The following is a 57204-nucleotide window of genomic DNA, read 5'->3' on the forward strand; positions in this document are numbered from 1 at the left end:
AAGGCCCCGGTGAGCAATCACCGGGGCCTTCCTGCGTTCGGCACCATGGAAGCGAGGATGGGGGCGGGATGGGGGGAGCACCTAGGAAATCAGCTGTGACAGCACCATGCCGTCAATGTCCGTACGCAGTTGCAGCCACAGGGGCAGATGGTCGGACATCTGGTAGGTGAAGTCGGTCTTGCTCATGCCGGGGAACAGGGCGTTAATGCTGGTCTTGTCGATGTAGAAATCAAGCACCCCGCCAACGTTCGTGAAGTTCTCCGGGTAGGTGGGGTAGTGCAGGATCTGGTCGTAGCGCTTGTTCTTTTCCAGGTTCGACCCGTGCTCCAGCCCGGCAAGCCCCTTTGGCAGGCACAACCCCTTCGAGGTCACGGCCTTGTACAGCTTGCCGGTACGGTCGGGGATGTTGAAATCGCCCATGGCCAGGATGTCGACGTCCACGGCGTGTGCCGTGGTGCGCCGTTCGTCGATCCAGGTCGCAAGCTGCGCAAGTTCCAGTTCGCGACCGCCTGCCGTACCCCATTGGATGTGCGCCGTAATGGCGATGAAGTCGAAATTGCCCGATGCGAACGAAGCAAGATACGGCGGGCGCCACCACGCGAAATCCGGCAGGTACATCGTCCCCCGCTTCTTGGTTGGGGGTACGGCGGTGGCGGCCAAACCTTTGAAGGCCACTGTACGCTTGTCGTACACGTATGCGATGCGTTCGTAGTTTCCGCCGTCGCCCGGAAAGACGTCCGAATAGATGGCGCGCCAGTACGGCCCGAGAATGTCGAGGACGCGCTTGAGGTCGGACAGGTCGTCCCGCAGCTCGACAATGGACACGAGGTCGAACTGGCCGATGATCTCCGCGATGTAGTGGATGGCGGCTTGATCTCGGGCTGCCTTGCCGAATTCGCGGATGTTCCAGGTGGCGATGTTCAGGGTTTCGTCAACCCGCGACGAGGGAACCTTGGCTGCATCGATGCGCTTGCGCAGTTCCAGGAGCCCAGCCGCGATGTGCGGCGATACATTGCCGTGGAACATGGCACTCCTCCTTGTGTTGGTGGCGGCACCTCACCCCGGCATGTCTCCCCCCTAGAACGGGTTGCTACGGAATGCCATTATTTGCCGTGCGATGGTGGGGTTTTCCCTTTGGCGGCACGGTGCTAGGAAAAGGGCGGTCGTGCGGAGCTCAATGGCATGCTGCCCACCGCACCGGCCTGTGCTTCGCCACCTTCAGCCGGAATGGTGTCATGCCCCCGCAGAAAACCTCCCCCGCCCCTGTTGTACCGTCCAGTGCGAACGGCGCACATGCTCTGGACCTTGAGGCCGCGTTGTCCGTGGCCCTTGATGCCGCCAAGGCAGGCTGTGCCGTGCTGGCTCGGGGGCGCTCGCGCCTTGCCGGGGTGCGCACCACCACCAAGAGTCCCGGCGACATTACCACGGAACTGGATGCCCGCTCGGAGGCAGCCATTTTCGCACGCATCCGGCAGGCCTACCCTGAGCATGCCCGGCTGGGCGAGGAATCTGGTGATAGCGAGGGAGAATCCGGCGCATCACCGTACCGCTGGATTGTCGATCCGCTGGACGGCACGGTGAACTACGTGCACGGAATTCCGTATTATGCGGTCTCGGTGGCACTGGAAGTGGATGGCGCGGCGGTGCTGGGCGTGGTGGCAGACCCGGCCCGGCGCGAGTTCTTCACCGCCGTGCGCGGTCAAGGGGCGTTCTGCAACGGGCGCCCGCTGCATGTGGCCCGGCGTGGCCGCCTGGACGAGGCCGTGGTCGGTACCGTGGTGCCGCCGCCCAAATGGCCGGGCATGGATGGGTATCTGGCGCAGTTCTGCGCCGTGGCGCGCAGTGCGGCGGGCATGCGCCGGGGCGGTGCAGCCGCACTGGACCTGGCCTATGTGGCCGCCGGACGGCTGGACGGCTTTTTTGTGGTCAGCCTGAAGCGCTGGGACCTTTCCGCCGGGGCGTTGCTGGTACGGGAGGCGGGGGGCGCCGTGGCCGATATCGACGGCCACCCGGACCCATTGCACGCCAACCGCCTTGCCGCCGCCAACGGCGAATTGCTGCCTGCGTTGCTGGAGCGGTTGCGAACCACCTGAGGGCATCTTTTGCTGTGCGGAAAGAACAGGGGAGAGGACATGCTCGGCATGCCTTCTCCCCATTTGCTTGTGCGTTGCACCAGTGTCGACCGAGTACGGAACCGGGCCATACCGGGCCATACCGGGACGGGCGACAGCAGGCTTCAGTTGTCGTCGCGGGCCATGGCCTCCAGCGATGGGCCGTGCCGCCGCAACCACACCCCGAACCACAGCGCGTTGCCCAGGCACACGATGCCCGACAGCAGCAGCGTGGTCGATGGCCCAAGGGCATGCGCCACCGTGCCCCCCAGCAGCGAACCGAACGGCCCCATGCCCAGGAACATCATGGAATACAAGGCCATGATCCGCCCCCGGTAGGCGTTGGGCGACATGATTTGCAACAGCGTATTGGCCGACGCCATCAGCACCACCATGCACATGCCCACCGGCACCAGCGCCAGCAACGCCGCCCACACCGTGCGGCACAGCGCGAAGGCCGTCAGGCTGGTCCCAAGGCCCACGGCGGCGTACAGCGCCCATCGGGACAGTCCGTTGCTGCCGCGCCGCAGGGCAAGGCACAGCGCGCCCAGCAGCGCACCGGCCCCGGCGGCCCCCAGCAGCAGGCCAAGGGTTTTGGCGTTGCCACCCAGCACCTTGTCGGCCACCACGGGCATCAGCACCGAATAGTTCACCGCGATGAGGCTGGTGGCACCCACCAGCAGCAGCGTGGTGCGGATGCCCTCGTGGCGCGTGGCAAAGCCCAGCCCTTCGCGAATGCGCTGCAAGGTCGAAGGGCCCGGCGGTGGGGGCACATGTTCGGGCAGGCGCATCATCAACAGCCCTGCAATGACCGGCACGAAGCTGACGGCGTTGCCCAGAAAGCACCATCCTTCGCCCGCTGCGGCCACCACCAGCCCCGCCAGTGTGGGGCCGACGACACGGGCCGCGTTGAACATGGACGAGTTCAGCCCGATGGCCGTGGGCAGGTCTTCCCGCCCCACCATGTCCATGATGAAGGACTGCCGCGTGGGCACGTCGAAGGCGTTGACGATGCCGAGGGCCGTGGCCAGCACGAACACGTGCCATACCTGCACCACGTCGGTCATGGTCAGCACGGCGGCGGTCAGCGCCAGCAGCATGGAGGCCACCTGCGTGCCTACCAGGATGGCGCGCCTGTCGCGCGTGTCGGCCAGGGCGCCGCCGAACACGGACAGCACGAACAGGGGCAGTTGCGCGGCAAAGCCCAGCGCCCCCAGCATGAAGCTGGATTCGCTCAGCCTGTATACCAGCCATGACTGCGCCATGGATTGCATCCATGTGCCGGGCAGCGAGATGGCCTGCCCGCCGAAGAACAGCCGGTAGTTGCGGTGGCGGAACACCCGCAACGGGCCGGTGGCGCGGGGGACCTGGTGATCGGGAAAGGGAGGCATGCTGCGTCCGTTGCGTCGTCGTGCCCGGCGCGTATCAGTTGGTGGTGCGGGTGCCCTTGGCAGCCTTGGCGTTTTTCTTCTTCGCGGGGGACGGAGTGATCGTACCCGTTTTGCCCGCCGTGCCCGTCGTGCCCGCCGTGCCCGTCTGATCGGCCGGGGCCGTCGCATTGGTGGACACCTGCGGCGTGGCGGCGTCGGGTGCGCTTGACGCAAGCGGCGTGGTGGGCATGTCCGTCATGCCGGGGCCGGTGCCGGGGCCGGTGCCGGTGGCGGCGTCCGGTGCAGGCTTGCCCGTGTCTTGCGGCACGGCCTGTGGCGCGGCCTGCGGCGCCGCAGGGGATGCCCCCGGCTCGAGTTGTGCGGGCACGCCGGGCTGAAACTGCGGATGCGCCTGCATCCATTGCGCGGCCAAGTTCTTGGAGTGCACCAGTTGTTCGGGTGTCATGCGCTGTTGTACCTCTGCCGCCACCGGCGCGGCGTCGCCGTCGCCGAACAGTACGGCGCGGGTCAGCCAGGAATGGGCGGTGACCATGTCCGCTGCGCTCCCTTCGCCCTCGGCCAGCATGCTGCCCAGCAGGGTCATGCAGCGCGGGTGGCCGCCCTCGGCGCATTGCCCGAACAACTCCAGGCTGCGCGGGTAGTCCTTGGGCACGCCGGTGCCCTCGTGGTGCAGGATGCCCAGGTTGAGCAGCGAATGCAGGTCGCCCGCCCTGACGCCCATCTGGAAGTAGCGCACGGAACCTGCCATGTCCGGCTCGGCGCCCTGGCCCCGGTAGAGCATTTCGGCCACCAGCCCCATGGCGTCGGCGTTGCCCGCGTCGGCGGCCTCGCGCAGCAGGTGCAGGGCCTTGGCATCATCGCGCGCGGTGCCCATGCCGTAGCGGTAGTGCACGCCCAGCCAGAAGCGGGCGCGCACCACGCCCTGAGCGGCGGCGCGTTCCGTCCAGCGAAAGGCTTCTTCCTGGTTCTCCGGCCCCGCCAGACCCTTGCGGTGGTACTCGGCCAGCAGGTCGCAGGCCTGTGGGTGGCCGCGTTCCGCAGCCAGCGAAAGCCATTTCTCGCCCTGCATGAAGTCGCGCCGGGTGCCGCGCCCGTAGGTGTACAGCACGCCCACAAGGGCCTGCGCGTTGATGATGTCCTGCTCGGCGGCGGACATGGCCAGCGAGAAGGCCTTGGCCTCGTCCTTGCGTACGCCGGTACCGTCCAGATACAGGCGCGCCAGCACGTCCTGCGCGGGGCCAAAGCCCTGCGCGGCGGACTTTTCCAGCCACGATGCGGCGCGGGCGGGGTCGGGCTGGCCGTCGGCGCCCTGCAACAGGGCCATGGCAAAGGCGAACTGGTCCTGCGGGTGGGTGGGCGCCTCCATGGTGGTACCATCGGACAGTTCCACCAGTTCGCCCACGGGGGCGGAGGCGCGACTTTGCGGCTGTGGCTCGGGTTCCGGCTGCCGATTGTCGGCCATGTTGTTCGGCGCGACTACAAGGTCGGGGGCGGCGGGAGTGTCCGGACCCTGCTGGAGTGAACCCGGCGCGTGCGTACCGGAGCCGTCGGTGCCCGATTCCGCTGCGGGTTTCGCGGCGTTGGCGCCGGTATCAGTCGTGGCGGTATCAGTCGTGGCGGCTTTCTGGTCCGTGACTTCGCGCACGTAGGTGGGGCGCTCCGGCAGCGCGGCCGTCCCCTTTTTAGGGGGCTTGCAGCCGCCCAGCAGCAAGCCCGCAACCAACAGCGCCACAAGCGCCAAGCGTGCCGTGCGGCGCGGGGGGCGCGGGGTGCGCGGGCGGATGAAAGTCTGCGGAACGGGGGGCGTGCGGAAATTCGCGGCGTTGCGGCGGGCTGTGGTCATGATCACTCCGGGTGTGCGGCTGGGGGGCGGCACGCCGCGCGGCACAGCTGGGCACCGCGCGCGGGTGGCCGCGCCGAAGCAGGGGCATAGCATGCACCGGGGTGAGGGTAAACGGGTGCGGGACCGCAGGGGCCGGGCAGGCTGCGGGTGCCGCGCCCCGCTGCTGGGACTGCCGGAACGAAACACGGAAGGGGGGCGGAGCGCCTCTGCGATTGGATTGCCGTGGCGGTCAGGCGGAGAAGCCGCCACGCCCCGCACGACGGGAATGTCAGCGTTATGCGCGTGTGGGGCGGGGGGTAATGCGGTGGGCGCCAGGGAGACGGTTGCACGGACCGTCAGGCTGGGGGCGCTCCATGAACAGGATGGAGCGGGACTCCGTTGCGTGGCTGGCGATGCCGTCGTTCTGCCAGACGTTCGCGCGATTTCAGCGGGTTCCGCCGCCCTCTCCACTGCTGCGACCTCCCGCACCGCCTGCCACCTCGGGCCTGCCGCCGCGCGCATGCTCGTGCCCCCCTGCCTCGCTGGTGCCTCGCCGTGGCTGGCCGTTGGCTTCGTTAACAGCCGGGCGATGCAGACCGCTTTCGCCCCCGGCGGGGATATGCCCGCCGGGTTCCCCCCGCAACGGGGAGTGGGCGCAGCCTTCGCCCGTCCGTACGGCGGGGCCGCCCTGTTCGCCCTGTTCGCCCTGTTCGCCTAGTTCGCCATGTTCGCCGCCGTGTTGCCGCTGCCATGCGGCCAGCCCGCCTTCCAGGTAGCGCGCGGCCACTCCGCAGGCAGTCAGGCGCGACTGGATGCCCCGGCTGGTCTCTCCCCCGCCCGCACAATAGACCACTGCGCTGGTGCCCTCCGGGATGGAGGGCAGCCACGTGTCCGCCATGGCCGGGTCGCGCCACTGCGAACCGGGAATGGCCTCTGGATGCAGGTCGCGCTCGCTCCGGCTGCGCACGTCGAGCAGCAGCATGCGCTCTTCGCCGCACAGGGCGTCGTCGAGTTCTCGGGGGGTGATGGCGCTGACCATGGGAGCCTCCCTTGGCTGCGGTGCAGGGCAAACGCCCCGTGGGCCGGGGCGGAGCGTCAATGGAACAATGCGGTCAGGACGACTGCGGAAACAGGGTGAACTGGTCGTCCATCATGGTCATGGGCACGTCGTCGCGCCCGTGCAGCACACCCTTGCCGCGCGCCCCCCACGGGCACACCTTGACGCAGACCCCGCACACCGAATGCCCGATGAGCGGGCGTTTGGCGAAATCCTCTTGCAGCAGGGTGCGACAGCGTTCGAAGTGCAGGGCCTCGTCACGGCTTTCGTAGTGCGCGCCCGGTTCATTCGGCAGTGCCGTCCCCTTGATGGCCCCGGCGGGGCAGGCGTCGGCGCAGCGGGTACAGTTGCCGCAACGGTTCATCAGCGGGCGGCCCGGTTGCAGGGGCAGGTCGGTAAGCACCGTGCACAGGCGGATGCGCGGGCCGTACAGCGGCGAAATGGTCAGCAGGCTCTTGCCCTGCCAGCCAAGCCCGGCGGCCACGGCCACGGCCTTGTGCGAGATCATGCTGGTGCAGGCCACGGAGTCCATTGCCTGCGAGGCTGGCAGCGGCAGGGCGCGGCCCCCCGCTTCCTGGATAAGCAGGGCCAGGCGCAGGGCAGTGTCGTCCAGCCGAATGTTCACCGCCCGAAAATGGTGGGCGTAGAGCGGGGTGGGGCCGTCCACGATGTCGTCCAGCACCGGGTCCGCCAGGCGCACGCCCAGGCTGATGGCCCGCGTCCAGCCGTCCAGCAGGTTTTCCGGCTGGGTGGGCAGGGTGCGCAGGCGGTCCAGGTCGGCCACGCCGAACAGGCTCGCCCCCCATCGTAACGCCGCTTGTCGCAAGGAAAAACTGTCCATGGCCATGCTCACCTCCGCAGCGTACTGCTTTCATGGATGGCATGTTTTCCGCCTGGGTGCAACGGCTCCGCACGCGCTTGCCACAGGTGGGCCAAAGGTGCTGTACGCACCGCGCTGCCAGAGATTGACACAAAAATACATCGCGGGTGGACACGAAGCATTTATTGATGTATATTGTAAAAATGGCATGAGCAAATTGATTCATTATCGTAGTGAAAAGTGCGTTCATGGCAGATTGAAATAGCATGCTTCGATGTCCGGGAGGATGTTGAGTGTACGGGCAAGGGCCAAGGAATGCCTGCCCGTGCGCATATGAGTTCGGTATGATGTTTGTCACCGAAATAACATGATTTTCGGTGTGCAAGGATTTCGGATGCAGTCGCTCTGCGCGGCCTGTGTTTCCTCCGGCGTGCCTTTGCGGCCCGGCAGGATGATGGCTGCGGCGTGCCCTGTGTTGCAGGTTCGGGAATCCGCCGTTTGCGCGGGCCTTGAACGTGCGGCGTCCATCCCCCTGGTCGGCTTCGGCCGTGCCGCGCCCATGGCTCGCTGCCGGTGCCGTGGTGCCGTGATGCCGTGATGCCGTGATGCCGTGATGATGGTCCGGGGCTGTCCATGCTCTGTCGGTGGCGCATCCCGTTCCGTGTCTCCTCCCTCCCGTACATCCCCATGACAACATGACGCGCGCCCTCGCCGGGTGTGTGCCGAGGGTGCGTGCCGCACGCCGACCATTCGTGCCCGTTCCCTTTCCGGATGGCGCACGGCGTGGCCGGTGGCGGGTTCGCCCCGGCATTTGCGGCGGTGCATTCGGTCTTTTCCGGAGCAAGGCCCCCGTGGCCCGCAGTACAGGAGGCAATATGGCGAAGATAGAGATCAGGAATCTGACCAAGATATTCGGGCCAGCCCCCGACAAGGCGCTGGCCATGGTCCGCGAGGGCAAACCCAAGGACGAGATATACAAGCGCACCAAACACGCCGTGGGCGTCAACCGTGCCTCGTTCGACGTGGACGAGGGCGAGATAGTGGTGGTCATGGGCCTTTCCGGCAGCGGCAAGTCCACGCTGGTGCGCTGCCTGAACCGGCTCATCGAACCCACCGACGGCACGGTGCGCATCGACGGCACCGACGTGACCGCCCTTTCGGTGAAGGATCTGCGCGCCTTGCGCCAGCGCACCTTCGGCATGGTGTTCCAGAATTTCGCGCTGTTTCCCCACCGCACCGTGCTGGAAAACGCCGAATACGGGCTGGAAGTGATGGGGGCCACCAAAACGGCCCGCCGGGACAAGGCGGCAGAGGCCCTGGCCCGCGTGGGCCTTGCCGGGTGGGAAGCGGCCCGGCCCGGTCAGCTTTCCGGCGGCATGCAGCAACGCGTGGGCCTGGCCCGCGCCCTGGCGCTGGACCCGGACATCCTGCTGATGGACGAGGCCTTCAGCGCGCTTGACCCGCTGATCCGGCGCGACATGCAGGACGAACTGCTGCGTTTGCAGGACGACGTGCGCAAGACCATCGTGTTCATCAGCCACGACCTGGACGAGGCGCTGAAGATCGGCGACCGCATCGTGCTCATGCGCGCCGGGTCCGTGGTGCAGGTGGGCACGCCCGAAGACATCCTGACCAGCCCGGCGGACGACTACGTGGCCCGCTTCGTGGCCGACGTGGACATTGCCCGCGTGCTTACGGCGGGCACGGTGATGAAGCGGTCCGAGGCTGTGGCGGTGCTGGGCGTGGACGGCCCGCGCACGGCCCTGCGCAAGATGCGCAACCACGCCATCGCCACCCTGTTCGTGCTCGACCGCAACCACAAGCTGGTGGGGCTGGTCACCGCCGACGACATCGCCGACCACATGGCGGGCGGCGAGCGCGATCTTGCGGCCATCATGCGCACCGACATCACCACGGTACCCACGGATGCCCCCGCCTCCGAACTGATTCCCCTCATGGCCGGGCTGCCCCACCCGCTGGCCGTCACCGATGAACGCGGTCGGCTGGCCGGGGTCATCGTGCGCGGGCTGCTGCTGGGGGCGCTGGCCGAACGAGGAGGGAACGCCTGATGGAGGTGACGAACATGACGAGCATGACGAACATGATGGGCCAGATGAGCCAGATGAGCCTGACGGGCCTGACGGACATTGCCGGTACCTTTCCGCGCATTCCCCTTGGCCGGTGGCTGGAAGCGGCCATCGATTTTCTGGTCACCCATCTGGCCCCGGCCACGCGGGCCTTTTCCGCCGTGACCGAAAGCGGGCTGAACCTGCTGGAGGCCGGGCTGGACGCATTGCCGCCGGTGCTGCTCATCGCCCTCATGGGGCTGGTGGCGTGGCGGGTCACCCGCAAGGTGGCACTGGGCGTATTTGCCGTGGCCGGGCTGGCCCTGGTCTGGAACATGGGCCTGTGGCAGGCCACCATGAGCACCCTTGCGCTGGTGCTGGTGGCCACCCTGCTGGCCGTGCTGGTGGGCATTCCGCTGGGCATCGCCGCCGCCATGAGCGACCGGACCCGCGCCGTGGTCATGCCCGTGCTGGACGTGATGCAGACCATGCCCGCCTTCGTCTACCTGATTCCCGCCATCCCCTTCTTTGGCCTTGGCAAGGTGGCCGCCGTGTTCGCCACGGTGATCTTTGCCATGCCGCCCGCCATCCGCTTTACCTGCCTCGGCATCCGGCAGGTGCCCGCCGAACTGGTGGAATGCGCGGAAGCCTTCGGTACCGGGCGCTTCCAGCGGCTGGTGAAGCTGGAACTGCCCCTGGCCGCGCCCACCATGCTGGCGGGCGTGAACCAGACGGTCATGCTGGCCCTGTCCATGGTGGTCATTGCCGCCATGATCGGCGCGCGCGGCCTGGGTGGCGAGGTGTGGAAGGCCATTCAGCGGCTGGAAATGGGCAACGGGTTCGAGGCGGGCATCGGCATCGTCATCGTGGCCATCTGCCTTGACCGCATATTGCAGCATGTGGGGAAGCGGGTGGGCGGCTAAGGTGACGGCACCAGGGGCCTTTTGCCCTCTGCCTGCGTCAGAACGTTTTTTTGTTCCGGTCAAATACCTAAGAGCGCGTTGCGGTCCCCATCCGTAAGGTTCGCGCTCCGCGCTCACCGACGGCTGGGGCATGTTCCCTCCACAAAAAAACGCCCTTCCTTGGCAGAGAACAAAATTCCTCCTGGTGCTCATCTTGGCCTCACCGCACGCCCCGCATCACATCGCCGCAGTGCGCGGCACAACCTCCAACAGAGGAGCACGACATGAAGAAAGTAGTGCTGATGACCCTGGCGGTCCTGTTGCTGGCAACGCAAGCCCTTGCGGCTGCGCCCATGGCAACGGACGGCAAGCCCGTTCGCCTTGCCTACGTGGAATGGGACTGCGCCACCGCCAGCACCCATCTGGCCAAGGCAGTGATAGAAGACAAGCTGGGCCGCAAGGTGGAAGTGCTGCCCGTCAGCGCCGCCGCCATGTGGATGGCCGTTGCCACGGGCGACGTGGACGGCATGGTCACCGCGTGGCTGCCCGTGACCCACGGCGACTACCTGAAGAAGGTCGAAGGCAAGGTGAAGGACCTTGGCCCGCTGGTGGGTGGGGCGCGCCTTGGCTGGGCCGTGCCCGACTACGTGCCCCTGAAGTCCATCGAGGAACTGAAGGCCAATGCGGGCAAGTTCAAGGGCAAGGTCATCGGCATCGACCCCGGTTCCGGCCTGATGAAGCTGTCCGAAAAGGCCATGCAGGAATACGGCCTGAATGAAATGATTCTGGTGGAAGGCAGCGGGGCCACCATGACCGCCGCACTGGACGACGCCATCCGCCGCAAGGAATGGATCGTGGTCACCGCCTGGTCGCCGCACTGGATGTTCGGCCGCTGGAAGCTGCACTACCTGGACGACCCCAAAAAGACGCTGGGCGAAGAGGAACGCATCCACACCGTGGTGCGCAACGGCCTGGACAAGGACATGCCCGACGTCTACGCCTTTCTCGACCGCTTCCGCTATGCCGACGCCAACCAGCTGGAAACGCTGATGGCCTGGAATCAGGAAAAGGGCGCGGACCTCATGGCCAACGCCCGGCGGTTCATGAAGGAGCACCCCGAACTGGTCAGGGAGTGGCTGGGGAAGTAGGGGAAGAAGAGGAAAGAAATGGAAAGCGCGGCGGGTAACCGTCGCGCTTTTTTTGGGGCAGTCTGTCGGAATGTGCGGCAGGCCCGGCCCACCCCACTGCGTACCGGGCCGGGTTGTTTTCCGGGGGGCCTTCACGTACCTGTACGTCTCTTTACATTGCTTGACATTGCAGGCCGTCCCGTGCGCCATCACGCATAGCAGTTGTGCCGGGCAGGGCGCCGCGTTTTTGGGCGAATGCCCTCGGGCGGGCCTCATCGTCATCCGAAACGGAACAGGACTGATACCGTGAAGCCGACAGAGCATGATCTTGCGATGCTGCGAGGGGACGAATTCAGGAGCAGCTACAGGTTTTCCCTGGGCTGTTCCGACCAGACGGATACCCGGTTCGAGTACATAACGCGGCGGGTGGCTGGCAAAAGCGTCCTGCACGTGGGGTGCGCCGACCATGCGGAGCTGCTGGAAAGGAAGATGCGCGACGGCACGTGGCTGCACGGCCGCATCACCGATGTGGCCGCGCGCTGCCTTGGCGTGGACGTGAACGAGCGGGCCGTGGCCGAACTGACCAACCGCTACGGCTGCGACAACGTGGCCGTGCTGGACATGTTTTCACAGGACGAGCGGCTTGCCGGATGGTGGGACTACATCGTGCTCGGCGAGGTGCTGGAGCACATGGACGACCCGGTGGGGTTTCTGCGCAGGCTGCGCGAAACCTACGCGGGGCGCGCCGGTGCCGTGATCATCACGGTGCCCAACGCCTTTTTCTACAAGAATTTCAAGCTGGCGCTGCGCGGACGAGAGGTGATCAACTCTGACCACCGCTACTGGTTCACGCCCTACACACTGGCCAAGGTGCTGACCGTGGCCGGTTTTGCGGTGGGGGATGTCCGTTCCACGCAGGATTCCAGCCTGAAGTTCATGCCCAACATCACCTGGGCGCTGTTGCGCCATGTGCCCTTGCTGCGCAGCAACGTGGTGGCCACGGCGGCATTCGAAACCGGCGCGTAGGGCCTCTATCCGCCACGGCGGTTTCCGGATCAGTCGCTCCCCATCCGCCGCTCCATGCGCGAATGGATGATCGACGCCCGCACCTGCACCCCGCGCGAGGTGCCCGTGGGCGACCAGCGCAGGGGATTGGGCAGCACCGCCGCAAGGCGGGCCGCCTCCCACGAGGAGAGCGCGGCGGCGGACTTGCCGAAGTGATGGCGCGCGGCGGCCTCGGCCCCGAACACGCCGTCGCCCCATTCCACCACGTTCAGGTACAGTTCCAGGATGCGCTTCTTGGATAGTTCGCGCTCCAGCCGCCAGGCCATGATGGCCTCCTTGGCCTTGCGCGACAGGCTCTTTTCCGGGGTGAACCACAGGTTCTTGGCAAGCTGCTGGGTGATGGTGCTGCCCCCGGCGGCAATGCGCCCTTCCTCGATGTTGCGCAGAAAGGCATCCTCCATGCCGTCGAGATCAAAGCCCTCGTGCTGCCAGAACTTGTCGTCCTCTGCGATGGTCACGGCCAGCACGAGATTGCGCGAGATGTTGCCAAGGCCCACCCAGGCCTGGCGGTAGCTGGGGCCGCGTCCCTGCCGCGCCCACTGCCCCTGCCGGTATTCCATGAACGAGGTGACGGCGGGGTTCTGTTTGCCCAGCGTGGCCACGGGCGGCCACACCGCGTAGCGGGCGATGTCGCCGCCCATCAGCAGCGCCACCAGCAGCACCAGCCGCACGGCCAGCGGCCAGCCGGAGCGCGGCGCGCGCGGGCGTGTGGGGCCTTGCGGCGTTTTTCGTGATGGCGTGGATGTCGTGGAGGACGACGGCATGCTGAGGTAGGGGGAGGCGCGCTGGTCCGTGTCCTGCGGAGATGGGCCGGGTTCCTCATGCGGATTGGTTTCCGGCCCCCAGCCGGAGCCTGATCCACCGCTTGCCGCTCCCGGCATGGCAGACGAGCCGGAGGCATCAGTCGTGCCAGCCGCGCCCGGCGAACCCGCCGCCTTGCCGCCCTTGCGCCCCAGCATGGCACCCACCACATGGGCAATGACCGCCCACAGGCCGCGCACCATGCGCCATACCGATACGGCCAGCCAGCGCAACGCGCCGAACACCCCCCGGCCAGTTGCCGTCACCCCCAGTGCCAGGCCCCGCGCCAGTCCGCGCAACACGCGCCCCATCAGCCAACCCGCGCCGTGCAGGGCGCGGCCCGTCAGGCCGAGTTCGTCACGCGGGACGGCGGGCGCGGGCAGTTGGATGTCGGGCAGTTCGACAGTGTCATGAAGTCTGCGGGGGGTATGGCGGGTGGACATGGCAGGATGCTATCCGTGCCGGTGCGGGTGCGCAAGGGAGGGGCAAGGGCATTTTGCCCCCGGTGCGCCGAAAGCCCCGGCCTGCGTGCCGCGCCCCGTGCCGCGCCCCGTGCCGCGTGCCGTGCCGCGTGCCGCGTGCCGCGTCCGTGTGCCGCACTCGTGGATGCGCCTGCCTCCCGTGACCTCACCCGGTCCTTCCGGGCTCCTTCGCGCATGTGGCCAGCCACGGAAAAGGGCGGACGCCGTGCGGCATCCGCCCCTGTGAGAACTGTCCGTTTCGTTTTCTTCCGCGTCATCCTGCCCCGCAGGTGCAGGTCGGCGCGCAGGCGTCCTGTCTCCTACAGCCCTGCCGCCACCACCATGTCGGTGATGGGGCCACGGCTCTTGCGGCCACGCAGCACCAGGTGCGCATAGCCGGGGTTGCCGCGCAGCAGGCGCACCAGCCAGTTCAGGCCGTTGTTTTCCGGGCTGTTGAAGGGGGCGTCCACCTGCTGGGTGTCGCCCATGCAGATCACCTTCACGTTGCGGCCCATGCGGGTGAGCAGGGTGCGCAGGTCCTCGCGCGAGAGGTTCTGGGTTTCGTCCAGAATCACCACGCAGTCTTCCAGGTTGCGGCCCCGCGTGTAGTTGATGGGCAGCACCTGGATCACCTTGGGGTTCAGGCGGCTGAGGCTGGTGCCGTTGGGCGTGGCCGCCAGCGCATTGGGGGCGCGGCGGTGCTCGTTGTGCAGCTTCAGCATCAGGTCCACGATGTATTCCATGTACGGGTCGGTCTTTTCGGTCAGGTCGCCGGGCAGGTAGCCCAGCTTGGGGCCGATTTCCACCAGGGGCTTCGAGATGAAGATGCGCTTGTGCCGCTTTTCCTTCAGCACCATTTCCAGCGCACAGCCAAGGGCCAGGAAGGTCTTGCCCTTGCCCGCCGTGGATTGCAGGCTGACCAGCGGAATGTCCGGGTCCAGCATCAGGCGCATGGCCAGCGCTTGGTACACGTCGCGCGGCACGATGTTCCACGGGGAGGGCGCGAACTTGACCTCCTGCGTGTCCAGCGTGCGGTCGTGGAACACGGGGTACGCCCCTTCCCAGGTGAAGCTGTTGGGCACCACGTCTGCAGGCGGCACGAAGCCGGTGTAGCGTTCCGATTCCGAGCGGAAGGGGATGGAGCAGCGGTATTCCTCGCTGCGCAGGCCGGAACTGGTGTCGGCCATGATGCGCAGCAGCCGGTCGTTGGAGACGAGCACCACGGGTTCCTCGCGCGGCACGGTGGCCAGCAGCGAGCGGGCGTCGGCGATGATGTACTGGTCGGGGGAGGATTTGACCTCCGGCGCGGACGAGGGCAGGGCCAGGGCCTGATAGTCGCCGGTGACCACCCGCAGGTGGCCCTGGGTAACGGCGGCCTCCACGGCGGACACGGCGCGGGACACCAGATGGGCCTTGGCGGGCTGGCGTTTCAGCTTGTCCAGCTCTTGCAGCACGGTCTGGGGCAGGTAGCAGGCGTTTTCGCTGTCGCTGCGCAGTTGCTCGATGCAGCCGGGGTCTTCCAGCAGCACGTTGGTGTCGATGACGTAATGCTTGCGGATTTCGCCGGTGGTGGGGCGCGTGGCGGGCTTGCGGCGGCCCGACTGGCCCGACTGGCCCGACTGGCCCGACGGGGTCGACGGGGCCGATGCGGCGGGCACGGCGGGCGTGCGGGCGGCCTTGCCGTTTGCCTTGCCTGTGGGGCGGGGTGCCGCGCGGGCGGCGTTCTTGAGGTCGGCGTGGTGCGATTGCCGATGCTCCTCGAAATCCTCCAGTGACGTGAGCTTGATCTTGCCGTTGCGTTCCGGCAGGGGCGGGGCCTCTTCCTGCATCGCAGAAGGCGCGGGGACGGATGTGGCGCCGGTGACGGGGGCTGCCCGTTCCTTGCGGCGCTTGCCGTTGCCTGCGTCCACCTTCTTCTTCGCCATGGGTGCTCCTGGGTTTGGGGCCTCGCGGCGGAATGGGCGGGGCGACGTGCGCTCCGGGTTCCGGATGTCTAGATTTTCTTTAACGCGCTTTTCGGGAATACGGAAGCGTCACCCGAAGGGGGTTGGGTGAGGATACGGTGACGGTGGTGTGACGGGCGTTGCGGCGGGATGGCATGCCGGGGACGGGCGGCGCGAAGCATGCGGATGGCGCGCTGCGCGGGCTGTGGGAAGCAGAAGGCCCGGGTGGCGTCGGGCGGACGGTATCGAGCCGGACGGTATTGAGCCGGGCGGCAGTGGCAGGCGCGGGGCGGATTCGGGCGTGCGGTGGTGTGCACCCGGCCCCGGACACGCAGCAGCCCGGCGTCGGGACAGGACCCCTGGCGTGTCGCGAGTGCGGGGAACGCGAAGGGGGACTGCCACCGGTCGGGCCAACGTGGGGCATATGCGGAACGGGCGTGGATGGCCCCCGCCCGCACCACGTCCCATGTCCTTGCTTCCCCCCTGCTTCCGGGCAATCAGTCGAAATTGCGGTAGAACACCGCGCCGTCGCCGAAGGCGGGTTCCACCGTGGCGGCGGGAAAGCGCGGAAACAGCCGCTCCGCCGCCGCGCGGGCCTCGGCGGGTTTGGCGTAGAAGCGCGGCGGCATCAGGTAGAAGCGCAACCCCCGGTCGGGCTTCCACACCGGGGTCAGCACCACCTCGCGCTTGCCGCCGCCCTTGGCGCGCAGGGCGCGGTAGGCTTCCTCCAGTGTGGCGTGGCTTTCCAGCAGCAGGGCGCATTGGCCGCGCCGTTCCATGCCCGGTTCCATGGCCAGGGCGGGCAGGGCAAGGATGGTGTCCGAGGGCAGGCGGTTGGGGTTGGTGATGGCGGGGTTGGCCTGCATCACTGCGTCCAGTACGGTGGCGGCCCGGCCATACACGGTGTCCAGCAGGCCGAGCAGGGTTTCGCCGCGCGGCAGCACCACCAGCCCCAGCCGGGCGGACGGAGCGGTCATGGCCGTGGACGCGGCGGCACCTGTGGCCGGGTACGGCGCAACGGACGTTGCCGCCAGAGGGCGGGACGCGGTGCCCGCGCGGGTTTCCGGACTGGTCAGGCCGGGTGAAACGGGTATCCCAGGTGAGCCAGATGAACCAGATGAGCCAGACGAACCGGATGAATTGATCTGGGACCCGTCCTGCCCCGTCCCCGCGCTCATTCCCGCAACGTCTCCCTGACCGGGCACCCCCAGCAGGGCCAGCAGCGGGCGGAACAGCCCCGACGCGCCGTCGTTCGCGCCACCGTCCGTGCGGACTTCGGCGGGCGCGGCATCCTGTCCGCGTCCGGATGCCCACGGCAGGCGCATATCACCGCCGGACAGCATGCGCCCCCCCGCCAGCACGGCCCCGCCCAGCACCACTGCCGCCAGCGCGGCATAGCCCGCCACCCGCAGCAGTCCCGGCCCGGTCGCCCGGCCCGCAAAACCCGCGGGACCGGTGTCCAGCCTGCCGCCCAGCCCCGCATCGCGGCGGGCAAAGGCCAGCACCTCGCGCCAGGTCACCCGGCGGCGGTTGTTGATGAGCAGGTTCATGACCAGTTGGTGGCACAGGCGCATGATCTTGCGCGGGTAGCCGCCGGTGGCGTGGTGCACGGCCAGCAGCGCGGGCAGGGTGAACAGCCGTTCTCCGGCGGGGCCGCCCGCCAGGCGCAGCCGGTGGCGTACCATGCGGATGGTCTCTCGCCGCGAAAGGGGGCGCAGGGGCAGGTATTCGTTGATGCGGTCGCGAAAGTTGGGCAGCGCGGCAATGGTGTCTTCCAGTTCGCGCTGGCCGAACAGGATGATCTGGAGCAGCTTTTCGGTGTTGGTCTCGAAGTTCAGCAGCTCGCGCAGCACTTCCAGGCATTCGGGCAGCAGCTTCTGGCCTTCGTCGATGCACAGCACCACGATGCGCCCCCCTTCCTGCTGCCCCTGCTGCCCCTGCTGCCCCTGTTGTCCCAGTTGATCGGCAAGGCCGGGTTGTTCCTGCGTCAGGCGCAGCAGGGCGGTCTGGATGCGTTCCACGGCCTCGCGCCGCAGCTCGCTGCCAGGGGCAGTGCGCGGGGTGTCGGTCAGTCCTGGTGTTGGTCCTTGCGTGCCCCCCTGCGAGGGCGCGCTGCTGACCGTGATGTTCGCCGCCATGGGGCCGAAGTGGTCGGCGTCAGGGACGGCATTTGCCCCGGCGGTACCCCCCGCGTTTCTTTCCGCGTTTTTTTCCGCACCCGGCACGCCCGCGCCGCCATCCGGCCCGGCCAGCAGGTCGCACAGGTGCAGGGCAAAGGCCTCTGCACTGGCAAAGCCGGGGTCCAATATCAGGTGGGCCGTCACTTCCGGCTGTTCGGCAAAGGCGCGCAGCAGGCAGCGGCACAGGGTGCTCTTGCCGGTGCCCACCTCGCCCAGCACCACGTTCAGCCCGCGCCGCAGCCGCACGGCTATTTCCAGCCGGTGCAGGCACAGCTCGTGGCCGGGCGCGCGGTAGTACGAGAGCGGGTCTGGCGAGGTGGAAAACGGCTCGCGCGAAAGGCCCAGCAATTCAAGATAATTCATGGCATGTCCTTGGAAGACCCGGGGAACCGTGGAAGGCTTTGGCCACGTGGGAGCCGTGGTGTCCGGTGCGGTCGCCGACCAGAACTCGTTGTCGTCATGTTCCCGGCACCGGCTGCCCGCTCGGCACCTGCTGCCCGCCCGGCGCCCGTGCATCTCGCCGAGCGCACGTCGCCATCAGAAATCGTCATCCGCAAGGTCCGCCGCGCTACCCATGCGGGCCACGGGGGTTGCGTTCACCCCGGCCAGATACGGCTTGAAGCGCGGTTTGTCGGCCACGTGCACGGCGGCGTCGCGCGGCTTGATCAACCCCGCGTCCAGCAGGCGCAGAATGTCGTCGTCCAGGGTCTGCATGCCCGCGTTCTTGCCGGTTTGCAGCACGCTGGGCAGTTGGTAGGTCTTGCTTTCGCGGATCAGGTTGCGCACGGCGGGCACGCCCAGCATGATTTCCAGCGCGGCCACCCGGCCCGGCCTGTCGGCGCGCGGAAAGAGGACCTGCGAAATGACGGCCTGCAAGGTTTCCGAAAGGCTGGTGCGGATCTGGGCCTGCATTTCGGGCGGAAACACCTCGACGATGCGGTCGATGGTCTTGGGCGCAGATATGGTGTGCACCGTGGACAGCACAAGGTGCCCGGTTTCCGCCGCCTCCAGCGCCAGGCTGATGGTTTCCAGGTCGCGCATTTCGCCCACCAGGATGATGTCCGGGTCTTCGCGCAGGGCGCCGCGCAGGGCGGCGGCAAAGCTTTTGGTGTGTCGGCCCACCTCGCGCTGGTTTATCAGGCACCCGCGCGGCTCGTGCACGAATTCCACCGGGTCTTCGATGGTGATGATGTGGTCGCGGCGGTGGGTGTTGGCGTGGTCGATCATGGCCGCCAGCGTGGTGGACTTGCCGCTGCCGGTTGGGCCTGTCAGCAGCACGAGGCCCTTGGGCAGCATGGCCAGGTCGCGCAGCAGCGGGGGCAGGCCCAGCGACTCCACCGAGGGGATGTTGCCGGGAATTTCGCGAAATGCCGCACCCACGCCGCGTTCGTGGCGGTAGAAGTTGGCGCGGTAGCGGGCCATGCCGGGCACGGCATAGCCGAAGTCCAGGTCGCCGCTGGCGGCGAATTCGTCGCGCCGGGCCGGGGGAATGATTTCGTCCAGCATGGCCGCAAGCCCGGCGTCGTCCAGCGCGGGGTGATCCAGCCGTTGCAACGTGCCGTGCACGCGCACCATGGGCGTGCAGCCGCTGGAAAGGTGCAGGTCCGAGCCGCCAAGCCCGTGCAGGATGTGGAAGAACTGGTCGATGCGTGCCATGCGTGGTTCCTTGCGCCGCACGGGCGGCGGTGGGGGATGTGCCTTCGGTTGGGGCGGGCCGGATGCCGCCTTTCAGGCTGGCCCGATCCTATGCGGATGGGCGGAATAATCAAGTATCGTATACTAATGGCGTGTCGCGGCCCCTTCTGCTAGAAGTCGCTTGCGCAACGCAGAAGAAGGAGCCGCCGCCATGCCGTACACCGACCCCACCGTCTTTCCGTGGCTTGCGCTGGTGCTTGGCCTTGTGCTTGGCAGCTTCTACAACGTGTGCATCCATCGCGCCATCGAGGGGCAGTCGCTGCTGTGGCCGCCGTCGCACTGCCCGCACTGCGCGGCGCGCCTGCGCCCGTGGCATCTGGTGCCCATTCTCAGCTACCTTGCCTTGCGCGGGCGCTGCCATGCCTGCGGCCAGCGCATCAGCCCGCGCTATCCCATTGTCGAGGCCGCGTCCGGCCTGCTGGCCCTGCTGCTGGCGTTGCGCTTTGGCGCCACGTGGCCCTTCGCCGTGTACATGGTGTTCGGCGGGGCGCTGCTGGTGGCCTCGTTCATCGACTTCGAAACGTTCATCCTGCCCGACGTCATCATCCTGACCGGTGCCGTGGCCGCCCCGGTGGCCGCCATACTGCTGCTGGACATGCCCCTGGCCGACAGCCTGATCGGCGCGGTGGCGGGGGGCGGCACGTTCTGGCTGGTGCTGGCGGGCTTCAAGCGGGTGCGCGGCATAGACGGCATGGGCCTTGGCGACGTGAAGCTTATGGCGCTCATTGGCGGGCTGTGCGGCTGGCAGGCCCTGCCCGTGGTCACGCTGCTGGCGGGCCTTCTGGCCCTGCTGGCCGCCGTGTGGTTTCTGCGCCGCCGCGAAGTGGGGCAGTCCGCGCGCGAGGTGGCCATTCCCTTCGGCCCGTTCCTCAGCCTGGGCGCGGTGGTGTACATGCTGTACGGCCCGGCGCTGGTGCGCTGGTGGTTCGGGGTTGTTACCGGCAAGCCGATCTAGAACCGTTCTGATTTGGAAACAGCCCCAGCCCGCAGCCATCCTTTTTGCAACGGGCGAAAAGACAAGTTGGAAACAGCCCCTACTGCGAAAGCCGCGCATAGGTGTCCATCACCTTGGTCACGTACTGCTGCGTTTCCGGTATGGGCGGAATGCCGCCGTGCTTCGCCACCCGTTCCGGCCCGGCGTTGTAGGCGGCCAGCGCCAGCGGCAGCTCGCCGAAGCGGTCCATGAGCGATTTCAGGTAGCGCACGCCGCCCTCCACGTTGGCGTCGGCGTCGAACGGCGCGGAAACCCCCAGGTCGCGCTGGGTGCCGGGCATGATCTGCATCAGCCCTTGCGCCCCGGCGGGTGAAACGGCAGTGGGGTCGTAGTTCGATTCCACGGCGATTACCGCTTCCACCAGTTTGGGGTCCACGCCGTGGCGCGCGCCGTGCCGGGCGGCCAGCCCCTTTATGCCCACCGGCCCCACGGCCTTTACCAGTTCCTGCACCTTGAACCGCCCGAACACCCGGTAGCGCGTGTCGCCCTTTGGCTTGTCGGTAAGGTGCACCACGCCGTCCTCGTCCACATAGCGGTAGATGGTGACGATCTCTCCGGCGGGCGCGGCGGCGGCGGGGCGGACATGCCACCCGCACGCACCGAAGGGCGCGGCCATGGCCAGCGTCAGCGCCGCCGCCAGCAGGGCCACGCGGCCCCGCCCGCGCCATCTAAGGGGCGTGGCCGATGTGGGCTCCTTGGTGTACGGTACTCCATGGGGGCCGGGTGCCGGAACGGGCATCGAGCGGGGCCTGAATGTCATGTGATGCATGGGAGGTACCGATGTTCTCACTGCGTAGGCCGGGTGCGCCGCTGGCGGCATTGCTGGTGGCCGGGTTGCTGGTTGCGCCGGGCGTGGCCCTTGGCGGCAAGGTCTACATCTGGACCGACGAAAAGGGCGTGAAGCATATTACCGACAAGCCACCGGTGCAGGCCCCCGCCGACATGAAAAGCCTTTCCGCAACGCCCAACGAAGCGCGGCCCGGCGCCCCGGACACCTCCAACGCCCCCGCCCAGAGTGAAGACGGCGTGCATGTTGTGGACGGCGTACTGATGAAGCCGGACGGTCAGCCCGTGCGGGGGCCGGACGGCCAGCCCGTGCATGTCGGTCCCGATGGCCAGCCCCTGCAACCCGGTCAATTTGGCCAACCGGGCCAACTGGGCGTCGGCGCCGACGGACAGTTGCCGCCATCCATCCAGTCCGCACCGGACCCCAAGGCGCAGGAGCGCGAGGCCCTGCAACACCGCCTGGAGGAACTCCAGAAGGAAAAAGAGGCCTACGACCTCGACAACCGGCGCGCCCGCGCCAAGGGCGATGGCTACGCCAAGCAGCGTTCGCGCTACCACCAGAACGAGGTGGAAGGTCGCATCAACGAGGTGGAAAGCCGCCTCAAGCTGCTGGACGCGGACGGCGAATCCTCCGCTGGCGAAGGCGGGCAGTAGACCGTCCGTCTCCTTCTCTTGCCATTTCCATCGACATGCCCACGCGCTTCCCGAAACCTCGGGGGGCGCGTTTGTCTTTTTGCGCTGACAGGGTCCGTGCGCCCAGCCGTGCGCCCACGGCCCCCTGTACGCCTGCGCCTACTGCTGGATGGGCGGCAGAAAGCCCTTGCCGCCGCGCAGGTCCAACTGCAAGCCGAAATCGTCGAAGTAGAAATTGTCGCCCGTGGGTCCGCTGGTGACGATGGATATGCCTTCCTGCGGCGTGTAGTTCGGGTTGCTGGCGTCGTACGTGGGCGAGAGCAGGTTGGTGCTGCGCACTATGGTGTTGGTCAGGTTGGTGCTGTCCAGGCGTTCGCCCAGCGATGTCACGCCGGAAACGCCGGTGTTCACCCCGTCCCACTGCACCATCGAGAAATAGTCGGTGGATGATGTCCACTGCTCGTAGTCGTCGGGTATCCAGTTCAGCTTGCCGTCTGTGGTGGTGATGCGCGGGTTCCGGATGCGCTGGCTGGTGGTATACGAGGTGTTGGCGCCCGGCGAGGCGGGGTTGTAGGGCGTGGCGTCGCCCGTGGTCGAACTGCTGGTGTTGTTGTCCCCGTAGTACACCCGGATGAAGTTGGTCTTGCTGCCCACACCCGTGGTGTTGATCACCGCGTGCTGCACGTTGTCCACCCTGATGGCCTGCCCGCTGCCAAAGCTGCCGCTGGTGCCGGTATCCACGTTGGTCAGCACCAGCGTGCCCTGCGCGGTGCCGGACGCCCAGTCGCCGCTGGTGACGATGGGCTGGCCGATGACACGTGCCTTGGCACCGCTGGTGGTGGTTATCTCGTCGCCGTAATTGATGCGCAGGGTGCCGCCCGAGCCGCTGGCACCGCCGCCATTGCGGAAGGATATTTCTTGTCCTTCCACCAGGCGCACCAGCAGGGAAGACCAGTCCTTCAGGCTGTAGGTCGGTCCGCTGCTGTTGTAGGTGATGATGCCGGATGACTGGCCCAGCAGCTTGTAGGCCAGCCAGTTGAAATTCCCGTTGCGCCGTTCCCACAGCAGGATGGCCGGGCGCGAGAGTCTGCTGCGTTCCCGGGTTAACCAGCCACTGGTGGTGATGGTCTGGTCCGAAGTGGTGAACAGCGGGCCGGGGTCGCTGACGCTGTTGTAGCCCGGAATGAGCGAGGACGGAATGTCTCCGGGCAGGTACCACGAACCCCAGCCAAAAATGATGACGTAATCCTGCTCCAGTCGAAACCGCACCAACGACAGGCCGAACCCGTCAAGGTCGCTGGCGCCGTTGTTGCGCCCCCGGAACAGCACCCCGCCGAAGTACTGGCCTTCCGTGCTCTGGCTGGCCACCTGCGTCTTGAATTGCAAATCGTAACTGGAGTTGCCTTCCGTATCCAGCCAGCCCCGCGCAAGGTTCACGTTGGTGGCGCCCCAGTTGAAGAACAGCGTGCTCCACTGGTTGCTGCCGGTGAACCACGAAAACAGGTTGCCAATGGCGGATGTGGCCGCCGTGAGCATGCCGGTCACATGCAATGCACCACTGGATATGGCGTGCGACCCCAACTGCCCTTCGTCGGAACCGCCCGTGAACCATGCGTTCAGGTTGTCGAAGGTATCCTGATACTGTTCCTTGCTGAAGTTGCCGCCGCCCAATATCCATCCGATGGGCACGTTGTAGACCACCTCGCGCGTGGTGCCGCTGGCGGCGGTTCCCGTGGAATGCAGGCGCAGGTACGCTTCCAGCGTGATTTCCGCCGAGGAGGAAAGCACGATGTTCGACCATGTTATGCCCTGTCCCTCCACCAGCCGCACGTCTTCCAGCGTGCTGCCCGACTTGCGGCGATATACGTACGAAACGCGACCGGTGTGGCCGTTGGTGGTATCGCGGATGGTGAACATGCCGTTCACGTCCGGAAAGGCTGCGGCGTGGCTGGCGACAAGGGTAAGGTTGCCGCGCTCGGTCACCGTGGCGCTGGCGCTGGGGTTGGCGGTCAGGTACACGTCGGTGCCGGTGGGCACGTTGCCGGTGGTGCCGGTAAGGGTGAAGGTGACGGTATCGCCTGAAATGCCGATGCTGCTGTACGCGTACATGGTAGACCCGGTGCCTATGCGCAACCGCCCGGCCTGGCCGGATGGCAGTGCCGGCGGAGTGCCGTAGGCCTTGGTGGTAAGCGAGGTGCCGCTTTTGCTGGTCACCTCGTACCAGTAGGGTTCCACCTCCAGGGTGAACGACCCTGCGTTGCCTGTGAAGGTGTAGGTGGAGCCGTCCATGGTTTCCAGCAGGTCCTTGCGGGCCTGCTCGTCGCCTGCCGCAAGAAACATGCTGCCCGCCGCGCCAAAGCCCGATTCCGCAAGGTAGTAGGCCTGGTCGCCCTGCACGGCGGCAATTTCGCCCATCATGGACCCGGTCATCATGGGCAGCATGGTGGCGGCCAGCACGGAAAAGGCGACAATGGTGACAATGGCGCTCAGCAGCACGGCCCCGCGCTGCCCGGCGTTGCTGGCGATGCCCGTGCCGTATCGGGCAGTACCCATGGCGGTGCCGATGGCCGCCTGCGCGGCGGCGCGGCCCCTGCGCAGGGCGCGGCTCGCCACCGCCACCAGCAGCACGGAAAGCACCACGCAGGCCGCCAGCCAGCCGGGGGCATGTACGGCCATGCCCGCCAGCGCGGCCACGGGTGTCAGCACGGCCAGGGTTGCCGCGCGCAGCGGCTCGTGCGCGGCGATCACGCGGGCCATGTCCGGCCCCACGGCGTAATAGGCGCGCACCAGCGCCCGCCCGCCATCCCATGGCAGCAGCAACCTGTCGCGAAATTCTCGCAGTTGCACCACCACGGGGTGGCCGCCATCGCCCGCCGCCGCCGTGGCCACGAAGCATACGTCGTAGCGGGCCAGCGATGGGGGGCTTACGTCTTCGGTGTTGCCGCCCCGGTTTTCGTTGTTGCGGGGCACGATGCGGTTGGTGAAGGTGCGGGTGGTGCCGCCCGGCGCGGTAAGGGTAAACGTGACGTCGATGGCCGCGAGCAGGCGCGAATCCGTATCGGACGCCCAGGAATTGGCGGAGGTCAGGTTGATGCTGTCTTCCTGCTGGCGCAGGTAGGCAAGGCTGAAGGCGGTCACGTTGTCGATGAGCGTATCGCCGTTGGCCGCCCCGCCGGTGCCGTCGGCAATGCGTATCTGGCCCACGTTGGCCACGTACTGGATGGACCTGTTGAACTGCGCCGTGCCCCCCCCGCCCACGTTGCGCACCACCAGCAGGGTGGAGGAACTGTTGGCGGGTATGTCCACCAGTTCGACAATCTCGCGGGTCAGGCGGTCCATGGCCAGTTGCGCTTCCTGCGCCAGTTCGCTGGCCTCGCGCGCGTCAACGAAGCTGCGCGCCCCGGTAACTATGCCCACCCCGGCCACGGCGGCCAATACGCCCGCAAGCATCAGGACCACGATGGTTTCGATGAGGGTGAAGCCTTTGGCGTTCATGGCATGTCCCCCTAGCGCGAAAACAGGGTGGTGGCGGTGGCGCCGTTCACCTGTATGGTCACGCGCAGCATGTCGCCGCTGCTGTCGGCCTGTTCCGTGAAGCTGGGTGCAGCGCCCGTGAAGCGGATGCGCCGGTTCACCAGCACGGTGTACGACCCGGTGGTGTAGCGGTTGTTGGTCTGCGTACTTCCCGCAGTGCCGATGACGGGCATGATGGTGGCAATGGGGTCGGTCTGTTCGATGTACCGTGCCCGGTAGTCGGCAGTCATGGATTCGATGATGTCGGTCAGCTGCGCCTGCGAAACGGTCCGCCCGAAGCTTTCGGCGCTGCCGCGCAGGGCCGTGCCCGCCACGGACAGCATCATTACCGCCATCAGCGCCACAAGGACGATGGTGACGATGATTTCGATGAGCGTGAAGCCCGCGCCCCCGTGCACGGGGTGTTCCGGGTGCGCCCCGTGCGCCCTGTGCGTCCTGTGAACCGGATGCGCAGGGTGCCCGGAACAGGCCAGACGGGCCGGGCGTGCCAGCCCGCGCGCCTGCGGTGGGTGTGCGTGCCGGTTCATTGCAGAAACCCCGTGTTGCGCACCACCACGATGTTCTCCGTCTGGCCAAGGTAGCTGACGGTAACGGTGGTGTTGGCCGTGCGCAGGGTGGTGCCCGCCGCGTTGGAGCAGGGCCTGCCCCAGGCGTCGAAGCTGATGATGGTGGCCCCGGTGGTAAAGGTGGCCCCGGCCTCCAGCGTGATGATGCCGGTACCGGGTTCGCCGGGCAGTACCACGCGGGTGCCGGTATTGCCGTTGCGGAATATGGCGTAGGTGGTGGTGGAGATGATCTGCACCCCGAAGATATCGTCGTTGTTCATGGACAGGGTGCGTGCATAGCGCAAATGGCTGCGCACGCTGGCGGTTATGCCGCCCAGTTCCGCCGGGGTCTGGTCGAAGAAGCGTTCCGTGGCCACGGCGATAATGATGGCCATGATAACCAGCACGGCCACCACCTCGATCATGGTAAAGCCGCGCTGCCCGGTCTTGCCGCGTGCGGGGCGCCCGGTGCGTGCGGCAGGAGATGAAAGGGTGGCCACACCCCCGGCGTGCCGACCATCGGCAACGCGGGAAGCGGCATGGCCACCCTGGGGGGGCTGGAAAGGGTGCTGCGTGGTGTGCGTCGTCATTGTGCGTGCCCGGCGGGCGCCCGGCCCGACTGTTGCGGCGGGCGCAGGCCCGCCCGTACGGCGTGAAAGTTCGTGGTCATCCGTGCCCGTGGCGGCGTGGCCCCCCCCGCGCCGCCCGAATAGTGCAGTCCGATCATTGCCGTCTGAATAGTACAGTCCGATCGTGGCCGCCCATGCATTGTCACCCGGACAGGGGCTGCCGGACATGCCGCGCGCTAGCGGCTGGCAAATTCCCGCAGCACGTCTTCCAGCCTGCCCTCGTCGGTCAGTGTGTACACCGTCTCGCCGTGTTCGTCCGTCCGTGCCGTGCCCGATACGGCAGATGCGCCGGACGGGCCAAACGGGCCGGACGGCGCGGCATCCCCAAGGGGGCCGCCTGCCGGGTGCACGCCCGTGCGGGCCAGGTGCCGGGCCGCTTCCGGGGCGTAGTGGGTGGTGCCAAGGCCCCGGTCCACCAGCGGCGATTCGTGGTCCGGCAACTGTTCCTCTTCCGGGGCGGGGCGAAACACGTTGGACGGGGCGGAAAAACGCTGCGGCCTGTTCAGGTAGTCGTCGTAGTAGGCATCCATGGTGTACATGCCCTCGCCGCGCCCCATTTCCACTATGCTGTGCAACTGGGCAAACTTGCCCTCGCGCACCAGCATGCGCACCGGGTGGGAGCCGATGAGCAGGGAAAGTACCGGCACCCGGAACCGCGCCACGGGGTGCATGCGGAGCTGTTGCACCACCACAGCATGCAGGGTGGACGACAACTGGTGCCGCACAAGCTCTTGCGCTTCCAGCGGAAAGGCGTTGCACAGCCGGTACAGGGCTTCTTCCGGCGTGGCGGAATGCAGCGAGGCAATGACCAGATGGCCCGATTCTGCGGCGGAAAGGGCAAGGCGGATGGTTTCCGCCTCGCGCAGTTCGCCCACCAGAATCACGTCCGGGTCTTCGCGCAGCACGTCCAGCAGGCCGCGCTCGAAGGACGGAAAATGTGCCCCCAGTTCCCGCTGCTCCACAAAGGCCTTCTTGGAGGCGAAGCGGTATTCGATGGGGTCTTCCAGGGTGATGATGTGCGCCGGGCGGTTGCGGTTTATCTCGTCCAGCATGGCGGCCATGGTGGTGGTCTTGCCGCTGCCCGTGGCCCCGCACACCAGTATCAGCCCGGCCCGCAGGCGGGTGAATTCTTCCAGCGATGGGTGCAGGTTCAGGTGGGCCAGGGTGGGGATGCGCCCGGCCAGCAGCCGCACGGCCAGGCTGAGGCCCCGCGTGGTGTTGAAAATGTTCACGCGCACCCGGATGCCCGCCACGGTATGCGCAAAATCCACCGACCAGCGGCGGCGCAGTATGTCCGCCCGGTGCGGGTTCAGCAGGCTGCGCGCCAGGTCGTCCACGTCCGCAGGGGCAAGCACGGTATCGCGCAGCATGCCGATGTCCCCGTCCTTGCGGTACACCACGGCATGTCCGCCGGTAATGTGTACGTCGGACCAACCCATGGCCACAGCCTGGGAAATGATGCGGTGGAACGTCTCGTTCATGGCGAATACCTGTGCGTAAAGGGGGAACGGGCGGCGGCGCGGTGTGCGCCGCCGCCGGGATGACATTAGTCGCAGCCAGGAGTTTGCAGTGCCTTGACGCCGCCGGATTCGGACGCGGCAATAGCGGTGCCGCCCGTGACGGTGGGGTGCGAAAGGGACACGGACGATTCGAAGAGAGTGGTCGCGGGTGTCGTGGTGGTATCCGTCCAGGAAATGCCGCTAACGGTCCAGCCACCGCCGATAACGGAGGTGTTGCTGACCTCTGTCTGCGCGGCGGTTTGGGCGGCAGCGCAGGTGGCACCGGCAAGCAGAGCCTGCGCAAAGCTTTGGTTCAGCCGGGCCTGAAGTTCCGCAGCAGCGGCATCAACTGCCGACTGACGGGCGTTTTCCTGAAGGTCGAAGTACTTGGGCACGGCAACAGCGGCCAGGACGCCAAGAATGACCAGCACGGCAATGATTTCGATGAGGGTGAAGCCTGCTTCCTTTTTCCGATTCTTCCTGTTCTGGGTCATGGGATGTTCCTCCTGATGCATGGTGTTACGTTATCCTGCTCTGTTCAAATCCATTCGGGTTTCGGACCTTCCGTCCCCCCTCCCTATGTTGGTGCCGGTGCGTGCGCATCCCCCCCGAAAGTCCGCGCACCGTGCCCGGCATGCATGGGCGTAATCGGCGCTATCTGTGTTTACCCGCCATTTGGGTCAGGTCCCACATGGGCATGAAGATGGCGAGGGCGAAAAAGCCCACCACCGCCGCCAAAACCACGATGAGAATGGGGCCGATGGCTTCGGCCATGCCTGCCACGGCGTATTCCACTTCTTCATCATAGTGAGCGGCCACGTCTTTCAACATGGAATCCAGGCTGCCCGATTCCTCGCCAATGGCCACCATGTTGATGACCAGCGGGGTGAAGAAACGGGCGGACTTCAACGGGTCTGCAATACCCCGGCCTTCGCGCAGCTTGTCCTGTATCCTGCGGAATTCTCGCGCGATGGCCTCGTTGCCAATGGTGTTGGTCAGCACGTCCAGCGCATCCAGCACGGTAACGCCGCTGGATTGCATGATGGAGAAAATGGAGGCAAAGCGCGCCATGACCGACTTTTGCAACACCGGGCCGGTGATGGGCATGCGCAGCAGCAGGCTGTCCCGCCAGTACTTGCCGGTGGGGGTGCGCACCCACCATTTGTAGGCCATGACAAGGCCTGCCAGCGCAGCCAGTAATAATATCCCGTAGTCGGTTATGGCGTGGTGCATGAAAATGGCGACTTTGGTGGGCCATGGCAGTTGGATACGGGCTTGCGAGAATATCAGGACGAACTTGGGAATGACCACGTTTAGCAGCACGAAAAAGGCGATGGTCAGCGCGCCCATGACCATCTTTGGGTAGCGCATGGCGGACTTGATGTCGGAGCGGATCTTGTGTTCGTGCTCCAGCAGGTACACAAGGCGTTCCATCACGTCGCCCAGCGCGCCGCTGGCCTCGCCTGCGCGCATCATGGAGCAGTACAGCTCGCTGAACACGCGGGGGTGCGCCTTGAAGGCGTCGTACAAGGTGGAACCGCCCACGATGGATTGGGCCATGTCTGCGGCAACGCGCTTCAGCCGCTTGCTCTCGGTCTGGTTCTGCAACACCTGCAACAGTTGGGTAATGGGTATGCCCGCCTGGAACAGGGTGCGGAACTGCTTGGTGAACAGTATCAGTTCCTTGGGCTTTACCGGGTTCAGGATGTCGCCCAGCGCCCCGAATTCGAAGCTGGTCCCCTGCGCCTTGACCTTCATGGGCACGTAGCCGCGCGACAGCAGCAGGGCACGGGCCGCGTCTGCGGTGTCCGCGTCGATGGTGCCTTGCATGTTCACGCCGTTGTCGTTCAGCGCGGTGTAGACGTAGGTGGGCATGGTGTGCCTGTTAGGTACGTTGTCGGTTAGAGCATGACGGAAGTTGCGGCCTCTTCAACGGTGGTCGTCCCCCGCAGGATCTTCAGCGCCGCGTCCTGCTTCAGGGTGCGCATGAGGTCGGTGGTAATGGCCGCCTCGGCGATGGCCTGCGTGGAGCTGCGCTGTATCACCAGTTCCTGGATCATCTGGGTCATGGGCAGTATTTCGAACACCCCGGTGCGCCCCCGGTAGCCGGTGTGCGCGCAGTGGTGGCAGCCGCGCCCCTTCAGGTACGTTGCCCCCGGCGTGTCCGGCGCAAGGCCGAAGGCGGCCAGCGCGGCGGGCAGCGGCTCGTACGGTTCCGCGCAGTTGGTACACACCCGGCGCACCAGCCGCTGCGCAAACGAAACCAGCAGCACCGAAGAAACCAGAAACGGCTCTATGCCCATGTCGATAAGCCGGGTTACCGCGCCCGCCGCATCGTTGGTGTGCAGGGTGGACAGCACAAGGTGCCCGGTAAGGGCGGCCTGCACGGCAATGGCGGCGGTTTCCGCGTCGCGTATTTCACCCACCATCACCACGTCCGGGTCCTGCCGCAGAATGGAGCGCAGGCCGCTGGCAAAGGTCATGCCCGCCTTGCGGTTCAGCTGCACCTGCCGGATGCCCCGGATGCGGTATTCCACCGGGTCTTCCAGCGTGATGATGTTGATGTCCGGCCGGTTGATGCTTTTCAGGATGGCGTACAGGCTGGTGGACTTGCCGCTGCCCGTGGGGCCGGTGGACAGGATCATGCCGTAGGGCTTGTGGATGGCCCCCTCGATGGTCACGTGGTCGTTCTGCTGCATGCCCAGCATGTCCAGCGTGTAGTCGCGCCCGCTCATGTCCAGCAGGCGCAGCACCATGTTTTCGCCGTAGATGGTGGGTATGCTGGAAACGCGCACGTTTATTTCGCGGTTGTCCAGGTGCATGGTAAAGCGGCCATCCTGCGGCACACGGGTGACGGCAATGTCCATGTTGCCCAATATCTTGATGCGCGAAACAACGGCGGGCGCAACGCTGCGCGGCGGGGCCGGGGCCTCGCGCAGCTTCCCGTCTATGCGAAAGCGCACCTGCACGCTGTCCTTTTCCGGGCTGATGTGCACGTCGCTGGCGCCTTCGCGCACGGCCTGGGCCAGAATGGAATTGACCAGCCGGATGACGGGGGCAAGGTCGGCCTGGTTGGCCAGCTCGTCCACGGCCACGTCGCGCTCGGCGGCGTCGGTCTGGCTGGTGGCGGCGGTGTGCAGCTCGCCCAAGCTTTCGATGACGCCGTCAAGGTTGGTGAACATGCCGTAGATGGCACTGAACAGCTGATTATACTCCTGCTCGGTGCAGATCAGCGGTTCCACTTCGCTGTTGGTGATGAACTCCAGCGTGTCCAGCGCGTCGATGTCCAGCGGGTCCACCATGGCCACCACCAGCACATGGCCATGCTGCTGCAAGGGCACCGCGCTGCACTTCTGCGCGGCGTCCAGCGGCAGGCGCTCTGCCATGTTCAGGCTGAGCGGGTACTGCTGCGGGCTGTACCGGTCTATCTTCAACTGGCGGCTTACCACTTCCACCACGTCGGCTTCGCGGCACAGGTTGGTCTTGGTCAGGTACTGGCCAAGACGCAGCCCGCTTTTCTTGTGTTCGCGCAGGGCGGCCTTCAGCTGCTCTTCGGTCAGCAGCCCGGCCTGCACCAGCAGTTCGCCCAATCGTACACGCTGACGCACGGTGTTCCTACCTTGCTTCGGGGTGATGGTGTTGCGTCATGGTTCGCGGCCCGCGCGTCTACTGGCGGGGCAGCACCTGTTGGTCGATGGTCGGGGCCTGGCCGGTCTGGCCGGGCTGCACCGTGATCTGCTGCGTGGCGCCCTGTTCCGCCATTTCGCGGTAGGGCAGCACCGCCGGAGTGATGAAGATCAGCACTTCCTCAAGCTTGCTGCCCTTGGAATCGCTGCCGAACAGCCAGCCCAGCCCTTCCACGTCGTGCAGGCCGGGCACGCCGCTGCGGCCCGTGGTCTTGCGGTCCTTGGTCAGGCCGGAAATGACGATGGTCTCGCCGTCCTGCACGATAAGGGTGGTTTCCGTCTGCTTCTTGATGATGAAGGGGTTGCCTTCCACCGTGCGGGTAAGGTCCACCTCGTCCTTCTTCACCAGCACCTTCAGCTTCAGGTTCTTGTCGTCGATGACGTGGGGGGTGATTTCAAGGCGCAGTACGGCGTCTTCGAACTTCACCTCGTTGTCGCCCTGGGCGTTGGTGGAGACGTAGGGAACCTTTTCGCCGTTTTCGGTGTAGGCCATCTGGTTATCCAGCGTGGAGATGGACGGCGACGACAGGATGTTGATCTTGCTGTTTTCCTGCAGGGCGGAAAGCTGCATTTCCAGCATGTTGCCGCCAATGGTGCCGAACATCAGCCCAAGCGAGCCCGCGCCCGACTTGCCCGTGGTGTCGATGGGAAAGTTGATGCCGTTGCCCTGCCCGCTGATGCCGGACGAGCCGTATGTCGGCGTGTAGCCGCCGGTGTACGGGCTGGTGCCCGCCGTACCGCCGCTGCCGCCGGGGGTTATCCACAGGTCGTTGCTGCCCGCCATGTTGCCCACCCGGTTCACGCCGCCCCACTGGATGCCCAGTTCGCGCGCGGTTTCCTTGGTGGCTTCGACGATGTGCGCCTTGAGGTGGATTTGCGCGCGGGGCTTGTCGAGGTTGGAAACCAGGGTCATCAGCTTGCGCTGGTCGTCTTCCACGCCCTGGATGATCAGCGAGTTGGTGAAGGTGTCCACCACCACCGAGCCCACGGGCTTGCCCGCGTCGTCCTTGGACAGAAAGCCTTCCAGGTTCTTTTTCAGTTCCGCCGCTTCCGCGTAGCGCACGTCGAGCACGGTGGTGATCAGCGGGCCCACCTTGCGGCCCTTCAGCTTCTGGGCCATGCGCTGGTTTTCCAGCGTGGTGCGTTCAAGCTCGGCCTTCTTGTCGGCCATGGTCACGACCTTGATCAGATCGCCCTGCCACGCGTAGTCCAGCCCGTTGCTGTCCAGCATGCCCTTGAACACGTCGGCCCACGCCACCCGGTTGACGTTGACGTTCACCGCGCCCTTCACGCCGGGGCTGAGGATGATGTTCTTGCCCGCAGCGGCGGCCAGGCTGCGCAGGGCCACGCCCACGTCAACGTTGTGCAGCTTCAGCGTTACCGGCACGTTGGGCAGGGGGCGGGCCTGCTGGTCCTGCTCTTCCGCCACCTTGTCCTGTTTCAGCACGGCGCGGGGCTTTATCTCGCGCGCTTCGCGCGAGGGAGAGAAGCCCGTGGAATTGGTGGACATGGCCTTCCACTTGTCGAAGAACGGGTCGGCTTCTTCCTTGCGCTTGGCGCAGCCCAGGGTGCCAAGGATGAATGCCGCCGCAAGCAGGACGACGAGGGCCAAGGGAACGTGTCTTCTCATGGAGCGCATCAGAATTCTCCCGTACTGCTCGCAGGTTACAGGTCGTCGCCCGAGTAGGGGATTTCCCTGTCGGTCACATCACCCGGCGATGCCAGGACGACCTTGCCCGGCGTTATCGACTTCACCACGTATCCGGTATCCGCCACGGTTTCGCCGGTGCGGTATTCAAGGCCGTCCAGGATGGCCAACACGCTGTTGCCGATGGCCACGTAGCCCGTGTAGGCGATGTCGTGCGCGGCGCTCTTGCCGTCCTTGTCACCCGACCCGCCGGGGCCGTCGCCCTTGCCCGGCACCGGGTAAAAGGGGTTTGGCGCCGCCTGGCGCACCGCCGCGTCCAGCACGTAGAGCTGGCTGGGGGTGATGACCGCTTCGGCCAGGGTCTTGCGGGCCTGCTCGACTATCGGGCCGGGCGCCTCGGCCCCGGGGGACAGCAGTCCCGTCAGTCCAGATGGGCCAGATGAGGTAGTCGGGCCAGACGAGGCGGATGGGGCGGCACCGCCGTTTGCCGGTGCCGACAGGCTGGACGAAAGGCCGCCGGATGCGCCAGCCGCCGGTACGGGCCGCGACGTGCCCGACGGCAACAGCAGGATGACCACCGCCACAATGGCCGCAACGCCCGCCATGCCGATCAGTATCTGTTCCCTGCGGGTCATGCCGTCACCCACCGATGCGCGTTGTGTTGCCGTTCACCTTCACCCAGATGGACACCTTGTAGCCCGGCCACTGGGTGCCTGCCGTCACTTCCATGGATTCCACCCGGTCCAGCCACGGCTGCGCCGTTACCTGCATCAGAAAGGCGCGGAACGATTCCAGCGGGCCGTCCATGGTTCCGTCCAGCCGCACCATGTTGCTGCCGCCCAGCACCGATTCCGCCAGCGGCACAAAGCGCACCCCCTTGAGCGAAGCGCGGTTGCCCATGTCCTGCAAGGTGCCGATGGCCTCCGTCAGGGCGGGCGGGGTGGGCGCGGCAAGCGCCGTGCGCCGGGCCAGCGCGGTGTCGAATCGGGCGGCGTCGGCCTTCATTTCGGCAATGACCGGGGCGAAGGCCTGCTGCATGCGCAGCATGGCGTGAATCTGCGCGGTTTCTTCGCGCACGCGGGCCGTCTCGCGCATGGCGGGCGCGATCAGCAGCAGCGCCATGCCCGCGATGGCCACAAGGGACAGCCCGGGGACGAGAAAGGGCGAGGTGCTTTTGGATGCTTGCATGGCTGTGCCCGTCACACCAGTTTGAGGGTGGCTATGAACTGCAATGATTCCGTGGCGGTGCCCGTTTCGGGGGTCTTTTTCTCCACCGTTACCGAAAGCACCATGGGCGAACGTTCCAGCCGGTACAGGAAGTCGGCCAACATGGCCTCTCGCTGGAGCATGTCGCCCGCTACCACCCCGGTGACCACGGCCATGGCCGTGGCCTGGGCGGCCGCGTCCGATTTGTCGGGCTTCTGCGCGCCCTTGCCCTTGGCGTCCCTTGCGCCGGGGGCGTGGGCGTCGTCCAACTGCGTCAGGCGCAGGCCGGAAAGCCGCACCCCCGAAGGCGTGACGGCGGCCAGTTCCGACAGCAGGGCCACGGATACCTGGCGGTTGCTCATGGACTGCACGGCCATGCGCAGGGCCTTGCCCTTGGTCGAGGCGGCCAGCAGTCTGGCCTTGTCGGTGGTTTCGCCATAGGCGGTCAGTTGCTGGCGCAGCCCGTCGCGTTCGTTACGGGCAGAAAGCAGGGCCGCACCCTGGACGCTGGCGAAGATGGCGGTGCACAGCACCATCACCATGCTGCCCACGGCCACGGCCAGGCGAAGGCGCTCGCGCTGGCGGGCCTGCTTGCGCTCGCGAAAGGTGTTGACGCAGTTCTGGGTGCGTTCGTCGTCGGACAGCGAAAGGCCGATGGCCCACTGGGCCTCGGCGCAGTCCGATGGCAGCTTGGCGATGTCCAGTTCGGCCCCGGGCGTGGCCGGGCCGCGCTGGCAGTTCAGCGCCGCGCACGGAATGCCCACCTGCCGCCCGAATTCGTCCACCAGCTGTTGCAGGCAGCCGCCGGGGGTGGAAAGGAACATGCGCGAAACGGCGGGGTAGCCGAGGGTGTTGGCGAAGTGGTCCATGGTGCGTTCGAACTGGCGCACCAGGCGTTCCACGGCAGGGGCGATGCTGGCGCCGATGTCCGGCGCGGGCTGGGCCACGGGGTGTGTCGGCGCGGCGGGCACCGGCATGGGCTGGCCCGTGCTGCCCTGCCCGGCAGGAGCGGGCAGGATGCAGGCGCTGTCGCGCAGCAGCAGGGCGCGGGCCTCGGCATCGGAAAGGGGGGCGGCGGTACCGGCGGAGGATTCCACCAGGGCGCGGGCCAGGCTGGCGAAGCCGGTCTTGACCATGCGGCTCAGCACCACCTGCGACGTGGAGTAGATGTCGATGCGGGTCGATTCCTCGTCGATGTGCAGCACCGCGAACTGTTCCGTTGCCGGGTCGAGCCAGCCGGTGGTGAACAGGTTGTGCGAGGCGATGACCCGCGTGGCCGCGCCAGCAAGGGCAAAGCCCGCCCGCTGCACGATGTTGCGCACCTCGCCAAGGGCGGCCCGCACGGCCAGCGTGGCGGTGACGGGAAGCTTGGGCACGCCCTTTTCGATGATCTCGCCGCCGATGGTGCAGTCGAACACCGATTGCCGCTCGTCGAACTCGCGTTCCTTGCGGGCGGTCCAGAAGGCCACGTCGTCGCGTTCCTTGGCCGAAACCTTGGGAATGCGGAAGTGCCAGTGTTCGGCGTGTTCGTCGGGCAGGGCGGCCCACACCTCAAGGTCGGGGACGGGTCCGCAGAAGTCCAGGATCTGCTGGCGCAGGAAGGAGGAAAAGGCGTCGTCGCCGGGCCGGATGCCAGTGGGAATGCGAATGGCCTGCACCCCCTGCAAGACCGGCAGGCCCGCGCGGCCATGGCGGCTTTCCGCCAGGTACAGGCAGCGGCCACGCCATTCCACGCCCAGCACGCGGCGTTCCTTCAGCGGGCGCAGCAGCGGTATGCTCCACCTGCTGGGACCGGGTTGCCCCGATGGGGCTGGTCCGGGCCGGAGAGCGGGGCGCGTTGCATCGCCCTTGCGGATGAGTTCGAGCAGTCGCCCGGTGGAAGACGCATTGGCGTGCAGACCCATTGAACCACCATCCCGATTACGGTTTCGCGGGGGGCGCGGGGCCACCCGTTGTTGTCGTGCCGTATCGCAAGGCCTGGGGCGTGCCGCATGGATGCCCGCCGCCGTGGCGGTGGAAGCGTTCCGCGAGACCATGCCCGGCCGCTCGCCATGACCAACCGGAACCCATAGGTACCGGCAGGTTATGACGGTGAGGTGTCCGTCCGGTTCTGCTCGTGTGGATGTGTGGAATGCGCCGGATCGAAAGGCCCCCCCTGCGGCCCGGCGTATCCCCCCCTCTAAGCGGCTCTGACCTTGCAGCAATGATTTGCTGCCGAGCGAGCGTGTTATAACTTTTCTAGAAAAAAGACCACTCGCCATCACCCGGCCCCCTGCAAACCCCGGTCGGTTTGCCATATGGCATTCCGGGGGGCGCGGCATGGGGGAAAGCTAACGGTATCGCCAGCATATTCGGCGGAAGGGAAAAGACAATCACCCTATACCGAAATCGCGGGTGATATTTGGGGTGATTTTTGAGGGGGGCGGCCTTGGCGCGGGCGCACCCCATGGCGAAACGTGTTGTGCGCGTTCCCATGATGGTGCCGCAGGGCGGGTGAGGTGGCCCGCCCATGCGCGCGATGCCCCGCACGCCGGTCGGGCGGGCGATGCCCCGCACGCCGGTCGGGCGGGCGGGGCGGTCAGGCAGTGGGCGGTTTGTCAGGTGGGTGGATGATCAGGTGGTCTGGCCGCGTGGTCTGGCGGTGGAGCGGGCCGGGCTGGCCGGGGTGCCGCGCGATGGGGCGGGCAGGGCAATCGGACGGTCTTGCGGTCAGGCGGTCGGGCGGGCCGGGTCGAACAGGGTGACCGCGTTGCGCAGTTCCTGCTGGTTGGCCACGCCGAGTTGCCGGTAAATATTGCGCACGTGCGTCTTCAGGGTGTTGTACGAAATGTTCAGCCTGTCGCAGATTTCCGGGCCACTGTGGCGGTCCGCCAGCAACAGGGTGACGGCCACCTGCTGCCGGGTAAGGCCCATGCGGCGCAGCGAATCGGCCAGGCAGGCGGCGGGCGGTGCCGAAGGATAGGTGCGCGGGGCCGCTTCGCCGAACAAGGTGGGGTGGAGTGACGGTGCGGGGGCCACGTCAGGGCTGTTTTTCGGAGCTGCCTGGGGGGCGGACGGGGCAGCGTCGGACGATGACGGCATGGCGGGGTAAGGCGCCGGAGTGATCGCGGCGGTGGAATCCGCAGGGTGCGCGTGGCGTAACACAAGTGGCGCATGTGGCGGGTGCGGCGTGTCCGATATGTCCTTCATGTCGGTGGTCCTCACGTCATGCAGGCTGAAGTTCGCGGGTACCGGCAGTTCCGCACCGTCGGCCCCCACCGGAGCGGGAGAGCGCCAGGCGCTGGTGGCTGCCCGTGGCGGCGGGGTTGCCTGGGCAGCCGGGGTGGTTGGGATGGCAGGCTCGGCACGCCCTGTCGAGGAGTCCTGACCAGGTGATGCGTCTTGTTCGAGGGATGCGTGCTGCCCGATTGCTGCGGCCATGGACGGGGTCGCACCGCCCGGCATGAGCGGCCTCGGTTCTGGTGCCTCGCCAGGTGCCGGGCACGGAGTCGTATCCGGCAACGGGTCAGGCGCCGGGGCTGCCGGGTCTGGTGGGTTTGGAGAACCGGGCAGATCGGACAGGTCGGCCAGGATGGTCCGCAAGGCGGCATCGTCGTCACATTCGGTGTCGTCCACCGCGCAGATCGGCTCGTCCGCGCCATCGTCGGGTACATGGCCGGGCAGCCGCCAGCCCATGTAGGTGGCCGGGTCGGGCCGTACCACCAGCATGATGGAAATGATGGCGCACACCGCCGCCAGCGAAAGCACCTGGATGTGGGCGATGTCCGGCGGCAGCAGCAGGCCAAGCACCAGGAATAGCAGGCTGCCCGCCCACTGCGAGCCGAACAGCAGCGCCCAGTACAGGGCCATGATGCGCGCGCGGTTGCGTCCGGCGTGCAGGCCCGCGCTGTGCAGCAGCGAGGAATACATGAATACGTCCAGCAGGGCGCTGCCCGAAAGCTGGATGAACATGGGCACGCGCGGCATGCGCTGGCCCAGCAGCATCAGCGTGGCAAAGCCCAGTCCCAGCAGTGGCAGCGCCAGCCGGAACAGGTGGCGGGGAGCCAGGGAAGGAACGATGCGCAGCAGGATGGCCGCGCACAGGGCCACCCCGCAGAACACCGCGCTGGAGGCCATGACCGTGGCGTCGCTTTCCGGGGGCAACTGGTCCAGCAACTGGTAGAACAGGCCGCAGGCCGCGCTGGCCAGGAACAGCGTCGCCAGCAGCGTGGCGGGCAGGGGGCGCAGGGGGGCGGGATCCCTTTCGTCGTCGGCCTTCGGCAGGGTGATGTTGCCGAGCAGCAACCGGGAAAGCATGGGCAGCCCCGCGCCAAGGGCCAGCCAGGTGGCCGCGCCGCCAAGGCCGGAAATGGACACGGCCAGTACCGATTCCGCCACAAAGGTGGCCACGGCGAAGCAGAGTGCGGCATCCAGGCCGGACAGGGCCGCCAGTCGCACGCCCCAGCCGTGGAAGAGCAGGACGGCACCCGCCACCGCCAGGGTGCCGGTAAGCACGTCAATGCCCGCGCCGTGTGGGCCGAGCCCCGGCACCAGCCCCAGCAGCGGAAGCAGCATGGCCGCCAGTGCTGCGTCGTGCACGCGCGAAAGACGCGTGGCGTGGGGCAGCAGCGCCACGCAGCGGGCACACGCCAGCATGGTGGCGATGGCCATGGGCATAACCCATTCGCCAGAGCTTTCCGGCAGGGTCAGTACCTGCGGAAGGTGCGCGCGCAGCAGGCCCGCCCGCATGAGATACCATACGCAGGCAATGGAAACACCCAGCCCCACGCCGCCGCGCAGCAGCAAGACGGCGGAGCGCAATGGCTGACGATCCGTTGGAAATGGCATGGCACTCCCCCCCAAAGGTTGCACCATCAAGAATGGAATATCGCTACTGCATGCATGATTTTATCGTTTGCGGCAACGAGGTTAGAGAAATTGTAACGACACGTAGGCGCGAATGGGGGGCGCATGGGGCAGGCATGGGGGCTGACTGGGGAAGGCGTGGGGGATGGCCGGGGATGATGGGGAGCCGACAGGCAGGACAGGCAGGACAGGCATGACAGGCATGACAGGCATGACAGGCAGGACAGGGAATGGCGCGGGGGCGCTGGGAGATGGAGCGGGAAAGCGGAAGGGACGGCGGACGGGGGCGGCCGGGGCTGAAAACGCAGAAAGGTCCCGGCGAATGCCGGGACCTTTACCGTCGTATGGTGCCGAAGGGGAGAGTCGAACTCCCACTCCCTTGCGGGAACTAGACCCTGAACCTAGCGTGTCTACCAATTCCACCACTTCGGCGCAGGAGGGTCTTCTAGCCAAACGCCGTGTAGTTGGCAAGCATTTTTTTCGAAAAGCTTGCGAAGCCCGGTGCCGGTGGTCTTGCACACGCCGGATGCCGTTGGTGGGCGCGGAAAAATACTTGCGTGGCTGGCGGGGGCTAAGGCAAAGGCTCATGCCTGCCGATAGCATCGGAGCGGACAGGTGACAGGAGACAGGGGCGCAGCGTCGTTCCGTCCACCGGGGGAAAGGAGACACGATGCCCAAGGCCAAGGGGGGCGGCACCACGCCGTCCCCGAATCGACAGGCGCACCGGGATCAGGTGCATGCCGATGCGGCAGCGCTCGCTGCGGACACGGGGTACCCCCTCGTGCTGGTGCTTGACGCGCGCCCTGCCGTGCGCAAGGCCCTGGCGTCCCAGGTGACCCTGCTGCTGCCGGGGGCGCGTGCGCATGCCGGACACCCAGGTGAGGCGCCCGACGCGCTCGCCATGTCTGTCATGTCCGGCGCGCCCGGCATGTCCGGCGCGCTCGCCATGCCCGTACCGTCCGGGCGTCTGGTTGTCCGGTTTGCCGGGGCGGACACCGCCGTGCTTCCCGGCTGGGAGGATGTCCCGGTGGCGGAGCTGCGGCCCCGCGCCGTGGACGGGGAATATGTTCCGGCGACCGCCCCGCATCGCAACGCCGCAACTGCTGCTTCTGCCGCCGCATCCGGATCTGCGGACCCGGCGGACCCGGCGGACCTTACGGACCTTACGGACCTTGCGGACCTCACGGACTTGGCGGACCTTGCGGACCTGGCAGACGTGGCGCTGGCGCTGGCCCGTTGCGGTCAGTTGCGCCGGGTGGCCGAGCCCGATGTGCCTTCCGGCCAGCGGCTTTCCGGGACGGCACTTGTTTCGGCCATGCCGAAGGTACTGCATCCGCTGCTGCCCGGCGTGTGGCGCACGGCAGAGGCGCTGATCGCTCAGGCGGGCGATGCGCTGCATGCGGAAGACATGGCGCTGCTGGCCCGCGTGGCGCACACCGTGCGCGGCATGGCGGCGAACTACGCCATGTCGGAATGGGCCGCCTGCGCGGCGGCGCTGGAATGTTCCGCCCGGTCCGCCGACGTTGCCGCCGCATCCGATGCCCTTGCGTGGCTGCGAGCGGCCCTGTCTGCCCTGTCTGCCTTGCCTGGCCTGTCAGGCCTGTCTGGTCCGTCAGGCGTGTCTGGCCTGTCTGGCGTATCAGGCGAGTCTGGCGGCGACACGGGGGGCTGACCGTCCCACCTCCCGCCATGCGATGGACGCGCGAACGCCGCCGCGCCGGGAATGGCCGTTCCGCAGCCTTCTTTTTGCCCGAACGCATCGACGGGCCGGACTCGCATCGGAGTCCGGCCCGTCGTTTGACTGCGGGGCAGGTAGTCTGGGCAGGAGCGGGGCAGGGGCGGGGCAGGGAAAAGCGGTCTTCGGCTAGGGGGTGACGGTCAGCCCATGCTCGATGGCGAAGCTGACCAGTTCCGCCGTGCTGTCGGCACCCAGCTTGCGCTTCAGGTTGGCCTTGTGCTTTTCCACGGTCTTGTGGCTGATGCACAGCTTGTCGGCGATCATTTTGTTGCCGTGGCCTTCGGCCACCAGCTTCAGGACCTGCTTTTCGCGGTCGCTCAGAAGGTCCAGCAGCGACCCGCTTTCGCGGCGGCCGTGGCGCAGAAAGTCCTCGATCAGCAGTTCGGAAATTTCGGGGCTGATGTACCGGCGCCCGGAAAGCACCGTTTCCATGGCCTGCACCAGGATGTCGCTGGAGACGTTTTTCAGCACGTAGCCGTCGGCCCCCGCGCTGAGGGTGCGGTAGATCAGGCTGTCCTTCTTGTGGGCGGTCAGCGCCAGCACCTTGGTGCGCTCGCAGCGCCGCTTGATTTCGCGGATGGCTTCCGTGCCGTCCATGAGCGGCAGCGTCAGGTCCATGAGCACTATATCCGGCATGTGCTTTTCAACGATTTTCAGGGCCTGGATGCCGTCCGGGGCCTCTCCCACGATGGTGAACGCGGGATATGCCCCGAGCAGGGCCTTCAGCCCTTCACGGACGATATCAAGGTCTTCGACGAGCACAACGGTTTTCGACATGTCGGCAGCCTTTGACTGTGGTGTGGCTGGTCTGAAAATAACACGGTACGTTATATGTGCCCCCGGTGGAATTGTAAACCTGCTTTCGTCGCAGTAGGGTTATTCCCCATTATAACGTAGGGTGGGAGCGCGCGATGGAGCGTGCACGGCAGTGCCACCGCAACGGGAATGGTGGTGACGCGGCGTGCCAGTACGCTGCTGTGCAGGCACATGCGGCGCAGGCTGTCTGCATGGTGTGCTTCGGGCCGATGCGGTGGCGTGATGGGCGCTTTGCGGGGTGTTTCGGCGCAGGCATGGCAGGGCATTCGCGCCCAGGGCGGTGCGCCATGGCGCGTAATGGCGCGTGTGCAGGGGGGCTGGGCGTGTCCGGGCCTGTGACGGGGGGGTGTCTGGCCAAAGCCGGGCGGTTCGGGAACCCTCCGTCATTTCGCGGGGGCATGCAGCCAGCAGCGCACGTCGTGCGAGCGCGCCGCGTCGTCACCGTTCGTCTGCGACGGCATGGCGAGCAGGGGCGGTTCCTGTTCGGCGCAGCGGGCGAAGGCGTGCGGGCAACGGTCGCGGAAGGTGCAGCCGGAGGGCAGCGCCCACAGCGGCGGCACCGTGCCCGGAATGGCCGAAAGCCGCTCGGCGCGCGGGCCGGAAACGGCCTGCGGCACCGAGCGCATCAACCCTTGGGCATAGGGGTGCAGCGGCCGGGCGAAAAAGTCGTCCACCGTCGCATGCTCCATGATCCGCCCGGCGTACATCACGGCCACATGGTCCGCGGTTTCCGCCACCACCCCCAGGTCGTGGGTGATCAGCAGCACGGATGCCCCCCGGTGGGCCGCAAGGTCGTGCATCAGGCGCAGTATCTGGCGCTGGATGGTCACGTCCAGTGCGGTGGTGGGTTCGTCGGCGATCAGCAGGCGCGGGTCGCAGGCCAGCGCCATGGCGATCATCACCCGCTGGCGCATGCCCCCGCTCATCTGGTGCGGAAAGTCGCGGGCACGCAGTTCCGGCGAGGGAATGCCCACCTGCCGCAACAGGTCCACGGCGCGGGCGGCGGCATCGGACCGGGAAAGGCCAAGGTGCAGCCGCAGCCCCTCGGCTATCTGCTCGCCCACCCGGAACACCGGGTTCAGCGAGGTCATGGGTTCCTGAAAGATCATCGAGATGCTGCGCCCGCGCACCCCGCGCATGTCCTGCTCCGGCAGGGCCAGCAGTTCCCGCCCTTCCAATTGCACCGACCCGGCGGCAATGCGCCCCGGCTCGGGCACCAGGCGCAGCAGGGCCAGCGCGGTCATGCTCTTGCCGCAGCCGGATTCGCCCACCAGGCACAGGGTGCGCCCCGGTTCTATGGAAAAGGATAGCCCCGCCACGGCGCGCAGGGGGGCGCCCGGTGCGCCCTCGGTGTCGGGCCGCCCCGGAAATTCCACGCTCAGGTCGCACACGTCCAGCAGGCGTTCCGCGCCGGTCGCCATCCGGGATGTTCTGGTGTCGTCGGTCATGTCTGGCCTGTAGCTGTTTCCGGGTGATGCCGCCAGCCCGGTGAAGGGGGAAAGGCTGGCGAAGGGCTATCCGTTGGCCGCCTCGCGCGCAAGGGCCAGCAGGGCCCGGTATACCGGCACCAGGCTGGCGACCAGCAGGTGTTCGCGGTCGGTATGCTGGCTGGTTTCACCTTCCGCGCCCCAGACCACCCCGGCCATGGAAAGATCGGTCAGGAACCGGGCGTCGCTGGCCCCGTGGGCGCAGCCGGTGGCCGTGCCGGGGGCGTGGCGCAACAGCCTGCCCAGCCACGGGGTGTCGCCGGTGACGAACAGTGGCTCCATGCGGCTCACGGACAGGTCCCCCCGCACGGCGGCGCGCATGTCGGCCACCAACTGGTGGGGATCGTCGTTCTCCGTGTAGCGCACGTCCAGATGGGCCACGGCTTCGCCGGGCACCTGGTTCACCGCCGTGCCCGCATGCAGCAGGCCCAGGTTCAGGGTGCGGTGCCAGTGGTCGTCAGCTTGCCGAGGGAGGGCGGGGTGCGTCGGTGTGCCGGTTTTCGCCCTGTCCGGCATATTCGGCATATCCGCCAGATCGGCCCCGTCCGCCATATCCGGCAGCCCGGCCAGACCTGGGTACAGGCCGGGGAAAAGGGGCTTCAGTGCCTCGTAGTCGCGCACCAGCGCGTCCACGGCGTTCTCGCCCAGCCAGGGCCGGGCGCCGTGGGCGCTTTTGCCCCGCGCCGTGAGTACAAGGTCGATGACGCCCTTTTCCTTGATGATGACCGAGCCCGGCGCGCCGCCGTCCAGCGCCACGCAGAAGTCGGCGCGGATGTGCGGCAGCACGCGGAAGGCGCCGTTGCGGCCGCCGGTTTCCTCGTCGCCGGTGATTACCAGCACCAGGGGCAGGGCCTGCGGCCCCAGGCCGCGCGCGGCAAGTTCGCGCAGGCAGCGGCGGCACAGCACCAGGGCCAGGGCCACGGCGTACTTGTCGTCGATGGCGCCGCGTCCGTGCAGCACGCCGGTGGCCGCGTCAAGGCGGGGAGTGAACATGTCGTCCGCGCCGTCCACCACGTCGAAATGCACCAGCAGGGCCAGCGGCGCGGCGTGGCTGGGGTTGCCCGCCAGCAGCGAGGGTACGCCCTCGTGCTCCATGCGGGTGCAGGGAATGCCGTTGTCGGCCAGCCAGGCGGCGATGACATCCGCGCAGCGGGTTACCTCCGCCGGGCGCGATGCCGTGGAGCGGATGGCCATGAGCCGGGCTGTCAGCGCCACCATGTCGGCGATGTCCGAGGTGGTGACTTCGTCCAGTCCCGTTGGCAGGCAGGCGCGGGTCTGTTCCGCGAAACGGGCGAAGGTGTCCGTGAGCCCGGTGCCCGAAGGGCCGTCTGGCGTGTCGGGCGCGTTTGGTGTGTCGGGCGCGGCGGCATCGGCATATATGGAATGGGACATTGCGGCAAAGGCTCCTGCGAAGGCTGTGGTTGATGCGTCCGCCCCGCACCCGTTGCCCGCACGGGGCCGGGCTGTCGGGGGGCGGCGACGGAGCGAAAGGCTACCGCAGCGGGCCGGGCACGTCCAGTTCCCGGGCACATCTCCGGTCTCGCCCCAGACCTAGCCCCGTCCCGGCCAATCCCGATCAATCCCGGCCATGTCCCGGCAGGAACGGCAGGCGGGCGGGCGCTGGCTGCGTCCACGGGCTGTGTCCCACGGAGCGGTCATGAGTGGCTGCTTGCCGCGCTGGGGGTGACGGTTTTTGTCGAGAAGGAACTTGACAATCATTTTCATGAGGTGCAGAACCAAGGCGTCGGGCGTGTACGCCCGGCCCCGTACCCGTTGCCCGCGCCTCGCGCGGCATCGGCGGTGCGGGCAGAAGGTCGTTGCCGACCGGGCCAAGGAGATGCGTATGCCTTGTTGCAAGTTGAGTGATGTCCCCGCCGGATGCCGGGTTCGGGTGCGTCGTCTCTGCGAGAATCAGGGCGAGCGGGGAAGGCTGTGCGCGCTGGGCATAACGCCCGGTACGGAGTTGGAAGTCTGCTCGCAAGGGGGCGCATGCTGCGTCCGGGTGCGCGATGCCTCCTTGGTGCTGGGCGACACCCTGGCCTGTGATGTCTACTGCGAACCGGTGCATTCCGGCCAGTTGCTTCGGGACTGATGGAGCTGGCGGGATTGGCGGAATTGGCGGGATTGTCCGCCGGTTTCGGTCCCTTGTTTTCCGGTGCGGCTTCAGAGCCCGGGCGGGCGCGTGAGGGCCGAAGGGTTCCGCGCAAGGCGTGCCGACCGGTACCGCAGCCCGGATGCGGGCATCAGAAAAGGAGAACACAATGAGTTGGGACACCCTGGTGGTCGCCGCCATCGTACTGGCGGCGGCGGTTTATGTCGCCCGGCGGTACCTGTTCCGCAAGTCGGGCGGGTGCGGATGCGGCTGCTCCGGTTCGTCCGGTGCGTCGGGCTGCTGCGGCGGCGGGGGCCACATCGCCTCCAAGCCGGGAGCATCCTGCGGTTGCGGCAAGTAGCACTGCGACAAGCTGGTGATGGCCGGCCCGAGGGCCGTGCCTTTTTTTAACACCGATTGATGAGAAAGATTTTCAATTTCGCGGGCGCAGCCAGCCCGCGCACAGCGAGGAGGAGACACGAAGATGGGCAAAACCATTCCCCTGCGGCAACTGGCCGTGGGCCAGCGGGCGCGCATCACCACGGTGGGTGCGCACGGTGAACTTGGGCGGCGTATCCGCGACATGGGGCTGATCCCCGGTGCGGAAATAGAAGTCGTGGGGCGCGCGCCCCTGATGGATCCGGTGGCCTTGCGCCTGAAGGGGTTCACCCTCTCGTTGCGCAACAACGAGGCCGATTTCATCGCCGTCGAGATCGACGCCAAGCCCCGTCCGCAGGAGTAGCCATGTCTGCCAACGTCATCGTCGCCCTTGCGGGCAACCCCAACTCCGGCAAGACCACCGCGTTCAACGAGTATACCGGCTCGCGCCAGCACGTGGGCAACTACCCCGGCATCACGGTGGAAAAGAAGGAAGGCATCGCCCGTGTGGACGGCCGCGAAGTGCGCGTGGTGGACCTGCCCGGCACCTATTCGCTCACCGCCTACACCCAGGAAGAAGTGGTGGCCCGCCGCGTGCTGGTGGAAGACCGCCCCGACGTGGTCATCGACGTCATCAACTCGGGTGCGCTGGAGCGCAACCTGTACCTGGCCGTGCAGCTCATGGAACTGGGCATTCCCGTTGCGCTCGGCCTGAACATGATCGACGAGGCCCGCAAGCAGGGCCTGCGCATCGACGCCGCCCGCCTGTCGCAACTGCTGGACCTGCCCGTGGTGGAAACCGTGGCCCGCACCGGCGAAGGGCTGAAGGATCTGATGTCCGCCGCCGTAGCCCATGGCGACGCCAAGCGCGGCACCCCCTGGAAGCCGCTGGAAATCTCCTACGGTCCCGACCTCGACCCGGTGCTGGCCCGCATGGTCGAGCGCATCGAGGCCGCCCGGTTCCTTACCGACAAGTACCCGTCCCGCTGGGTGGCCCTGAAGTACCTGGAAAGCGACGATGACATCCGCGCCCTGGGCCGCGCCGCCGGTCCGCTGGCGGCGGAGTTGGAAGCCATGGCCGCAGAGGTGTCCCGCCATTTGGAAGCCACCCTGAACAGCTACCCCGAAGCCGTCATCGCCGACTACCGCTACGGCTACATTTCCGGCGTGCTGCGCCAGGGCGTGCTGACCCGCCACGACGAGCTTTCGCAGCGCCTTGCCGCCTCCGACCGCATGGACCGAGTGCTCACCCACCGCCTGCTCGGCCCGGTGATCATGCTGGCCGTGCTGTACGGCATCTACGAAATCACCTTCGCCATCGGCGAATACCCCATGGGCTGGGTGGAAGCCTTCTTCGGCTGGATGAACGAGACGGCATCCGCCGCGCTGCCCGAAGGCCTGCTGAAGTCGCTGGTGGTTTCCGGCATCATCGACGGCGTGGGCGGGGTCATGGGCTTCGTGCCGCTGATCATGCTCATGTTCATGATGATCGCCTTCCTTGAAGACTCCGGCTACATGGCCCGCGTGGCCTACATGCTGGACCGGGTGTTCCGCCTGTTCGGCCTGCACGGCTGCTCGGTGATGCCGTTCATCGTGTCCGGCGGCATCGCGGGCGGCTGCGCCGTGCCCGGCGTCATGGCCGCGCGCACCCTGCGCAGCCCGCGCGAGCGGCTGGCCACCATCCTTACCGCACCGTTCATGACCTGCGGCGCCAAGCTGCCGGTGTTCATCCTGTTCGTGGGCGTGTTCTTCGCCGAGCAGGAGGCACAGGCCATGTTCGCCCTTACCATGCTGGGCTGGGCCATGGCGCTCATCGTCTCGCGCATCCTGCGCTCCACGGTGATCAAGGGCGAATCCACGCCCTTCGTCATGGAACTGCCCCCCTACCGCCTGCCCACCCTGCGCGGCATCCTCATCCACACCTGGGAACGCACCTGGCAGTACATCAAGAAGGCCGGTACCGTCATTCTGGCCATCTCCATCCTGCTGTGGGCGGCCATGACCTTCCCGCAACTGCCGGAAGACCGTACCGCCGCGTTCGAGGAACAACGCGCCGCCATTACCGCCCAGAAGGAAGCGGCCGAAGCCGCCGGTGAAAAGGCCGCCGAGGCGGAAACCGCCGATGCCGACAAGAATGCCTCTGGCGAGGCCGTGGCAGAGGCGCCCGCCGCCGCTGGCGACGAAGCCGGTGAAGCCGCCGCCGAAGGCGAGGAAGAGGATCCGTTCGAGGCCCAGCTTGCCGCCATCGACGCCGAGGAAGCAGCCGCCGGTCTGGAATACTCCATTGCGGGCCGCATGGGCATTGCCCTGGAATCGGTGACCAAGGTCGCCGGGTTCGACTGGCGTACCAACATCGCTCTGGTGGGCGGCTTCGCGGCCAAGGAAGTCATCGTCTCCACCCTCGGCACGGCCTATTCGCTGGGCGAGGTGGACGCCGAGGACGCCTCGTCGCTGGCCGAACAGATCAAGGCCGACCCGCACTGGACCCCCGCAGTGGCCGCCGCGCTGATGGTCTTCGTGCTGCTGTACGCCCCCTGCTTCGTCACCGTGGTGGCCATCAAGCAGGAATCGGGCTCGTGGGGCTGGGCCATCTTCAGCACGGTGTTCAGCACTGTTCTGGCCTTCGGCCTCGCTGTGGTCGTCTACCAGATCGGCACCGCCATGCTGGCGGGGGGCTAACCCCGCCGGGCAGGGCCCGTGCGTCATCAGCACAATATGCGCAACCACAACGGGGCGCCCTTCGGGGCGCCCCGTCCGCGTTTGGGGCGTATTCCCCGCATACCCGCATCCCTGGCGCTTTCCGGTCTCCCCTCGGGCGCGCTACCCATTACCATGCATCGCCCCCGTTCGCTTGCGCGCGGGGTACGTGCCGTTTACATTGGTTCGTGGCGCCGCCATGCACGGCGTGCCGGGGGGCATGCCGCACATTGACACCGCGTGCCGCACATGCGGGACGGGGCGTGGCGCAGGAGGATTCGCGGGGGCAGATCGACAAGCCATTCGAGGGGGGAATGACGTCATGCGGCGCGGCCGTACCATCAAGGCGCAACTCAGGCTCTATTCACTGTTGCTCATCCTGCTGCCGTTGGCCCTGTCGCTGGCGGCGTTCTACGGCGTATTGCGTACGGATGGGCTGCGCAGGGCCCAATGCGAGATGCAGGCGGAACTGCGCCACCATCGCTTCGACGTGGAACGCTGGCTGGGCTACCGACTGGCCGACGTGGTGCACGTGTCGCGGACCGACGCGGTGCGTACCGTGGACCTGTCTGCCATGAAGCGGGATTTCCATGCCTTTCTCGACGCGCATGGCGATTTCCGCTCTCTGGTCTATGTGGATGCCGAAGGGCGCACCGCAGTGGACATGGACGCGCCTGTCGGCGTGGACCTTTCCGACCGCGAATATTTCCTGCGGGCGCGGCAGGGGCAGCCGTTCATCTCGCGGGTGCTGGTGGGGCGCACCTCGGGGAAGGCCATCGTGATCTTTTCGTCACCGGTGCTGAACCCGCAGGGCGAATTCGCGGGGCTCATCTTCGGCGTGGTGCGCATCGATGCGCTGCTCGACATGGTCAGCAGCCTGCGGCGCACCCCGGTGGATCCGTCCTTTCTGGTCGACGCGGCCACCAGCGTACCCCTGCTGGCCCCGGACGACGCACAGCCCATCCCGGTACCCGCACTCGATGTGCCCATCGACGGCCCGGCCATCTACCGCAACCGCGACGGTGCCGAGGTGCTGGGGGCGGGGCTGCCGCTCAAGAACGGCGAATGGCTGCTGGTGCAGGAACGCGCCGTGTCCGACGTGCTGGGCGACATGCATCGGTTGCTGCTGCTCCTGCTGGCGGTGTCGGGGCTGACCATTGCCGCGCTCACCCCCTTTCTGCTGCGTCTCGCCCGGCGCGTCACCAACCCCATCGAACGCATTTCGGCCCTGTCCGAACGGATCATGGCCGGTGAATACGGCACTTGCTGTCCCGGCCCCGACGTCGCGGACATGCCCCCGGAGCTGGAGCGTTTGTCCCGCAATTACCATCGCATGGCCGAGCGCATCGGCGCCCACGTGGGTGAGCTTGAGCGCCTGTCCGGTACCGACGACCTGACCGGATTGGCCAACCGCCGCCTGCTGGCGGACACGGGGGCGCGCATCGTCAGCATCTGCCGCCGGGCCGGGCAGCCGTGCGCCTGCCTGATGCTGGACCTGGACCACTTCAAGCATATCAACGACGTGCACGGGCACGCCACCGGAGACGAGGTCCTGCGCAGGCTGGCCGCCGCCATCATGGCCACGGTGCGCTCGTCCGACTTCGCGGTGCGCATGGGTGGCGAGGAATTCGCCATCATCGCCCCCAATACCGACGCCCCCCACGCCATGGCCCTGGCGGAGCGCCTGCGCCGCAACGCGGAACGCATCGAACTGCATCAGGCGGGGCTGCTCGTGCCCGTGACCATCAGCGTGGGGGTGGCGGGCATGACCGCCACGCCGCGCTACGGTGCCGGACCGCTGGAAGACCTGCTGGCCAGGGCCGACCATGCGCTGTACCGGGCCAAGCAGGCGGGGCGCAACCGGGTGGTGCTGTGGGATGATGCCGACCACGCCGTGGGGGAGGCTTCGGCCGCCTCCGATGGTGGGGAGATGCCGCAAAAGGGCGCACGACTGCTTGGGCCGCTGGGCGGTTCCTGATGTCGTCGGGGTGAGGTTGGCCGGTTGGCCGGGGCGTGCTGCGGGCGCATCGGCGTGTGAAGCCCGGTGCATGGCCGCGCCGCCTGTTGCATGCCGCGTGCGTGAACCACGAAAACGGCGCCTCCCGTCAGGAAGGCGCCGTTGTCATGTCTGTCGCTGGCCACTGCCCGCCGCGCTGTCCGCAGCCCTGTCCGGCGTGCTGCCGGGCGTGTCGGAGGGCGGGCGCGTGCGGTGCCGCGTGGCGATGGACTAGCAGATTTCGATCAGTTCGATGTCGAAGGTCAGGTCTTCGCCGGCCAGGGGGTGGTTGGCGTCGAGGGTGACGTGCTCTTCGGTGACGTCGGTGACGGTGACGTCAAGCTCGCCGTCGTCGGTCATGAGTTGCAGCATCAGGCCCACTTCGGGTTCGATGTGCGGGGGCACCTGATCGCGGGGCACGGTGATGATCATTTCTTCCACGTGCTCGCCGTAGGCTTCGGTGGCGGGAATGGTGATCTTCACCGACTGGCCCTTGCCAAGGCCCAGCACGGCCTTTTCGAAGCCGGGAATCAGCATGCCTTCACCCAGGGTGAATTCCAGGGGTTCGCGGTCGCGCGAGGAATCGAATTCGGTGCCGTCGTCCAGCGTGCCAGTGTAGTGAACGCGGACGGTATCGCCGTTTTTGAGTGCCATTTTTGGGCTCCTTGGGGGAGAATCTGGGATGATATCCGCAAGCCGGAATGAAGGGGGCAACAAGGGCCCCGGCGGCCGGGCGGACCCGTGGACCATCGCCCGACCCGTACGGAAAGTCAAAGATTATTCCCGGCGCGGGGATGCAGGGCGACCGTGCGGCCCGTGTGGCTCGTGCGCCCCGTGCGGTCCGTTCGTGACGTCACGCGCGGCAGATGGTGTCGCCGCGCCGGATCGCGGGTTACGTCTCGGCCTGTGGTGCATCCCACCCGGCGCACAGCCGCACGGCGGCCCGGCACAGCACCTCGGCCCCCACGGGCAGGCACGATTCGTCCGGGGCAAAGCACGGGTTGTGCACCGGGGCCACGCCCGGCCCGCCGCAGCCCACGAAAAAGAAGCACCCCGGCACCCGTTGCAGGAACATGGAAAAATCCTCGCCGCCCATGGTGGGCACCGGCTCCATCACGCGGTCCGCGCCCACGGCGTCCAGCGCGGCCCGGCGCACCAGGGCCGCCGCGCGCGGGTCGTTGATCACCGCCGGGTGGCACCACTGAAAGTCCAGCCGGTGCGTGGCGCCCATGGCCGCGCACACCCCGCCCGCCACCTGGTTGATGCGCTGTTCCCACAGGTTGCGCACCTCGGGCGCGAAGGCTCGCACCGTGCCCGCCATGCGCGCCTCGCCGGGGATGACGTTGTACGCGGTGCCCGCGTGCAGTTCGCCTATGGTCAGGATGACCGGCTCCAGCGGGCTGGTCATGCGGCTGACCACTCGTTGCAGCCCGCCCACCACCTGGGTGGCCGTTTCCAGCGCGTCCACGCACAGGTGCGGGTTGGCGGCGTGGCCGCCCTTGCCCAGCACGGTCAGTTCGAAGCGGTCCATGGCGGCCATGAGTGGGCCGGGCTTTACGCCCACGAAACCGGCGGGAATCTCCGGCCAGACGTGTGCGCCGAGGCACACGTCCACCCTGGGGTCGTCCAGCACGCCCGCCTCGATCATGGGCGCGGCGCCGCCGGGGCCTTCCTCCGCCGGCTGGAACAGGAACAGGATGCGTCCGCGCAGGGCGCCGGAATCTTCCGCCGCCAGGGCGGCGAGTACCCGCGCTGCGCCCAGCAGCATGGCCATGTGCATGTCGTGCCCGCAGGCGTGCATGCAGCCGGGATGCTCGGAGGCGTAGGGGAGCCCCGTGGCCTCGGTGATGGGCAGGGCGTCCATGTCGGCGCGCAGCATCACCGTGGGGCCGGGGCGACCGGAATCGAGCAGGGCGGTAACCCCGGTGCCCGCGATGCCCGTCCGCACCGGCAGGCCCAGCGTGGTCAGTTCTTCGGCCACCAGCGCGGCGGTGCGCACCTCGTTGAAGCCGGTTTCGGGGATGCGGTGCAGGCGGCGGCGCAGGTCGACGATGCGCGGTGCGGCCGCGCGGACGCGGTCGGAAAGGGATTCCATGGGTTCTCCTGCCTTGTCCCGGCCTGTCTGCGGCGGGTCGCGGCGATGTACGTGCGATGGGCGCGGCACGGCGCGGCATGGGATCATCGGCTTGCCGGACCGCTGGGGCTTTGGCCGTGGCGGTGCGGGGTGCGAAAGGCCGGATTCCGTGCTTCGGGCGTTGACAAAACATTGGCGTGGCGATAGTAGTACCAATCAGTACCACGCATGAGTTGTTCCCCGCCGCGCATGGGACCCGGTGGTGCCTTGGCCAGCAACTGGCCACGGCGTTCGGAGCGAGGCGGAGGAACTTGGGCGAAGGAACCGGTACGGATGCCTGTCCGGCACCGTGGGCAGTGTAGCGCAAGGCGGCGTTGTCGTCAGCCCCGCCCCTGCCATCCGGATGCCCGGCCCGCGACCGTCCGGTTTGCGGCCATCCGGCCCTCATGCACCGGTACCCCGCCTGTCCGGCGGGCTTTTGGAAGGACGCACATGGAACTCATTCAGGCATTGCGCAAGTTCGGCTTCACCCAGCAGGAATCGTTGATGTACCTTACCCTGCTGCGGCACGGCAGCCAGAGCCCGCAAAATCCCCACAATCCCATGACCGGGTACGAGGCGGCCAAGGCTGCGGGAATTTCGCGCTCCAACGCCTACGCGGCGCTGTCGAGCCTGGTGGAAAAGGGCGGGGCCGTGGTGGCCAGCGGCGACACCAGCCGCTACATGGCCCTCCCGCGAGAGGAACTTTTGCTGAACCTGCGTCGCGACGCCGAGGGCACGCTGGCCTTCCTGGAAGCCAACCTGCCGGACAGCGAACCGGACGAGACGCCCTATCTGACCGTGGCGGGCCTGCGCAACACCGAGGACAAGATCCGCAACATGCTCCATCTGGCGCGGCTGCGGGTGTACGCATCCATGCACGCGGACAACGTGGCGCTGTTCCGGCGCGAGTTTGACGACTGCGTGGCGCGCGGCCTGAAGGTGGTGCTGCTGTCGGGCGCAGATCCGGGCATTGCCGGGGCCACGTTCCTGAAGAACCAGGCGGGCACCGGGCACGTGAAGCTCATCGCCGACACCAGCGAGGTCATCGCGGGCCTGCTGGAACCGGGCGTGAGCGGACGCTGTCTGTATTCGCGCAACGAGCACCTCGTGTACCTGATGCGCGAGGCCATACTTCACGAAATGGAACTGATCCGCATCCGCGCCGCCATGCCGGGCGCCGGGGCCGGGTCCGTTTCGGACGACTGACGCACCACCGGGCAGGGCGCACGACGCGGCCCGCGCACCGGAAACATGACGGAGACCTTCATGCCCAATGTTCGTTCCACGTACACCGATGCGGTCGGCTTCTTTGGCCGGACCACGCCCGAAGAACTGGTGGCCGCCTACGGCAGCCCCCTGTACGTCTACAGCGAGGCCCTGCTGCGCGCGCGCTGCCGCGAGATGAAGGCCCTGTCGGCGCACCCCGGCTTTTTCGTGAACTATTCGGCCAAGGCCAACACCAACCTTTCCCTGCTGCGCATCGTGCGCGAGGAAGGGCTGGTGGTGGACGCCATGTCGCCCGGCGAAATCCACGTCAACAAGGCCGCCGGGTTCGCCCCGGACCAGATATTGTACGTGTGCAACAACGTGTCCGAGGCGGAACTGGCCAGCGCCGTGTCGCACGGGCTTCTGGTGAGCGTGGATTCGCTGTCGCAGCTCGATACCCTGGGCAGGGTGAACCGGGGCGGCAAGGTGATGGTGCGCTTCAACCCCGGCATCGGCGCAGGGCACCACCAGAAGGTGGTCACGGCGGGCAAGGCCACCAAGTTCGGCGTGGATCCCTCCGACGCCTCGCTGGCCGAGTTGCGGGCCATCCTGGCCAAGCACGAGATGACCCTGACGGGCATCAACCAGCACATCGGTTCGCTGTTCCTGGAGCCGGAAGGGTACGTGGCGGCGGCGGAATTCCTGCTGTCCGTGGCCGGGAAGTTCGACACCGTGGAGGTCATCGACTTCGGCGGCGGCTTCGGCATTCCCTACCGCAAGTACGAGGACCAGCCCCGCCTTGACCTGGCCGCCACGGCGGACCGCCTGCACGCGCTCATTTCCGGCTGGTCGGAACGCACCGGTTACAAGGGCCGCTTCTACATCGAGCCGGGCCGCTACGTGGTGGCCGAATGCGGCCTGCTGCTGGGCACCGTGCACGCCACCAAGAACAACGGCCCCACCCGCTACGTGGGCACCGACCTTGGCTTCAACGTGCTGGCCCGCCCGGTGATGTACGACGCGCACCACGACATCGAGGTGTACCGCAAGGGCGGCGCGCCCGACGCGGCCCTGCATCCCCAGACCGTGGTGGGCAACATCTGCGAGAGCGGGGACATCATGGCCAAGGAACGCCTGCTGCCCGCCGTGCAGGAGGGCGACATCCTGGGCGTGCTGGACGCCGGGGCCTACGGCTACGCCATGAGTTCCACGTACAACCAGCGGCTGCGCCCTGCCGAGGTGCTCATCGGCCTTGATGGGGAACCCCGGCTGATTCGCCGTCGGGAGGAGCTTTCCGATTTGATGGCCCTTTTTCCTGATGCGTAACCCGGATGGCCTTTTCGCCCGTTGGCTGCGTCAAACTTCACCTGCCATATCGGTCGAATACGAGAAGAGTATACTCCCTCATGGCAGGCTCGTTTTTCTTGCCAACGAACGAAAATTCTCATCCGGCCTTTCACCCCAGTAGGGTGTGCAAGGAAATGTAGCAGAGGGGAGTTAGCTAATTACCACCCCGTCCGATCTGTCTGGCACGTCGAGCATGCGCCGCAAGGGCGCGTAGGCGGCGTCGGGCGGGTGCAGCAGATTTTCGATGGGCGGCACCACGCCGCTCACCGGAAAACCGGACAGCATGGCTACCGCCTCCATGTTGTCGCGGACAAGGTCCGGGGATGCGGAACGTTCCTTGGTGTGAACGAAAACGATCCCTGCCGGTTCCATCCCTCTCCGGACCAGCGCCTCCACCGAGAGGAGCGTGTGGTTCACGGTGCCCAGCCCCGCCCGCGCCACCAGCACGGGACGGGCGTCGGCGGCCCGGATGCAGTCTATGCACAGGGCCTCCGGCGTGAACGGCACCATCAGGCCGCCCGCTCCTTCAAGGACCAGAGAGGCGTGCTTACCGCGCAGACATGCCAGACTGCGCACCAGGTCTTCCGTCTCCACGCCGCGCATTTCGTCCCGCGCGGCGTGGAGCGGAGCCTTAGGCGCCGCAAAGCACCATCCCACCGCTTCCGCCGGGTCGCGCCCGGCCAGTTCCGGAACGTGCCGGTACACGAAGGCCGCGTCGCTGTCCGTGTCGTACGGGCTCGTGCACCCGGTCTGCATGGGCTTGGCGTAGAAGGGCTGCTCCCCCCGCGCGAACAGTTCGCGCAGCAGCAGCATCGACACCACCGTCTTGCCCACGCCCGTGTCCGTGCCCACCACGAACAGGGCGCGGGATGGGGTTGCGTGCGTGGTGTTCATGATGGCTCTCCATGGGGGCTGGCTGGGGCCTCCGCCGGTTCTTCTTCCCTTTCCTGTTTCCACGCCCTGGCCAGCAGGTCCACGCAGCGGGCCACGTCGTCCACCCGGTGCAGGGCGGTAAGCCCCAGCCGCAGGATGGCCGCGCCGCGCCCCACGGTGGGATGGCGCGCGGCCAGGGCGAGCACGCCGGGGCCGCCGTCCGTGGGGGCGCGCAATCTTGCGGCAAGGCGGGTGCAGCGGTCCTCGTCGCCCACGTCCACGCAGACCACGTGAGCCCCTTCGCGTACGGGCAGCCCTTCGGCGCGCAGGCCCGCGCGCAGGGCAGCGCCCAGCGCGGCGAGGTGGTGGCGGCGACCGTCCAGCCGGGGCAGCAGGTCCAGCAGGGCCAGGCAACAGGCGGCGTGCGCTTCCGGCAGGGCGGTGGAGTGGATCAGCGGCGAGGCCAGGTTTTCCAGTGCGCTTCGGGTGCCGCGCGGCAGCAGCAGGAACGCCCCGAACAGCCCCAGCGCCTTGCCCAGCGTGCCCACGGCGGCGTCGGCAACGCCGTGCGCCCGCCCGCGCCCGCCCGTGCCAAGGGCGCCGAAGGCGTGGGCCTCGTCCACGATGACGAAGGCCCCGTGCTCGCGGGCCACCGCGCCCAAGCGGGTCATCTCCGGCAGGGTGCCGTCCATGCTGTACAGCGATTCGGCAAGGATGACAGGCTGTGTTGCGTCGTTGCCGCCGCTGTTGTTGTCGCTGCTGTCCCGCCACGCGGCCAGACGGCGCGACAGGTCGTCCATGTCCGCATGGCGGTGCGTATGCAGGCGCGCTCCGGTGGGGGGCAGGGCATGGGCCATGCTGGCATGCACCCGGCGGTCCAGGAACACGGCGTCGCCGTGCCCCAGCAGCCCCCACAGCAGGGCCAGATTGGCCTGATACCCGCTGGGCAGGAACAGGCATTCGGCATAGCCGAAGTAGTCTGCCCATGCGGCTTCGGCCTTTGCCGCCAGTG

45 protein-coding genes and 1 tRNA gene (1 of these 46 only partly in view) are annotated in these 57204 nt (G+C 67.3%); 16 read left to right on the forward strand and 30 right to left on the reverse strand.

What is annotated here, in order from left to right; translation table 11 throughout:
* Positions 1–81: 81 nt before the first annotated feature.
* Positions 82–1026 carry an endonuclease/exonuclease/phosphatase family protein gene (locus tag ABWO17_RS14715; RefSeq protein WP_353119829.1) on the reverse strand — a complete coding sequence of 315 codons (945 nt, stop codon included), beginning with the start codon at positions 1024–1026 and terminating at the stop codon, positions 82–84.
* A 209-nt stretch (positions 1027–1235) separates the two neighbouring features.
* Between ABWO17_RS14715 and ABWO17_RS14720 the strand changes: the two genes are divergently transcribed.
* Positions 1236–2093, forward strand: coding sequence for an inositol monophosphatase family protein (locus ABWO17_RS14720; RefSeq protein ID WP_353119831.1), 858 nt, complete (start codon positions 1236–1238; stop codon positions 2091–2093).
* 143 nt (positions 2094–2236) lie between these two features.
* Here the strand turns inward: ABWO17_RS14720 and ABWO17_RS14725 are convergent, their stop codons facing one another.
* The 4 genes from ABWO17_RS14725 to ABWO17_RS14740 all read right to left on the reverse strand — a co-directional run bounded on the left by ABWO17_RS14725 (position 2237) and on the right by ABWO17_RS14740 (position 7228).
* The gene (locus ABWO17_RS14725; protein ID WP_353119832.1) at positions 2237–3502 is read right to left on the reverse strand and encodes an MFS transporter; all 1266 of its coding nucleotides are present in this window, start codon (positions 3500–3502) and stop codon (positions 2237–2239) included.
* Positions 3503–3536: 34 nt separating this feature from the next.
* Positions 3537–5345 carry an SEL1-like repeat protein gene (locus ABWO17_RS14730; RefSeq protein ID WP_353119834.1) on the reverse strand — a complete coding sequence of 603 codons (1809 nt, stop codon included), beginning with the start codon at positions 5343–5345 and terminating at the stop codon, positions 3537–3539.
* Positions 5346–5769: 424 nt separating this feature from the next.
* Positions 5770–6363 (reverse strand): rhodanese-like domain-containing protein, encoded by a 594-nt coding sequence (locus ABWO17_RS14735; protein ID WP_353119836.1) that lies wholly within the window; start codon positions 6361–6363, stop codon positions 5770–5772.
* Positions 6364–6436: 73 nt separating this feature from the next.
* Complete coding sequence (locus tag ABWO17_RS14740; protein WP_167125710.1) at positions 6437–7228, reverse strand: 4Fe-4S double cluster binding domain-containing protein; 792 nt, start codon at positions 7226–7228, stop codon at positions 6437–6439.
* On the opposite strand from ABWO17_RS14740, the gene ABWO17_RS14745 reads away from it, so the two are divergent.
* From ABWO17_RS14745 to ABWO17_RS14765, 5 genes are all read left to right on the forward strand, one after another.
* Positions 7221–7466, forward strand: coding sequence for a hypothetical protein (locus tag ABWO17_RS14745; protein ID WP_353119838.1), 246 nt, complete (start codon positions 7221–7223; stop codon positions 7464–7466). The genes ABWO17_RS14740 and ABWO17_RS14745 overlap by 8 nt on opposite strands.
* 610 nt (positions 7467–8076) lie before the next feature.
* Positions 8077–9270, forward strand: a complete 1194-nt coding sequence (locus ABWO17_RS14750; protein WP_353119840.1) for a quaternary amine ABC transporter ATP-binding protein — start codon at positions 8077–8079, stop codon at positions 9268–9270.
* Positions 9271–9323: 53 nt separating this feature from the next.
* The gene (locus ABWO17_RS14755; protein WP_353120055.1) at positions 9324–10190 is read left to right on the forward strand and encodes an ABC transporter permease; all 867 of its coding nucleotides are present in this window, start codon (positions 9324–9326) and stop codon (positions 10188–10190) included.
* Positions 10191–10453: 263 nt separating this feature from the next.
* The gene (locus ABWO17_RS14760; protein ID WP_353119842.1) at positions 10454–11317 is read left to right on the forward strand and encodes a glycine betaine ABC transporter substrate-binding protein; all 864 of its coding nucleotides are present in this window, start codon (positions 10454–10456) and stop codon (positions 11315–11317) included.
* A gap of 312 nt (positions 11318–11629) precedes the next feature.
* Positions 11630–12322 (forward strand): class I SAM-dependent methyltransferase, encoded by a 693-nt coding sequence (locus tag ABWO17_RS14765; protein WP_353119844.1) that lies wholly within the window; start codon positions 11630–11632, stop codon positions 12320–12322.
* Positions 12323–12351: 29 nt separating this feature from the next.
* Here ABWO17_RS14765 and mtgA read toward each other — a convergent pair whose 3' ends face one another.
* The 4 genes from mtgA to ABWO17_RS14785 form a co-directional block, all read right to left on the reverse strand.
* Positions 12352–13605: a monofunctional biosynthetic peptidoglycan transglycosylase gene (gene mtgA / locus ABWO17_RS14770; protein WP_353119846.1), complete on the reverse strand. Its 1254-nt coding sequence runs from the start codon at positions 13603–13605 to the stop codon at positions 12352–12354.
* A gap of 338 nt (positions 13606–13943) precedes the next feature.
* Positions 13944–15548: a PhoH family protein gene (locus ABWO17_RS14775; RefSeq protein ID WP_353119847.1), complete on the reverse strand. Its 1605-nt coding sequence runs from the start codon at positions 15546–15548 to the stop codon at positions 13944–13946.
* 515 nt (positions 15549–16063) lie between these two features.
* Complete coding sequence (locus tag ABWO17_RS14780) at positions 16064–18109, reverse strand: AAA family ATPase (RefSeq protein ID WP_353119849.1); 2046 nt, start codon at positions 18107–18109, stop codon at positions 16064–16066.
* Positions 18110–18283: 174 nt separating this feature from the next.
* A complete protein-coding gene (locus ABWO17_RS14785; protein WP_353119851.1) occupies positions 18284–19402 on the reverse strand; it encodes a type IV pilus twitching motility protein PilT in 1119 nt (372 codons plus the stop codon).
* A 190-nt stretch (positions 19403–19592) separates the two neighbouring features.
* Here ABWO17_RS14785 and ABWO17_RS14790 point away from each other — a divergent pair, with 190 nt between their 5' ends.
* Positions 19593–20396: a prepilin peptidase gene (locus ABWO17_RS14790; RefSeq protein ID WP_353119853.1), complete on the forward strand. Its 804-nt coding sequence runs from the start codon at positions 19593–19595 to the stop codon at positions 20394–20396.
* A 79-nt stretch (positions 20397–20475) separates the two neighbouring features.
* Here ABWO17_RS14790 and ABWO17_RS14795 read toward each other — a convergent pair whose 3' ends face one another.
* A complete protein-coding gene (locus tag ABWO17_RS14795; protein WP_353119854.1) occupies positions 20476–21174 on the reverse strand; it encodes a transglycosylase SLT domain-containing protein in 699 nt (232 codons plus the stop codon).
* A gap of 41 nt (positions 21175–21215) precedes the next feature.
* Between ABWO17_RS14795 and ABWO17_RS14800 the strand changes: the two genes are divergently transcribed.
* On the forward strand, positions 21216–21875 hold the full coding sequence (locus ABWO17_RS14800; protein WP_353119856.1) for a DUF4124 domain-containing protein: 660 nt from the start codon (positions 21216–21218) through the stop codon (positions 21873–21875).
* Positions 21876–22013: 138 nt separating this feature from the next.
* Here ABWO17_RS14800 and ABWO17_RS14805 read toward each other — a convergent pair whose 3' ends face one another.
* The 13 genes from ABWO17_RS14805 to ABWO17_RS14865 all read right to left on the reverse strand — a co-directional run bounded on the left by ABWO17_RS14805 (position 22014) and on the right by ABWO17_RS14865 (position 39878).
* Positions 22014–25349 carry a CFI-box-CTERM domain-containing protein gene (locus ABWO17_RS14805; protein ID WP_353119858.1) on the reverse strand — a complete coding sequence of 1112 codons (3336 nt, stop codon included), beginning with the start codon at positions 25347–25349 and terminating at the stop codon, positions 22014–22016.
* A gap of 11 nt (positions 25350–25360) precedes the next feature.
* A complete protein-coding gene (locus ABWO17_RS14810; RefSeq protein ID WP_353119860.1) occupies positions 25361–25786 on the reverse strand; it encodes a type IV pilus modification PilV family protein in 426 nt (141 codons plus the stop codon).
* Between the two features lie 125 nt (positions 25787–25911).
* Positions 25912–26523 carry a pilus assembly FimT family protein gene (locus tag ABWO17_RS14815; RefSeq protein ID WP_353119862.1) on the reverse strand — a complete coding sequence of 204 codons (612 nt, stop codon included), beginning with the start codon at positions 26521–26523 and terminating at the stop codon, positions 25912–25914.
* Positions 26524–26738: 215 nt separating this feature from the next.
* Positions 26739–28043 (reverse strand): type IV pilus twitching motility protein PilT, encoded by a 1305-nt coding sequence (locus ABWO17_RS14820; RefSeq protein ID WP_353119864.1) that lies wholly within the window; start codon positions 28041–28043, stop codon positions 26739–26741.
* 65 nt (positions 28044–28108) lie between these two features.
* Entirely contained in the window at positions 28109–28555 is a 447-nt protein-coding gene (locus ABWO17_RS14825; RefSeq protein ID WP_353119866.1) for a type IV pilin protein, read from the reverse strand.
* 160 nt (positions 28556–28715) lie between these two features.
* A complete protein-coding gene (locus tag ABWO17_RS14830) occupies positions 28716–29936 on the reverse strand; it encodes a type II secretion system F family protein (RefSeq protein ID WP_353119868.1) in 1221 nt (406 codons plus the stop codon).
* Positions 29937–29962: 26 nt separating this feature from the next.
* Positions 29963–31669, reverse strand: a complete 1707-nt coding sequence (locus ABWO17_RS14835; protein ID WP_353119869.1) for a GspE/PulE family protein — start codon at positions 31667–31669, stop codon at positions 29963–29965.
* A 58-nt stretch (positions 31670–31727) separates the two neighbouring features.
* Positions 31728–33377 carry a type IV pilus secretin PilQ gene (gene pilQ, locus ABWO17_RS14840; RefSeq protein ID WP_353119871.1) on the reverse strand — a complete coding sequence of 550 codons (1650 nt, stop codon included), beginning with the start codon at positions 33375–33377 and terminating at the stop codon, positions 31728–31730.
* A 35-nt stretch (positions 33378–33412) separates the two neighbouring features.
* A complete protein-coding gene (locus ABWO17_RS14845) occupies positions 33413–34030 on the reverse strand; it encodes a hypothetical protein (RefSeq protein WP_353119873.1) in 618 nt (205 codons plus the stop codon).
* Positions 34031–34034: 4 nt separating this feature from the next.
* The gene (locus tag ABWO17_RS14850; RefSeq protein ID WP_353119875.1) at positions 34035–34583 is read right to left on the reverse strand and encodes a hypothetical protein; all 549 of its coding nucleotides are present in this window, start codon (positions 34581–34583) and stop codon (positions 34035–34037) included.
* Positions 34584–34594: 11 nt separating this feature from the next.
* Positions 34595–36505 (reverse strand): hypothetical protein, encoded by a 1911-nt coding sequence (locus ABWO17_RS14855; protein WP_353119876.1) that lies wholly within the window; start codon positions 36503–36505, stop codon positions 34595–34597.
* 805 nt (positions 36506–37310) lie between these two features.
* Positions 37311–39428, reverse strand: a complete 2118-nt coding sequence (locus tag ABWO17_RS14860; protein ID WP_353119878.1) for a helix-turn-helix domain-containing protein — start codon at positions 39426–39428, stop codon at positions 37311–37313.
* A gap of 363 nt (positions 39429–39791) precedes the next feature.
* Positions 39792–39878 (reverse strand) — tRNA-Leu (locus tag ABWO17_RS14865).
* A gap of 238 nt (positions 39879–40116) precedes the next feature.
* Between ABWO17_RS14865 and ABWO17_RS14870 the strand changes: the two genes are divergently transcribed.
* Positions 40117–41118: an Hpt domain-containing protein gene (locus ABWO17_RS14870; RefSeq protein ID WP_353119880.1), complete on the forward strand. Its 1002-nt coding sequence runs from the start codon at positions 40117–40119 to the stop codon at positions 41116–41118.
* Positions 41119–41310: 192 nt separating this feature from the next.
* On the opposite strand, the gene ABWO17_RS14875 is transcribed toward ABWO17_RS14870, so the two are convergent.
* From ABWO17_RS14875 to ABWO17_RS14885, 3 genes are all read right to left on the reverse strand, one after another.
* Positions 41311–41961: a response regulator gene (locus ABWO17_RS14875; RefSeq protein ID WP_035065830.1), complete on the reverse strand. Its 651-nt coding sequence runs from the start codon at positions 41959–41961 to the stop codon at positions 41311–41313.
* Between the two features lie 422 nt (positions 41962–42383).
* Complete coding sequence (locus tag ABWO17_RS14880) at positions 42384–43448, reverse strand: ABC transporter ATP-binding protein (protein WP_353119882.1); 1065 nt, start codon at positions 43446–43448, stop codon at positions 42384–42386.
* 66 nt (positions 43449–43514) lie between these two features.
* Entirely contained in the window at positions 43515–44879 is a 1365-nt protein-coding gene (locus ABWO17_RS14885; protein WP_353119884.1) for a M20 family metallopeptidase, read from the reverse strand.
* 451 nt (positions 44880–45330) lie between these two features.
* Here ABWO17_RS14885 and ABWO17_RS14890 point away from each other — a divergent pair, with 451 nt between their 5' ends.
* The 5 genes from ABWO17_RS14890 (at position 45331) to ABWO17_RS14910 (ending at position 50632) form a co-directional block, all read left to right on the forward strand.
* Positions 45331–45579: a FeoA family protein gene (locus ABWO17_RS14890; protein ID WP_353119886.1), complete on the forward strand. Its 249-nt coding sequence runs from the start codon at positions 45331–45333 to the stop codon at positions 45577–45579.
* A 169-nt stretch (positions 45580–45748) separates the two neighbouring features.
* Positions 45749–45940, forward strand: coding sequence for a FeoB-associated Cys-rich membrane protein (locus tag ABWO17_RS14895; protein ID WP_353119888.1), 192 nt, complete (start codon positions 45749–45751; stop codon positions 45938–45940).
* 123 nt (positions 45941–46063) lie between these two features.
* Positions 46064–46321 carry a FeoA family protein gene (locus ABWO17_RS14900; protein WP_353119890.1) on the forward strand — a complete coding sequence of 86 codons (258 nt, stop codon included), beginning with the start codon at positions 46064–46066 and terminating at the stop codon, positions 46319–46321.
* A 2-nt stretch (positions 46322–46323) separates the two neighbouring features.
* Complete coding sequence (gene feoB, locus ABWO17_RS14905) at positions 46324–48636, forward strand: ferrous iron transport protein B (RefSeq protein WP_353119892.1); 2313 nt, start codon at positions 46324–46326, stop codon at positions 48634–48636.
* A 340-nt stretch (positions 48637–48976) separates the two neighbouring features.
* The gene (locus tag ABWO17_RS14910) at positions 48977–50632 is read left to right on the forward strand and encodes a sensor domain-containing diguanylate cyclase (RefSeq protein WP_353119894.1); all 1656 of its coding nucleotides are present in this window, start codon (positions 48977–48979) and stop codon (positions 50630–50632) included.
* 249 nt (positions 50633–50881) lie between these two features.
* Here ABWO17_RS14910 and ABWO17_RS14915 read toward each other — a convergent pair whose 3' ends face one another.
* Together ABWO17_RS14915 and ABWO17_RS14920 are read right to left on the reverse strand one after the other, a co-directional pair.
* On the reverse strand, positions 50882–51304 hold the full coding sequence (locus ABWO17_RS14915; RefSeq protein WP_353119898.1) for an FKBP-type peptidyl-prolyl cis-trans isomerase: 423 nt from the start codon (positions 51302–51304) through the stop codon (positions 50882–50884).
* 238 nt (positions 51305–51542) lie between these two features.
* Positions 51543–52745: a M20 metallopeptidase family protein gene (locus ABWO17_RS14920; RefSeq protein ID WP_353119900.1), complete on the reverse strand. Its 1203-nt coding sequence runs from the start codon at positions 52743–52745 to the stop codon at positions 51543–51545.
* A gap of 471 nt (positions 52746–53216) precedes the next feature.
* On the opposite strand from ABWO17_RS14920, the gene ABWO17_RS14925 reads away from it, so the two are divergent.
* Together ABWO17_RS14925 and lysA are read left to right on the forward strand one after the other, a co-directional pair.
* Entirely contained in the window at positions 53217–53972 is a 756-nt protein-coding gene (locus tag ABWO17_RS14925; protein WP_353119901.1) for a TrmB family transcriptional regulator, read from the forward strand.
* A 60-nt stretch (positions 53973–54032) separates the two neighbouring features.
* Positions 54033–55298 (forward strand): diaminopimelate decarboxylase, encoded by a 1266-nt coding sequence (lysA, locus tag ABWO17_RS14930; protein WP_353119903.1) that lies wholly within the window; start codon positions 54033–54035, stop codon positions 55296–55298.
* A 171-nt stretch (positions 55299–55469) separates the two neighbouring features.
* On the opposite strand, the gene bioD is transcribed toward lysA, so the two are convergent.
* Together bioD and ABWO17_RS14940 are read right to left on the reverse strand one after the other, a co-directional pair.
* On the reverse strand, positions 55470–56213 hold the full coding sequence (gene bioD, locus ABWO17_RS14935; RefSeq protein WP_353119905.1) for a dethiobiotin synthase: 744 nt from the start codon (positions 56211–56213) through the stop codon (positions 55470–55472).
* Positions 56210–57204, reverse strand: partial view of an aminotransferase class I/II-fold pyridoxal phosphate-dependent enzyme gene (locus ABWO17_RS14940; protein WP_353119907.1) — the 3' portion only. The gene runs 427 nt beyond the window's last position; only the last 995 of its 1422 coding nucleotides appear in the window; its start codon lies off the right edge, out of view; the stop codon is at positions 56210–56212. Before ABWO17_RS14940 ends, bioD begins: the two co-directional genes overlap by 4 nt.

Origin of the sequence: Nitratidesulfovibrio sp. (genome assembly GCF_040373385.1) — a bacterium.
GTDB lineage: Bacteria > Desulfobacterota > Desulfovibrionia > Desulfovibrionales > Desulfovibrionaceae > Cupidesulfovibrio.

Bases quoted from the DNA above. Each gene is read 5' to 3' on its own strand.
- ABWO17_RS14900 (WP_353119890.1), top strand. From the start codon at position 46,064: ATGGGCAAAACCATTCCCCTGCGGCAACTGGCCGTGGGCCAGCGGGCG.
- lysA (WP_353119903.1), top strand. From the start codon at position 54,033: ATGCCCAATGTTCGTTCCACGTACACCGATGCGGTCGGCTTCTTTGGC.
- ABWO17_RS14745 (WP_353119838.1), top strand. From the start codon at position 7,221: ATGGCCATGCTCACCTCCGCAGCGTACTGCTTTCATGGATGGCATGTT.
- ABWO17_RS14890 (WP_353119886.1), top strand. From the start codon at position 45,331: ATGCCTTGTTGCAAGTTGAGTGATGTCCCCGCCGGATGCCGGGTTCGG.
- ABWO17_RS14920 (WP_353119900.1), bottom strand. From the start codon at position 52,745: ATGGAATCCCTTTCCGACCGCGTCCGCGCGGCCGCACCGCGCATCGTC.
- bioD (WP_353119905.1), bottom strand. From the start codon at position 56,213: ATGAACACCACGCACGCAACCCCATCCCGCGCCCTGTTCGTGGTGGGC.
- ABWO17_RS14720 (WP_353119831.1), top strand. From the start codon at position 1,236: ATGCCCCCGCAGAAAACCTCCCCCGCCCCTGTTGTACCGTCCAGTGCG.
- ABWO17_RS14820 (WP_353119864.1), bottom strand. From the start codon at position 28,043: ATGAACGAGACGTTCCACCGCATCATTTCCCAGGCTGTGGCCATGGGT.
- ABWO17_RS14775 (WP_353119847.1), bottom strand. From the start codon at position 15,548: ATGGCGAAGAAGAAGGTGGACGCAGGCAACGGCAAGCGCCGCAAGGAA.
- ABWO17_RS14815 (WP_353119862.1), bottom strand. From the start codon at position 26,523: ATGACGACGCACACCACGCAGCACCCTTTCCAGCCCCCCCAGGGTGGC.
- ABWO17_RS14740 (WP_167125710.1), bottom strand. From the start codon at position 7,228: ATGGCCATGGACAGTTTTTCCTTGCGACAAGCGGCGTTACGATGGGGG.
- ABWO17_RS14755 (WP_353120055.1), top strand. From the start codon at position 9,324: ATGAGCCTGACGGGCCTGACGGACATTGCCGGTACCTTTCCGCGCATT.
- ABWO17_RS14725 (WP_353119832.1), bottom strand. From the start codon at position 3,502: ATGCCTCCCTTTCCCGATCACCAGGTCCCCCGCGCCACCGGCCCGTTG.
- ABWO17_RS14870 (WP_353119880.1), top strand. From the start codon at position 40,117: ATGCCCAAGGCCAAGGGGGGCGGCACCACGCCGTCCCCGAATCGACAG.
- ABWO17_RS14790 (WP_353119853.1), top strand. From the start codon at position 19,593: ATGCCGTACACCGACCCCACCGTCTTTCCGTGGCTTGCGCTGGTGCTT.
- ABWO17_RS14780 (WP_353119849.1), bottom strand. From the start codon at position 18,109: ATGAATTATCTTGAATTGCTGGGCCTTTCGCGCGAGCCGTTTTCCACC.
- ABWO17_RS14735 (WP_353119836.1), bottom strand. From the start codon at position 6,363: ATGGTCAGCGCCATCACCCCCCGAGAACTCGACGACGCCCTGTGCGGC.
- ABWO17_RS14765 (WP_353119844.1), top strand. From the start codon at position 11,630: ATGCTGCGAGGGGACGAATTCAGGAGCAGCTACAGGTTTTCCCTGGGC.
- mtgA (WP_353119846.1), bottom strand. From the start codon at position 13,605: ATGTCCACCCGCCATACCCCCCGCAGACTTCATGACACTGTCGAACTG.
- ABWO17_RS14830 (WP_353119868.1), bottom strand. From the start codon at position 29,936: ATGCCCACCTACGTCTACACCGCGCTGAACGACAACGGCGTGAACATG.
- ABWO17_RS14860 (WP_353119878.1), bottom strand. From the start codon at position 39,428: ATGCCATTTCCAACGGATCGTCAGCCATTGCGCTCCGCCGTCTTGCTG.
- ABWO17_RS14895 (WP_353119888.1), top strand. From the start codon at position 45,749: ATGAGTTGGGACACCCTGGTGGTCGCCGCCATCGTACTGGCGGCGGCG.
- ABWO17_RS14785 (WP_353119851.1), bottom strand. From the start codon at position 19,402: ATGGCACGCATCGACCAGTTCTTCCACATCCTGCACGGGCTTGGCGGC.
- feoB (WP_353119892.1), top strand. From the start codon at position 46,324: ATGTCTGCCAACGTCATCGTCGCCCTTGCGGGCAACCCCAACTCCGGC.
- ABWO17_RS14915 (WP_353119898.1), bottom strand. From the start codon at position 51,304: ATGGCACTCAAAAACGGCGATACCGTCCGCGTTCACTACACTGGCACG.
- ABWO17_RS14855 (WP_353119876.1), bottom strand. From the start codon at position 36,505: ATGGGTCTGCACGCCAATGCGTCTTCCACCGGGCGACTGCTCGAACTC.
- ABWO17_RS14715 (WP_353119829.1), bottom strand. From the start codon at position 1,026: ATGTTCCACGGCAATGTATCGCCGCACATCGCGGCTGGGCTCCTGGAA.
- ABWO17_RS14825 (WP_353119866.1), bottom strand. From the start codon at position 28,555: ATGACCCAGAACAGGAAGAATCGGAAAAAGGAAGCAGGCTTCACCCTC.
- pilQ (WP_353119871.1), bottom strand. From the start codon at position 33,377: ATGAGAAGACACGTTCCCTTGGCCCTCGTCGTCCTGCTTGCGGCGGCA.
- ABWO17_RS14760 (WP_353119842.1), top strand. From the start codon at position 10,454: ATGAAGAAAGTAGTGCTGATGACCCTGGCGGTCCTGTTGCTGGCAACG.
- ABWO17_RS14795 (WP_353119854.1), bottom strand. From the start codon at position 21,174: ATGCCCGTTCCGGCACCCGGCCCCCATGGAGTACCGTACACCAAGGAG.
- ABWO17_RS14925 (WP_353119901.1), top strand. From the start codon at position 53,217: ATGGAACTCATTCAGGCATTGCGCAAGTTCGGCTTCACCCAGCAGGAA.
- ABWO17_RS14850 (WP_353119875.1), bottom strand. From the start codon at position 34,583: ATGCAAGCATCCAAAAGCACCTCGCCCTTTCTCGTCCCCGGGCTGTCC.
- ABWO17_RS14845 (WP_353119873.1), bottom strand. From the start codon at position 34,030: ATGACCCGCAGGGAACAGATACTGATCGGCATGGCGGGCGTTGCGGCC.
- ABWO17_RS14910 (WP_353119894.1), top strand. From the start codon at position 48,977: ATGCGGCGCGGCCGTACCATCAAGGCGCAACTCAGGCTCTATTCACTG.
- ABWO17_RS14880 (WP_353119882.1), bottom strand. From the start codon at position 43,448: ATGACCGACGACACCAGAACATCCCGGATGGCGACCGGCGCGGAACGC.
- ABWO17_RS14800 (WP_353119856.1), top strand. From the start codon at position 21,216: ATGTTCTCACTGCGTAGGCCGGGTGCGCCGCTGGCGGCATTGCTGGTG.
- ABWO17_RS14885 (WP_353119884.1), bottom strand. From the start codon at position 44,879: ATGTCCCATTCCATATATGCCGATGCCGCCGCGCCCGACACACCAAAC.
- ABWO17_RS14750 (WP_353119840.1), top strand. From the start codon at position 8,077: ATGGCGAAGATAGAGATCAGGAATCTGACCAAGATATTCGGGCCAGCC.
- ABWO17_RS14805 (WP_353119858.1), bottom strand. From the start codon at position 25,349: ATGAACGCCAAAGGCTTCACCCTCATCGAAACCATCGTGGTCCTGATG.
- ABWO17_RS14730 (WP_353119834.1), bottom strand. From the start codon at position 5,345: ATGACCACAGCCCGCCGCAACGCCGCGAATTTCCGCACGCCCCCCGTT.
- ABWO17_RS14875 (WP_035065830.1), bottom strand. From the start codon at position 41,961: ATGTCGAAAACCGTTGTGCTCGTCGAAGACCTTGATATCGTCCGTGAA.